The sequence below is a fragment of the Sphaerisporangium album genome (assembly GCF_003323745.1).
Lineage (GTDB): Bacteria > Actinomycetota > Actinomycetes > Streptosporangiales > Streptosporangiaceae > Sphaerisporangium > Sphaerisporangium album.
Genome location: NZ_QOIL01000002.1, coordinates 155,753 through 213,423 on the forward strand (window position 1 = coordinate 155,753; position 57,671 = coordinate 213,423).

Sequence of the window (57,671 nt, forward strand, 5' to 3'; positions counted from 1 at the left end):
CCGCGTGCTCTACAACTCCAAGATCGGCATCGGTCCGGAGCGGCTGCACGACGGCGCCGACCCCGCCGACTCCGGGCCCCGGCAGTTACGCCAGGTGGTGCGCCTGCTCGACCGGATGAGCGTGGTCGTCATCCGCATCCGCAACAGCGGCAGCTACGACATCGACGCCGAGGACTTCCACAAGCCGCTCTCGTTCACCTTCGGCGGGCGGGTCGTGTGGAACGCCAGGATCTCCGAGGCCACCACCACCGTGCTGCGCGAGGAGCTGAGGAACGCGCTGCGCTTCTTCGCCGACGACGGCCGGGTCGCCCGCGACAACCTCCTCACCGTGCGCGGACGGCTCGCCGAGCGGATGGGCCGCCTGCTGCGCGCCCCCTCCGGGCAGGACGCCGCCGAGCCGCGCTGGTACGGCGTATGGATGGACGGGATGTCCCTGCGGCGCGGGGAGGTGGCCAAGCTGGTCGTCGTCCTGCGCGAGCCGCCGTCCAACGCCGGCGACGACATCACCAAGGACCTCGCCCACGGAGGCAGGCTCAAGGACAACGGCCTGATCAAGGACGAGGGCGAGAGGCGCCGGATCACGCTTCCGAGGGTCAGCGGCGCGCTGGCCCTCCTGCTGACCGTCCTGCTGGTGCTGAGCCAGGTCTCCGCCACGTCCGACGATCCGACCGTGACCTGCGTGCCCGGCCACCTGCGCATCGAGGGGTCCAGCGCGTTCATGCCGACGCTGGAGGCTATTCGGGACGAGTACGTCCAAAGGTGCGGGGAGGCGCGGATCGACACGCAGGCGAACGGCTCGCTCGACGGTGTCCGCGACGTGGAGGCGTCCTCCTCCGGTGGATCACCGGAGGTCGTCGCGGTGTCCGACGGCAGGAGCCTGGGCGCCTCGCAACGGCTGCACGCACAGAAGGTCGCGATCGTCGTGTTCAAGGTGGTGGTGAACAGCGGCGTCGGCCTGACCACGATAGGCGTCGAGAATCTCCGCAAGATCTACAAGGGCACCTGGACGAACTGGAGTCAGGTCCCCGGCGCGAAGGCCGGGAACCTGCCGATCAGGATCGTCGGGCGCGGCTACGCCTCCGGCACCCGGGAGGTCTTCGAGAAGCACGTGCTCGGCTTCGGCGAGCCCTCGCTCACGTCGGACGACTGCCTGGAGAAGACGCGCCCCTCGGACACGCCGGTGATCCGCTGCGAGCAGGCGAACAACCAGAAGGTCATCGAGGCGGTGGCCAAGGACGCCGGGGCCATCGGGTACGCCGATCTCGACTCGATCAGGAAGGCGCGCCAGGACACCGCCATCGACAACGCGATCACGGCGCTGACCCTGGACGGCCAGGAGTTCGACTACTCGACCTCGCGGCCCGGCTACCCGTACTGGACGGTGGAGTACCTCTACACCGTGGGCGACCCCAAGCAGGGCTCCCTGACGGATGCCTTCTTCACGTTCGTGCGGAATCACTCGATCGCGGGCGCCCGGCTCAACCAGGCGGGTTTCGAGGCCTGCCCGACGTCGCCGCAGCCGTCTCCGCCCAAGTGCGACCTGCGCTGACACGGCCGTCGAGCGGCGCGCGTTGAACGGCCCCGGCGCGCGTCGTCCATCTCGACGCGCACCGGGGCCGGGTCCTGTGGCCGTACGGCGGCCGTGCGGAGGTCAGGCCGAGAAGAGCTCCGCGGCGGCCTGGGCGTTGGCGCGGGCGGCGCCGTAGGTCGCGATGTAGGTCGCCGCCGGCGGGCGCCAGATCGGCAGGCCCATCTCCACGACCGTCGCGTCCGGGCGTCCGGCCAGCAGCGCCGAGACCATGTCCTGGCTCGCCCGGTGCCGGTGGGCGTCCTTCACCACGATGACCAGCGAGCGCCCGATGGCCCGTTCCAGCAGGCCCGTCGCGTCGGCGCCGTCCGGCTTGACCCGGGTGATCTCGGCGTCCGGCAGCCACGGGGCGAAGCCCCACGGCACGTCGCCGACCGCGATCGTGGGCGGGGTGTCGACCTCGACCACGAACGGGTTGACCAGAGGGGCGGCCGTCCCGGACACGCTCACCGCGCGGCGGGCGGCGGTGAGGCCGATCACGTTGCCGTCCAGCGGGACCTCGCGCGGCAGCGAGAACCACCCGCGCAGCCGGGCGACGCGCTCGGCGGCCTCCTCCAGGCGGGCCAGCGGCAGCCGTCCCTCGCGTACGGCCGTGACGATCTCGGCCTTGACCTCCTGGATCTGCTCGCGCGTCGGCAGCGGGCCGAGGCACAGAAGATCCGACCCGGCGGCCAGCGAGAGCACCGCGCCCCCGCCGAGCCCCACGCTCTTGGTGATCGCGTGCATGTCCAGGGCGTCGGAGATCACCACGCCGTCGAAGCCGAGCTCACCCCTGAGGAGCTCGGTCAGGGCGGGGGCCGAGAGCGTGGCGGGCTCCGTACCGGTCAGGAAGGGCACGCGCACGTGGGCGGTCATGATGGACTTCGTGCCCGCCTCGATCGCGGCCCTGAACGGCACCAGCTCGCGCTCCCACAGGATCTCGCGGGAGACGTCGACCTCGGGGATCTCCAGGTGGGAGTCCTGCCGGGTCGCGCCGTGCCCCGGGAAGTGCTTCACGCAGGCCGCCACGCCCGCGTCCTGGAGCCCCGCCACGGCGGCCACGGTGTGCCGCGACACCAGGGCGGGGTCGGATCCGAACGAGCGGGTGCCGATGACCGGGTTGTCGTCCGCGGTGTTGACGTCCGCGTCGGGTGCCATGTCCAGATTGACACCGCACCGGGCGAGGTCGTCGCCGATCGCGCGGTACACCCGGCGGGTCAGCTCGACGTCGTCCACGGCCCCGAGCGCCGCGTTGCCCGGGTACGGGCTGCCGACGTGATAGGCGAGCCGGGTGACGTCGCCTCCTTCCTCGTCAAGGGAGATGACCGGATCGCCCGCGCCGCGAAGCCGGCTGGTCAGGGCGAGAAGCTGTTCGGGCCCCTCGACGTTGAATCCGAAGAGCGTGACCCCGCCGAGACCGCCGGCGAGCTCACGAAGTATCCAGTCGGGAGCGGTGGTGCCGGGGAAGGCCGCGAGCAGCGTTCCGGCCGCGAGGCGGTGCAGACCCCGATCGCCGTCCACAGAGAACTCGCCCTGGGAGGACGCGCTCGCGGAGAACTCAGACATGGCGGTATTCGACTCCTTAGCTCAAAGGGGGAAGGCGGGGAACGTCAGCCCTTCACGGCGCCGGCGACCAGACCGGAAACCATGCGCCGCTGCACCAGCAGGAAGAAGACGATGACCGGGATGGTCATCAGCGTCGAGGCGGCCATGATGCCGCCCCAGTCCGTCGAGCGCTGGCTGGTGAAGAACTGCAACGCGACGGGCATCGTGTAGGTGCCCTGGTCGTTGATCAGCGTCAGCGCGAAGACGAGCTCGTTCCACGCGGTGATGAACGAGAAGATGCTCGTCGCCACCAGGCCGGGGGCGACCAGCGGGAAGAGTACCCGCCAGAAGGTGATGAAACGGCCGGCGCCGTCGATGGCGGCCGCCTCCTCCAGTTCCTTGGGCACCGCGGCGACGAACGTCCGCAGCATCCAGATCGCGAACGGGAGCGTGAAGCCCACGTTCACGATGATCAGTCCCAGGAGCTGGTCGTACAGTCCCAGCCGCTTGACCATGAGGAACAGCGGGATCAGCAGGGCCTCGGCCGGGACCATCTGCACGATCAGCAGGAGGATCAGGAAGCTCGTCCGGAACCGGAAGCGGAACCGCGACACGGCCGTGGCGGCCAGCAGCGCGAAGACCGCGCCGATCAGCACGGTGCCGAGGGCGACGACGGCGCTGTTGAACAGGTACTGCCAGATGGAGTGCCCGGCCACGCCCTTGGTCAGCACGCGCGAGACGTGGTCCATGGTGGGCGCGAGCGGGAACGGGATGAAACGGGTCGTGAAGATCTCGTCGTTGGGCTTGAACGCGGTCGCGACCATCCAGTACACGGGGAACACCGCGAACAGGAAGACGACGACGGCGGCGGCGTTCAGCCCCGACGCCTTGAGCCACTTGACGCTGCGGGGATTCATCGCACGTCCGCCTCCGTTCGCACGATCTGCCGGACGTACACGGCGGTGATGACCAGCATGATCACGGTCAGGATGACCGCGATGGCGGCGCCGAAGCCCATCTTCGGAGGCGCGCTGAACGCCTCGGTGTAGGCCCACAGCGACAGGTTGAACGCCTCCCTGTTGGTGGTGCCGCCCGCCAGCACGTAGAGCTGGGTGAACACCTTGAAGTCCCAGATGATCGAGAGCACCAGCAGGACGGAGAACACCGGCTTCAGCAGCGGGAAGGTGATCTTCCTGAAGGTGGCGGCCGGCGTCGACCCGTCCACCCGCGCGGCCTCGTACAGCTCCGACGGGATGCTCTTGAGACCGGCCAGCACCGACACCGCGATGAACGGGAACGACGCCCAGACGACCGCGATGACCAGCACGACGTAGATCGTCGAGGGGGCGTTCAGCCAGGGCTGGCCCGACCAGTCCGACCGTCCGAAGACCAGGGTGGAGAGGCCGTCCGGCAGGAGGTTGAGCGCCCAGTTCACCACGCCCGCGTCGGAGTCGAACAGCCACTTCCAGATGATCGCCGTGGCGGTGGGCGGGGTGGCCCAGGCGGCCATGATGCCGACGACGAGGAAGGTCGACATCTTCCGGCCGAGCTTGTTCAGCAGCAGCCCGACTAGCGTGCCGAGGATCAGCGTCAGCGCGACGGTGACCACGGCGAACACGACGGTGTTGCGCAGGGAGGTCCAGAACAGGTCCGAGGAGAAGACGTCGGAGTAGTTCTGCATCCCGAGGAACTCGGCGGGCTGCGGGTTCGGCCGGATCTGTCGCAGTCCCACCTTGTGGAAGGACATGTCGACCATCTGGTACAGCGGGTAGAGCAGGAGGATCGCGATGACCAGGAGGCCCGGGACGAGCAGCACGTAGGGGACGGCCCAGTTGGGGAGCCCGCTCGGGCGGCGCGGCGGCCGGTGGGAACGGCGCCGCGCCGGGGCGGAGGAGTTGCCTCCGCCCCGGGCGACCGTTGACGTCTGCGCCATCATTACTGCTGGTTCAGGATGGTCTCGAGCTCGGTGTTCGCGTCGGCGAGGGCCGTGTCGACGTTCTTCTTGCCCTCGATGACGGCGCGGGCCGCGTTCTGGAGCACGGCCTTGGTGTCGTTGGCCTCGGCCCAGTTCGGGGAGGCCGGGAAGCCCTTGGCCACCTTGAAGGTCTCGGCGAACGGCGCCTGGACCGGGTCGCTGGCGTACTCGGCCAGGGCGTCCGGGTACAGCGGGAGCAGGCCGCCGTCCTTGGCGTACCGCGTGCCGAACTCCTTGCCGGCGGCGAGCTTCAGGTACTCGGCCGCGAGCTCGGGGTTCTTGGCGTCCTTCCAGATGGCGATGTCGTTGCCGCCCTGGAAGGCCGGGGCCGGGCCGCTGCCCTCCTTGTTGGGCAGGGAGAAGAAGGCCATCTTGTCCTCTCCCACCTTGCCCTTGCTCTGCTCCTTGATGGTGGCGATGTCCCAGCCGCCGGTCACGTACATGCCGACCTTTCCGGCGGCGAAGCGCTGGGAGATGTCCACCGAGTTCTGGCTGAGGCGGCCCTTACCGGACACGCCGTCCTTGGCCACCAGGTCGGTGTAGAACTGGAAGCCCTCCTTGAAGCCGGGCTCGGTCAGCTTGCCGACCCACTTGCCGCCCTCGAAGGCCGCGAAGTCGCCGCCCGCCGACCAGACGAAGGGCGACAGGGACATGTTCGCGTCGGACCCGCCGTTGAAGGCGAAGCCGTCGACGTCCTTGCCCTTCTTCTCGACGATCTTCTTGCCTGCGGCCACCAGCTCGTCCCAGGTCTTGGGCGCCTGGATGCCGAGCTCGTCGAACCAGTCCTTGCGGTACAGAACGGCGCGGGTGCCGCCCCCCCACGGCGCGGCGTAGATCTTGCCGTCGATGGTCTCGTAGCCCCACAGGTTCTGCGGGATCTGCTGGAAGTCGGGGGCGGACTTCGTGATCTCCGTGATGTCCGCCAGCGCGTCCTGGGCGACCCACGCGGCCACCTGGTCGTTACCGAACTCGGTGACGTCCGGGCCCTCGCCGCCGGCCAGCGCGGCGGTCCACTTCTTCTGCGCGTCCGGCCACGGGATCCACTGGACGTTGACCTCCGCGCCGGTCTGCTCCTTGAACTTGGCGTCCAGGTCGGTCATGTACTTGGTCTGGACGTCGTTGGGGGCGCCCAGCCGCCAGACGGTGAGGGTCTGGCCGGCGAACTTGGGGCCGGAGGCGGCCGCCGACGCCGCGGGGGCGTCGGTCTTGGCGGGCTCACTGTCACCACCACACGCGGCGACACCAATGGCGAGAACGGCGGTCGTGGCCGTCGTGGCAGCGATCTTTCCGAATTTCACGTTTGGGTTCTCCCTTCTCGGCTTCGCGTCGGGCTCGCGCTCATCTGAAGGTGCACGTCAGGTGCCGTGTACCTGGCGAAGGGCGCCATCCTCGTGCTCTGCGCTCGACATCCCGAGGCCTGATCGCTTGCCTGCGGGGTGACTGCCGCTAAACTAACAAGAAACTTTCTTAAAAGAAACGCCCGTTAGCGGATCGTGACGAGAGGGGCCCGACCCCATGCCCAGGCGACACCCCGGGACACCCCGGCTACTGCGTCAGCTCAACGACCGCGCCGCGCTGGAACTCCTCCTGTCCAAAGGCCCGCTGACCCGGGCCGAACTGGGGGAGTACACAGGACTTTCCAAGGTCACCTCCGGCCAGCTCCTCGCGCGGCTGGAGGACCGGGGGCTCGTGGCCGTCTCGGGAGAACGCCCCGGCGGCCGCGGGCCCAACGCGGCGCTCTACGCGGTGGTCCCCTCCAGTGCTTACGTCGTGGGGCTCGAAGTGTTACCGGAAAGCGTCACCGCGGGAGTCGCGGACATCACCGGCGAGATCATCGCCGAGGTGACCGTCGACCCCGAAGAGAGCGGCGAGCCCGTCAAGACGGTGCACAACGCGGTGCGGCGCGTGTGCGACTCGGCCAACGTCAGCCTGACCCGGCTGCGCGCCCTGGTCATCGGCACGCGCGGCGTCGTCGACCCGCGCACGGGCGACGTCCGCTTCTCCTTCGACCTGCCGTCCTGGCACGCCGGAGTTCTCGACGACCTGCGGGCCACGTTCGGGTCGTCGGTCATGATCGAGAACGATGTGAACCTCGCCGCGCTGGCCGAGCACGCGTACGGCGTGGCGCGCGGGGTCGAGGACTTCGTCCTGGTCTGGGCGGGGGTGGGGCAAGGGCTCGGCGTCATGCTCGGGTCCCGCCTGCACCGCGGGTTCACCGGGGGCGCCGGCGAGATCGGCTGGCTCCCGGTGCCCGGCGAGCCGCTGCCGATCGACGTCAACGAGCCGCAGTCCGGCTCCTTCCAGCGCCTCGTCGGCACCAGCGCCGTAACCGGCCTCGCCACCACCCACGGCCTCTCCACCGTCCAGGGGCTCTCGGGCGTCCAGGGCCTCTCGGGCGTCCCGGAGATATCCGCCACCCACGATCCCTCCGCCGACGGCCGCCTCTCCGGTGTCGCCGATCTTGCGGGTGTCCCGAACGTCTCAGGCGACGGGAGGCTGTCGGGTGTCGGTGATCTCCCTGGCGTCCAGGACCACAATGGCGACCGCGGCCTCTTGGCTGTGAGGGACCTCTCCGGTGCCCGAGGCCTTCCCCGCTCACATCCGCCCCGCCGCGTCGCGCCGACCTCCGCCGACCTCGTGGGCGCGGCCGTCGCCGCCGGTCAGGAGGACTTCCTGGACGAGCTCGCGCGGCGGCTGGCGATCGGCGTCGCGGCCGTGACCGTGGTGCTCGACCCCGGGCTGGTCGTCCTCAGCGGCGACGTCGGCCGCGCGGGCGGGCGCGCCCTCGCCGGCAGGATCGAGAAGGCGGTCGCGGAAATCTGCCCCAGCCGCCCCCGCGTGACGGTCACCGAGGTGGAAGGCAACCCGGTCCTGAGAGGCGCCGTGACCGCCGCCCTCGAACAGGCCCGGGAGGAGGTCTTCTCCAGCACCGTCGACATCTGACAGCGAGGATCTGTGGACGGTCGCTCGGCCGCTCTCGGGAAAGTCGTCGTCTGCGATCATGCCGCGTCCTGGGATGGTCCCGGCACGGTGTGAGTGCGGGAGAGGGGAGGGCCGGGGTCGGGGCGCGGTCATACCGTGCCTTTGCCTGTCTTGCTCACTCCCGACCGGATCATGGGTTGGGGCTTGTGCGAGACTTGCTGCTCATGCATGACATCGTGCTGATTTCTGACCCTCGCGTGACCTCGATCCCCGTGGAGGAGAACGGGGAGGCGCTGGTCGACGTCCGGAGCGTCCTCGCCGTCGACGGCATGATGGCCGACGCGGACGGCGCCTTCGCGCATCTGCGGGAGGGGGTGCTGGCCCGGCTCGTGGACGCGCAGCGGGCGCTGCCGTCCGGGTACCGGCTGCTCGTGGTCGAGGGTTACCGTCCCGTGGTGCAGCAGAAGCGGATCTTCGAGGAGTACAAGGACGAACTGCGGGTGACGTTCCCGGAAATGTCACCCGCAGAATTGCACGTGGCGGCCAGCCGGTACGTCTCCCCGGTCGAGGTCGCGCCGCACACCGCCGGCGCCGCGGTGGACCTGACCCTCGCCACCGACGAGGGAACCGCGCTCGACATGGGCACCGCGGTGAACGACACTCCCGAGCAGAGCGACGGCGCCTGCTACACGGCCGCGCCCAACATCTCGGCCGAGGCCCGCGACCACCGCAAGATCCTCGGCCAGGCCCTCGAAAGCGCCGGTCTGGTGAACTACCCCACCGAGTGGTGGCACTGGTCCTACGGCGACCGCTACTGGGCCCTCGCCACCAACGCTCCCGCCGCCGTCTACGGCCCCCGCACCTACCCCTGACCAGCCCCTCGCCGCCCATTCGATCCCCACGATCACGGTCCCGCGACGGCTGTCAGCCTGAAGAAAGCCGAATGAGCCGGCGGAGGCGGCCGCACGTGAAGATGGTGACCTCGTCTACTTCCATCTCGTCGGCGGCCGGCTCCACCCTTCGGCGTGATCGCGGTTCCTCCGGGGGTCAGGCGCGGAGGCGGAGGCCTCGGGGGGTGGGGTGAAAGCCGGCGGCCTCCAGGGCGGCGGCCAGCGGGGAGTCGACGATCGCCGTGCCGTCGGCCTTCTCGACGGTCAGCTTGCCCAGGGCGCCGTCGCGGACGGCCAGCGCCAGCGCGTCGACCGCCGGGCTCAGCCGGTCGTCGTCGGCGAAGGACAGCAGGGTCTTGCCTCCGCGCTCGACGTACAGCACCAGGCGGCCGTCCACGAGCACCACCAGGGCGCCCGCCTTGCGTCCGGGCTTGTGGGTGACCTCTCCCGGGTGGGCCGGCCACTGCAGGGCCGCGCCGTACGGGTTGGCCGGGTCGGTCGCCGCCAGCACCACCGCTCGCTGCTCCACGGCCGCCGTGCCCGGTGACCGCGCACGATCCCCGTGCCCGCGATCTCCCTGGTAGTACTGCGAGTACGCCGGGAAACCACCCCGCCCCGGCGACGTCGGCGAGTCGAACCCCGGTTCGGAGGACGGGGTGACCATCGCGTCGTCGGACCGGCCCGGGGAAGGCGCCTCGAGGAACGGGGAGGCCGCGGGCGGTGGCGCCTGGGAGGTGGAGGAGGGGAGCGTGGCGGCGAGGGCGCGCATGCGGTCGACGGCGCCCGGCAGGGCGAACTGCGCGCCCCCGAGGCCCTCGACGAAGTAGCCGCGGCGGCACCTGCCCGTCTCCTCGAACGCCCGCAGGACCGGGTACACCGTGGCGAACCCCTCGGTGAGCCGCTCGGCCGCGACGGCGCCCTTGGTGATCACGCCATGTCGTTCGAGCAGGACCTCGGCCTGCGCGTGGGCGCGCTGGGTGGCGTCGGACGAGGGCTCGGGCAGCAGCCACCACCGCCCGCTGACCGTGGGCGGCCCCGACCGCGTCGGCAGCACGGCACGCCGCCTGCGCGTGGAGGTCGGCCGGTGGGCGGGACGCCCGGACCCGAGCGCCGCCCGCAGCGGCGCCAGCGTGTCCCCGGAGACGCGGCCCGCCCAGACCAGGTCCCACAGCGCGCCGGCGAGCGCGGTGTCGTCCAGAGAACCCACCCGCCCCGAAAGATCGCGGAAGAACAACGCGCCCCCGCCGCCCAGGACCTCCAGCACCTTTTCGTGCAGCGGCGTCATCGTGATCTCGGCGGGCGGCGGCAGCAGCAACGGCGCGGTGTCGGCGAAGAACAGGGCCACCCAGCCGTCCCCGCCGGGCAGCGACCCCTGGCCGGACCAGATGACCTCGCCCGAGGCGGTCAGCTCGTCCAGCATGGCGGGCTCGTACCCCGGCACCCGGCTCGGCAGGATCAGCGTCTCCAGCGCGGACGCCGGGACGGCCGCGCCCTGCAACTGTTCGATGGCGTGGACGAGCGCGTCCATGCCGCGTGTCGCCCGCCCGCCGGTGATGCCGTGCCACGCCGGGCAGAACGCGCCGAGCGCCTCGGGCGGGACCGGCTCGACCTCCTTGCGGAGCCTGGCCAGCGACCTGCGGCGCAACAGCCGGAGCACGCCCGCGTCGCACCACTCTTCGCCCCAGCCACCCGGCCGGAACTCGCCCGCCACCACCCTGCCCGGCGAGGCCAGCCGCCGCAGCCCGTCCGCCACGACCGCGACGCCGAGGCCGAACCGCGCCGCGGCGGTGGCCGCCGGGAACGGGCCGCGCGTGCGGGCGTGCCGGGCCAGCAGGTCGGCCAGCGGGTCGGGCACGGGCTCCAGGAAGACGTGCGGCACGCCCACCGGCAGCGGCACGCCGAGCGCGTCGCGCAGCCGGGCGGCGTCCTCGATCGCGGCCCACTGCTCGACCCCGGCGATCCGGACGCGGATCGCGCGCCGGGCGGCCTCCAGATCGCCCAGCCAGGCGGGATCGCCCTCGCGGACCGTGACGTCCTCGGCCAGGAGGGGCCCGTGCGTCCTCAGCAGGTCGGCGAGGTCCTCGGCGTCGCGCAGTGGCCGGTCGAGCCGCGCGAGCTCGCGTTCTGTGTCGGCCACGACGTCGGGGTCGAGCAGCTCGCGCAGGTCGGCCTCGCCCAGCAACTCGGCGAGCAGCCGCGTGTCGAGGGCCAGGGCCTGAGCCCGGCGCTCGGCCAGCGGCGCGTCCCCTTCGTACATGAAGGCGCCGATGTAGGTGAAGAGCAGCGACGCCGCGAACGGCGACGCCTGCTGGGTCTCGACCTCGACCACCCGCACCCGCCGCGCGGCGATGTCGCGCATGATCTGCACCAGCCCCGGCACGTCGAAGACGTCCTGCAGGCACTCGCGCATCGTCTCCAGGACGATCGGGAACGAGCCGTACTTGCTCGCGACGGCCAGCAGGCTCGCCGCGCGCTGGCGCTGCTGCCACAGTGGCGACCGCCTGGCCGGGTTACGCCGGGGCAGCAGCAGCGCGCGGCCCGCGCACTCGCGGAACCGCGACGCGAACAGCGCCGACCCGCCGAGCTCTTCGACGACGATCTGCTCCAGCTCGTCGGGGTCGAAGACGGCGACGTCGGTCGGAGCCCCCTCGAGTGTGTCCGGGATGCGCAGGACGATGCCGTCGTCGGAGTGCATGGCCTGGATCTCCATGCCGTAGCGCTCGCGCAGGCGCCGGCCGATCGCGAGCGCCCACGGCGCGTGGACGCGCGCGCCGTACGGGGTGTGGATGACGACCCGCCAGTCGCCGAGCTCGTCGTGGAAGCGTTCGACCACCAGCGTGCGGTCGTCGGGGACGTAGCCGGTGGCCTCGCGCTGCTCGGCGAGGTAGGCGAGGAGGTTGCCGGACGCGAAGGCGTCCAGCCCGGCCTCGGCGAGGCGGCCGGTCTCGCCCTGCGAGAGCTCACGCAGGAACGCGCCGAGCGCCCGGCCCAGCTCGGCCGGCCTACCGGGCGTGTCGCCGTGCCAGAAGGGCAGTTTGCCTGGTTGGCCGGGAGCGGGGGAGACGAGCACACGGTCGGCGGTGATGTCCTCGATGCGCCAGGAGGTCGCGCCGAGCAGGAAGACGTCCCCCACCCTGGACTCGTAGACCATCTCTTCGTCCAGCTCGCCGACCCGCCGCCCGCCGCGCCCGGTGTCGCCGCCGGCCAGGAAGACGCCGAACATGCCGCGGTCGGGGATCGTGCCGGCGTTGGTCACCGCCAGGCGCTGGGCGCCGGGACGGCCGGTGACGCGGCCGGTCACGCGATCCCACACGATGCGCGGGCGCAGCTCGGCGAACTCCTCACTCGGATAGCGCCCCGCCAGCATGTCGAGCGTGGCCTCCAGCGCGCTCCTGGGCAGCGTGGCATAGGGAGCCGACCGCCTGATCAGGGTCTCCAGCTCGTCGACCGTCCACTCGTCGAGCGCGCACATCGCCACGATCTGCTGGGCCAGCACGTCCAGAGGGTTGCGCGGGTAGCGCATCTCTTCGATCTGGCCGGCCTTCATGCGCTCGGACACCACCGCCGTCTGCACCAGATCGCCCCGGTACTTGGGGAAGATCACGCCCCTGGAGACCGCGCCGACCTGGTGACCTGCCCGGCCGATGCGCTGAAGGCCGCTCGCTACGCTGGGCGGCGCCTCGACACAGGCCACCAGGTCGACCGAGCCCATGTCGATGCCGAGCTCCAGGCTGGAGGTCGCGACCACGGCGGGCAGGCGCCCGGACTTCAGGGCCTCCTCGATCTGCGACCGTTCCTCCTTGGAGACCGAGCCGTGGTGGGCACGGACGATCTCGGGAATCGCGCCCTTGGCGGACCCCGCCTGCGCCATGACCTGCGCGGGCGCGGAGGAGGCCGGCGGCCCGCTCTGGCCGTCCCCCTCGCCCATGGCGCGTTCCAGCGCCAGCTCGTTGAGCCGCGCGCACAGCCGCTCGGCCAGGCGGCGCGAGTTGGCGAACACGATCGTCGAGCGGTGGGAGCCGATCAGGCCGAGCAGGTGGTCTTCGACGTGGGGCCAGATCGACCGGCGGGACGGCGGCTCAGGCTGCCAGGGGACCTCGCCGTCGTCGAACCCGGCCGGTCGGCGCGGGGCCGGGTCGAGCTCGGTCATGTCCTCGACGGGGACGACGACGTCCACCTCGATGACCTTCTCCGAGGGCGGCTGCACGACCGTCGTCGGCCGGGAGCCGCCGAGGAACGCCGCCACCTCGCTCACGGGTCGCACGGTGGCCGACAGCCCTACCCGCTGCGCGGGGGAGGGCAGCAGCGCGTCGAGCCGTTCGAGGGTGAGCGCGAGGTGGGCGCCGCGCTTGGAGGCCGCCACCGCGTGCACCTCGTCGACGATGACCGTCTCGACCCCGCGCAGCGCCTCGCGGGCCTGGCTGGTGAGCATCAGGTAGAGCGACTCGGGTGTGGTGATCAGGATGTCGGCCGGGTGGGCGGCGAAGCGGCGCCGATCTTCGGCCGAGGTGTCGCCGGAGCGCACGGCGACCGAGATCTCGGGCACGGGCAGGCCCATGCGGCGGGCGGTCTGCTTGAGCCCGGCCAGCGGGGCGCGCAGGTTGCGCTCGATGTCGACCGCCAGCGCCTTGAGAGGGGAGACGTAGACGACCCGGCAGTGCCGCGCGGGCCGCGGCTTCCGCTTCCCACGACCCTGGGGCTCCGCGGACGCCTCGGCCTCGCCCGGCGCGGGCGCTTCGGCGGCGCGCTCGGCGGCCAGGCGGTCGAGGGACCAGAGGAAGGCGGCGAGCGTCTTGCCCGAACCGGTCGGCGCGACCACCAGCGTGTTCTCTCCGCGCGCGATCGACTGCCACGCCCCTTCCTGCGCGGACGTGGGCGCGGCGAAGGCGTCGGTGAACCATTGCCTGGTCACCGGGCTGAAGTGGTCGAGCGCGGATCCGGTCATGCCTTCATCATGCAACCCGCCACCGACAAAAAACGCCGCCGCCCGTCCCTGACGGATCGGGCGGGTCAAGGTGTCTGAGTCGTCAAATACAGCGAGCCTTGACATCGGCCGCCTACGGGACGTCACCTTGAGTATGCGAATCGACTACGCGGCCATCGAAGCGACTCGCGCGCGGATCCGCGAACAGCACGTCCACGCGACGCGGCCGGAAAGCAGCGCGCGTGGCCTTCATCACTTCGCGCTCATCTGCTCCGACGTCGAGCGGACCATCGGCTTCTACCAGGACCTGCTGGAGTTCCCGCTGACGGAGATCTTCGAGAACCGCGACTACAAGGGGTCGAACCACTTCTTCTTCGACATCGGCAACGGCAACCTGCTGGCCTTCTTCGACCTTCCCGGGCTGGACCTGGAACCGTACAAAGAGGTGCTCGGAGGACTGCACCACATGGCGATCTCCGTCGAGCGCGGCAAGTGGGAGCGGCTGCGCGGCAAACTCGACGACGCGGGCGTCCCGTACCAGGTGGAGAGCGACGCCTCCATCTACTTCCGCGACCCCGACGGAGCCCGCCTGGAACTCCTGGCCGACCCCCTCGGCGAGATGTACGGCGCCCGCGTCCTCTGAGGATGTGCTGTGCTTATGGCCCTCCCTTCGGTCGCGCGGCGTGAGGGTGACCCGTTTCTCCTGATAGCGCGGCGGTGGTCGGGCCACCCGGGGCGGGGACCATACTGGGAGCATGCGCTTGACGGACTTCTGGAGCCGGATGAACCGCCACTTCGGTGAGAAGTACGCCGAGTCCTGGGCGCGTGACTATGTGATCGCCGAGCTGGGCGGGCGTACGGTGACCCAGGCGCTCGACGAGGGAGTGGCCGCCAAGGACGTCTGGCACGCCGTGTGCGGCGTCACCGACGTGGACTCGCGCCTTCGCTGATCCCCGCGCGCTGATCTCGGCCCGCGCACCCCGGCTCACGGCCGGGCACGAGCTGTTCGCCGCGTCAAGCTGAGATCGAACAATCGTTCGGCTATATTGAACTTGCCGACGTCCGTGGGCCCGCTCCGCGAAAATGTCGGTGGCACCCCGTAGCTTGCCAGCGACGGAAAAGACATTCGACACACCCTCCAGGGGGCACTCCATGGCAGCCAACGACCGCGAGAAGGCCCTTGAGACTGCTCTCGCTCAAATCGAGCGGCAGTTCGGCAAGGGCTCTGTCATGCGCCTCGGCGATGACGCACGAGCCCCCATCGAGGTGATCCCCACGGGGGCCATCGCACTCGACGTCGCGCTCGGCATCGGCGGCTTTCCCCGCGGCCGCATCGTCGAGATCTACGGCCCCGAATCCAGTGGTAAGACCACCGTCGCGCTCCACGCCGTGGCCAACGCGCAGCGGGCGGGCGGCATCGCCGCCTTCATCGACGCCGAGCACGCCCTCGACCCCGAGTACGCGAGGAAGCTCGGCGTCGACACCGACGCGCTGCTGGTCTCCCAGCCGGACACCGGCGAGCAGGCGCTGGAGATCGCCGACATGCTGATCCGCTCCGGTGCCATCGACCTGGTGGTCATCGACTCGGTCGCGGCCCTCGTGCCCAAGGCCGAGATCGAGGGCGAGATGGGCGACAGCCACGTCGGTCTCCAGGCCCGTCTCATGTCCCAGGCCCTGCGCAAGGTGGCCGGCGCGCTCAACAACACAGGCACCACCGCCATCTTCATCAACCAGCTCCGCGAGAAGATCGGCGTGATGTTCGGCTCGCCCGAGACCACGACGGGCGGCAAGGCGCTCAAGTTCTACGCGTCGGTGCGTCTGGACGTCCGCCGCATCGAGACCCTGAAGGACGGCACCGAGCCGGTCGGCAACCGCACCCGGGTCAAGGTCGTGAAGAACAAGATGGCCCCGCCCTTCCGCCAGGCCGACTTCGACATCCTCTACGGCATCGGCATCTCCCGCGAGGGCGGCCTGATCGACATGGGCGTCGAGCAGGGCTTCGTCCGCAAGGCCGGCGCCTGGTACACCTACGAGGGCGACCAGCTCGGGCAGGGTAAGGAGAACGCCCGCAACTTCCTGAAGAACAACCCCGACATCGCCAACGAGATCGAGAAGAAGATCAAGGAGAAGCTCGGCGTCGGGCCGCGCCTCGACACTCCCGCCGAGGCTCCCGCGGCGCCGTCGGCGGCCGGGCCCGCCCCCGTGGCCGCCGGTCGCGCCGCGGCCGCGTCCGCTCCGGCGCCCGCAGGCCGGGGCGCCAAGGCTCCCAAGCCGGGTGACGTCTGATCGAGCTGATCTCCCATGCCTGCCGGTGATGATTCCCCTGGCCGCGTGAGGTCAGGGGACTGGGGAGCCTGGATCGAGGACTCCCCGGACCCTGCCTCACGTACCGGCTCCCGCCCGCGCGGCGCCCAGAACCGAAACCGCCGCTCCCGTTCGTCCGACGAAGACCCTCAGCCACAAGATCCTCGAGGCCGGCCACAGGAAGATCAAGCACGGCCGCAGGAAGGCCGAGCCCGGTCCCGGGGAGCTCAAGCCCGGCCGGGTACGGAGTTTCTGACCCCGGCCGCCCGGGACGACTCGAAAACCCACGAATTCTTCCGCCGCAAGCCGGACGAGCCAGGGCGGGAGCAGGGGAAGTTCCCCTGGGAGCCCGGCGCGACCCGCTGGCAACCCCGCAGCCTTCGCCAAGACCAGGCGCAGGCTCCCCACCAACCCGAGCATCCCCAACCCGAGGAATCCCGCTCCGAAGACCCACCGGCCAACCTCAGGGACACCCGCCGGCCACAGCACGACGACCTTCGGCATGAGCCGGGGGAACCTCCGCAGGCGGACGAACCCGGCGAGCGGCGCGGCGGCCAGTGGCGTGGGGAATCGGGCGAGCGGCGCGGCGAATCCGGCGAGCGCGGTGCCTCTCAGCGGCAGCCGGAACAGCCCCACCACGACCTGAGCACCCCCGACCCCGAACCGCCGAGCCGCACCCAGAACCAGGCGCCCCCTCCCCGGTCCCGGCAACCCGCGTTCGACGAACCAGCAGTGCCACTCCGGGAGCTGGAGGGTTCGTACGGCGAGCCGGAGGAAGCTTGGCCGGAGGCTGAGAGCCCCTGGGCCGAGTCCGAGGAATCCTGGCCGGAGGCAGGGAAGTCTTGGGTGGGGGCCGAGGGGTCTCGGAAGGAGCCGGGGGAGCGTTGGGCTGAGTCTGCGGAAACCAGGACAGGGTCGGGAGCGCGTTGGGCTGAGTCTGCGGAATCCTGGACAGGGTCGGGGGAGCTTTGGGCGAGGTCTGAGGAGGCCCCGGCAGAGCCGGGGGCGCGTTGGGCGGAGTCTGAGGAGTCTCGGGCGGAGTCTGAGGAGTCCGCTCGGGTGGCCTCGCCTCGGACGGCCAAGAGTGGTCGGCGAGGGCGCACGGGGCGTCGGGCGGCTCGGGGGTTCGACGGGCCGGCCGAGGGCTCCTTGGCGGCTCAGGGGCCCCCAGGCGATCCCGAGGCGGTGGCGCGGGCCGTCTGCCTGCGGTTGCTGACGATGGCACCACGGACGCGGGCGCAGCTCGCCGAGGCCCTGCGCCGCAGGGACATTCCTGACGAGGCGGCCGAGTCCGTACTTTCCCGATTCTCCGATGTCGGTCTCATCGACGACGAGGCGTTCGCCGAGGCATGGGTCACCTCCCGTCACGCCGGACGTGGCCTGGCACGCCGTGCACTCGCCGCCGAGCTGCGCAAACGCGGCGTCGAAGAGGACACCGTGCGGGAAGCGATCGACCAGATCGACTCCGACCAGGAGCTGGAGACCGCCCGCAGGCTCGTCGACCGCAAGCTGCCCGGCACCCGAGGCCTGGAACCCGCCGCCCGCATCCGCCGCCTGGCCGGAATGCTCGCCCGCAAGGGCTACTCCGGCGGCGTGGCCTACCGAGTGGTCCGCGAAGCCCTCGAATCCGAGGGCCAACCCACGGACGACTTCCCGGACTCGTTCGAGGAGTGAGCTGACCAGGGCGATCGGGCGGGCGGGGGTTGGCGCGCCGGGCCCGCCAACCCACGGACGACTTCCCGGTCGAGGAGTGAGCTGACCAGGGGCGATCAGGCGGGCGGGGTTGGTGCGCCGAGTCGGCCGGGGGGACGAGTCGGCGGAGGTGGGGGCTAGCGGGCGAATTCGGTGGCGCGGGATTCTCTTACCACGGTGATGCGGATCTGGCCGGGGTAGGTCAGTTCCTCTTCCACCTGTTTGGCCACGTCACGGGCGATGACCTGGGCCTGGATGTCGTCGATCGCCTCGGGGCGGACCATCACCCGGATCTCGCGGCCGGCCTGCATGGCGAAGACCTTCTCGACGCCGTCGTAGGACTGGGCGATCTCCTCCAGCCGCTCCAGCCGCTTGACGTACGCCTCCAGGGACTCGCGCCGGGCTCCCGGGCGGCTGCCGCTGATGGCGTCGGCGGCCTGGGTGAGCACCGCCTCGACCGTGCGGACCTCCACCTCGTTGTGGTGCGCCTCGATGGCGTGGACGACGTCCTCGTGCTCGCCGTACCGCCGGGCGATCTCGGCGCCGATCAGGGCGTGGCTGCCCTCGACCTCGTGGGTGAGCGCCTTGCCGATGTCGTGCAGGACCGTGCACCGCTTGAGCATCATCGGGTCCAGGCGCAGCTCGGAGGCCATGATGCCGGCGATGTGCGCCGACTCGACGAGGTGCTTGAGGACGTTCTGCCCGTAGGAGGTGCGGTAGCGGAGCTGGCCGAGCAGCATGATCAGCTCGGGGTGCATGTCGGTGATGCCCAGCTCCACCAAAGCGTCCTCGCCGGCACGCACGCAGAGGTCCTTGACCTCCTCCTTGCTGCGCTCGTACGCCTCCTCGATGCGCTGCGGGTGGATGCGGCCGTCCAGGACGAGCTTTTCGAGGGTGAGCCGGGCGGTCTCCCGCCGGACCGGGTCGAAGCAGGACAGGAGCACCGCTTCGGGGGTGTCGTCGATGATCAGGTTGACGCCGGTGGTCGACTCGAACGCGCGGATGTTGCGGCCCTCACGGCCGATGATGCGGCCCTTCATCTCGTCGCCCGGCAGGTGGAGCACGCTCACCACCGACTCGGCGGTCTGCTCGGTGGCGACGCGCTGCACGGCCAGCGTGACGATCTTGATGGCGCGCTTCTCGCCTTCCTTGCGGGCCTCGCTCTCGATCTCCCGGACGATCAGCGCGGCCTCGCGCTTGGCCTGGTTCTCGATGGTCATGACCAGCTCGGCCTTGGCCTGGTCGGCGGTCAGGCCGGCGACGCGCTCCAGCACCTCGCGGCGCTGGTTCTCGACCTGGTCGAGCTCGACGCGCCGCCCGGCGAGCTCGGTCTCGGCCTCGGTGAGCTTTCTGGCGGTCTCGGCCTGCCGGCGGCTCTCCTCGTCGAGCCGCTCCTCGCGCTCGGCGAGGCGGTGCTCCCGGCGCTCCAGGTCGGATCTGAGCTCCTTGAGCTCGCCCTTGAGCGAGCGGGCCTCGTCCTCGACCTCCTTGCGCATGCGCAGCGCGTTCTCGGCGGCCGCCTCGGCCTTGCGGACCATCTCACCGGCGTCGGTCTCGGCCTTGACACGGATCTCAAGGCCTTCGCGTCGCGCCTGTTCCAGCTCGGCGTGGACGCCCGCGAGCTGCTCGGCGGTCGGACCGTGCCTGCCGGCGCGGTCGCCGCCGGTGCGGCGTATCAGCACGACGAGGGCGACAATCGCGATGAGCGCCAGCAGGACAACGGCTACCGCCAGCGTGATCACGATCGTCGAATTCATGCGCGCCAACCCTCCTCGCGTCGCGAGCTTGAGCACGCGAGGGCCACACGCACGGCACGGACTCGCCCGAGCGGGCGATTCTTGTCAGACAAATATTGTCCAACGCCCGGACACGAAGGCATCCGGCCGCTGGGTGTGATCGGTCTAGATCGTCCGTCGAACACCGTTATGGCAATCCGCACTGCGCGGAGTAGCTCCTCACTGTGGTCGAGATTAAGCGTCAGAGAGGTAACGAGCAAGCAAAGTCCGCCCGTCAAGCCAGTTTTGCACCCTAGGTCCGGCCGGGCGGGGTCCCCCGTCGTCGACATCGCGCCTGATGAATCCCACTATGTCGCCCAGGGGGCGAAAAGTCCGCTTAACGGCGCTCGGGGGCTCCTTCGGCCCCTCCTCTTGGTACACGCCGGGTTCGGATATTTTTCGCCGCCCCGAGCACGTTCACGGGACGCGGGGGTATGGGGGCGCCATGGCAGAGATCGGTTATACGCTCATGTGCGAGCAGACTCCCGCCCGGCAGCTGGTCGAGGACGCCGTCAGCGCCGAACGCGCGGGGTTCGACTACGAAGTCATGTCCGACCACTACTTCCCGTGGCTCGAGGAGATGGGCCACTCGCCGTACGCCTGGTCGGTGCTGGGCGCGGTCGCCTGCGCCACCGAGCGCATCCCGCTGATGACCTACGTCACCTGCCCGATCATGCGCTACCACCCGGCCGTGGTGGCCCAGAAGGCCGCCACGATGGGCGCGCTGTCGGAGGGGCGGTTCACGCTGGGGCTCGGGGCGGGTGAGAACCTCAACGAGCACGTCATCGGCCGGGGCTGGCCGCCGGTGAACATCCGCCACGAGATGTTCGGCGAGGCCGTCGAGATCATCCAGGCGTTGTTCGGCGGGGACTACATCAGCTACCGGGGCGACCACTACACCGTCGACTCGGCGAAGCTGTACGACCTGCCGGACGAGCCGGTGCCCGTCGGCATCGCGGCGTCCGGGCCGCAGTCGGCGGACCTCGCCGCGGAGTACGGCGACGCGCTCATCGCGGTCCACCCCGACGCCGACCTGGTGAATCGCTTCCACGCCACCGGAGGCGAGGGCAAGCCCGTCTACGGCCAGCTCGCGGTCTGCTACGACACCGACGCCGAGGCGGCCAAGGAGCGGGCCCACCGGCTGTGGAGGTGGTTCGCCGCGGACTGGAAGGTCCTGTCCGAGCTGCCGGGACCGGTGAACTTCGCGTCGTACGCGAAGTTCGTCCGCCCGGACGACGTCGCCTCCCAGGTGCCCTGCGGCGACGACCCCGACAAGGTCGTCGAGGCCGTCAAGAAGTTCATCGACGCGGGGTTCACGCACGTCGCGCTGGTCCAGATCGGCGCCGAGCACCAGCAGGAGTTCCTGACGTGGGCGGAGAAGGAACTCCTCCCGGCACTCCGCGACCTGTGACCACTCCGCGACGTGTGACCACTCCGCGACGTGTGACCACTCCGCGACGTGCGACCGCGTGGCGACCGGTGACCGCGCCGTGAGCCGAGGGCGCGCGTCCTACCGGAAGATCTGCTGGTAGAACGCCAGCTCGGCGGCGAGGGCGGCGCTCCTGGTTTCGGCGCGGCCGAAACCGTGCCCCTCACCCTCGAAGGACAGGTAGGTGCACGGGACACCGCGTTCGTCGAGCACCGCCACGAACGCCTCCGCCTGCGCCGGAGGCACCACGAGGTCGTCCTGGCCCTGCATCAGCAGCATCGGGCAGTCGATCTGGCCCGCCCTGGACAGCGGCTCCCGCGTGGCGTACAGCGCGGGGTTCTCCGGGCCGACCAGCCATTCGACGTACCGGGACTCGAAGTCGTGGGTCGTGGCGGCCAGCGGAGCGAGCGCGCTGACGCCCGCGATCGAGACGCCGCCGCAGAACAGCCCGGTGGCGCAGCAGGCCGCCATGGCCGTCCAGCCGCCGGCGCCCGCGCCGCGGATCGCGATGCGCTCGGGGTCGGCGAGCCCGGCCGAGAGCAGCCACTCGGCGGCGGCGATCACGTCCTCGACGTCGACGGCGCCCCACCGGCCCTTCAAACGTTCGCGGTAGGCGCGCCCGTAGCCGGTGGACCCGCCGTAGTTCACGTCGATCACGCCGATGCCGCGGCTGGTGAGGAACGCCTTGTGGAGGTCGAGCGCGGTGACGCCGTGCGCCGCGGGGCCGCCGTGCGCGAACACGACGTACGGCGGCGCGACCTCGTCGAGGGGCACGGCGGGGTTGGCCGGGGAGTACACGTAGGCGTGCACGCGGCGCCCGAACCGGCTGTGGATCTCGACGGGCCGGGGAACCGGCAGGTAGGCCGCGTCGGGCGGCTCGCCGATGTCGCTGCGCAGGCTCTCGACGGCTGTGCCCGTGCCCGTACCCGTGCCTGTACCGACGTCGACCCGCACGACCGACCGGGAGATTGTCGCGGAGTAGGCGATGCCGCACACCGTGGAGCCGTCGGCGTCCAGGCACGGCTCCCAGCCGTCATAGGGCTGCGGCGGTTCCGTCATCTCGCCCGTGCGGGGGTCGAGGACGCCGAGCCGCAGGTCGCCGCGCCCGTGGACGACCGCGAGCCGCCCGTCGGCGAGGACCGCGTACGGCGCGGCGCCGAGCCGCTGGGGCGCCCAGGCGAACTCCTCCTCGGCGGGGAACAGCGCGCGCGACGACGAGCCGTCCACGCGGGCCTCCTCCAGGTTCCACCACCCGGACCGGTCGGTCAGCAGGTAGAGGTGGCCGGGCCCGTTCCACCGGGGCGCCAGCACCGACTCCTCGGGGCCTCCCGTGACGCACCAGGAGGCGCCGTCGGTCAGCCTGGTGACGCGCAGCTCGGTGCCGACCCAGGGCATGCGGGGGTGGTCCCAGCAGATGTACGCGAGGTGCTCGCCATCGGCGGACGGCATGGGGGAGGCGTAGAAGTCGCTGCCCGTGACGCGCTGCCGGGGCTCGCCGCCGGCCAGGGGGATCGACACGATCGACCGGGCCACCTTGCCGTCGCCGCCGTGGCGTTCCTGGACGCACCACACCTCGCCCGCGTGGACCGTCAGGTCGGCGTAGCGCAGCCCGCACGCCACACCAGGCTCGGGGGTGATCGGGCGGGGTGTCGCGCCCCCGGCGGGCAGCAGGTACAGCCGCTGGTCGGCGTGCTCGGCGAACACCACGTCGCCCTCGGGCGTCACGGCGTACGAGCGGCCTCCGTACTCGTGGACGCGGGTGCGGGCGTCCCAGGGCGCGGGCAGAAGCTCGCGGCACGTGCCGCGCGCGTCGCGGTGGACGATGGTGCGCCTGCCGCCTTCGGTGGGCCGTTCCTCCTCCCACCAGATCTCTTCGCCGACGACCGCCGGGTGACCGGGCCGCACGCCGGACCGGACGACTTCGGCGGTGGAGATCGGCGAGGGCCAGGCACCGAACCGGGGAACGGGGCGCCCGGACATGCGCTCGGGGGGCATAGCCGAATCCTGCCGGAAAACGAGACGCGGTGTGGTCGCTACGGAGCCGATCGTGGTCCCGGGTAGGTTCGCAAAGCGGGTGGGACCGGGTATTTCGCGGCAAGCGAGCCGAGGTGGCGGATCACCGCGCGCCGCCAGGCGCCGTCGTCGAACATCGCCCGCAGCGCGTCGTCCACGCCCGCGCGAAGGTCGTCCCGGGCGACCGCGATGCCGTATCCCTCCCGCGAGAAGGTGCGCCCGACCAGCCGGACGGCCTCGGGGGAGCGGGCGGCGAGCCCGGCGAGTACGGCCGCGTCACCGGTGACCGCGTGCACTCGCCCGGAGGCGAGCCGCCTGGCGCAGTCCTCCGCCGTCGAGACGGTCAGGAAGGCCCGCTGCCAGGCCGCGCCGAACCGGGCCACCAGGGGGGCGGGGGAGGCCGTGCAGACCCGCTTCTGGGTGAGGTCGCGCAGGCGGCGGACGGTCATGTCGCCCGCGCCCGCGAGGATGTCCTGGCCGGAGACCAGGTAGGGCCCCGCGACGGACGGCGGGCCGGGGGCGTCCACCGGCAGGGGTTCTCCCATGGCGAGGTCGGCGGGCGGCGAGCCCGGGGCGGTCACGTAGCGGACCTGGTCGTCCCGGTAGCCGAGCCGCCGCGCGACGTAGCCCGCCACCTCGATCTCGAACCCCGCGTACCCGCCGGACGGCGACACGTCGGCCAGCCCGGGACGGCCGGGGCGTACGCCGATCACCAGCGAGCCGTGGCCGCCCCCGCAGCCCGCGAGGACGGTCGGCGTCGCGAACAGCCCCGCCAGCAGCACCCACCTCAGCGCCGGCACCGACGGTAGCCTGGCGCCGGGCCGGCGGCGCGCGGGTGGTGGCGTGGCGGGCCGTGTCCTGCTCATTCGCAGTATTAGAGCCGCCCCGCCGCGCCCCCGCCCGCGATAGGGCGGAAGTTTTACGCGACGGCCCCTCCCACGAGGTACGCGGCGCCGCTCGCACGGTCGCGCGGCGCCGCCTCCGCACGGTCTTACGCGGCGCCGCCTCGCAGGGGACCTACGTGGCGCCGCCTCCGACGCCCACGGCGGTCGGCGCGCCGACCACGGTCGCGGTCGTCTTGGAACTGCGCCTGCTCCGACGTTCGAGCCGGTTGGCGACGTAGCTCAGGGCCAGGTTGATCGCGATGTAGACGAGCGAGATGACGATCGCGCTCGGGATGAGGTTGCCGAAGTTGGACGGGATCTGCTTGAGCCCGTAGTTCAGCAGTTCCTCGTAGGCGATGACCCACCCCAGGGCGGTGTCCTTGAGCAGGACCACCATCTGGCTCACGATCGCGGGCATCATCGCCGTGGTCGCCTGCGGCAGCAGGATGAGCCGCATGACGCCGCCCTTGCGCAGCCCGAGCGAGTACCCGGCCTCCGACTGCCCGCGCGGCACCGACAGGATGCCCGCGCGGAACACCTCGGCGAGCACCGAGCCGTTGTACAGCGTCAGGCCGATCACCACGGCGGCGAAGGCGGGCACGCTGACGGTGTAGCCGCTGATCGTCGCGGGCCCCGCCTGGGCGAAGAAGATCAGCAGGAGCAGGGGGATCGCGCGGAAGAACTCGACGACCGCGCCCGCCGGCACGCGGATCCAGGCGTGGTCGGAGAGCCTGCCCAGGCCGAAGACGACGCCGAACACCAGCGCGAGCACGGCCGAGACGACCGCGGCCTCCAGGGTGGCGACGATGCCGGGGATGATCTGGCCCGTCCAGACCTGGGCCTCCAGGAACGGTTGCCACAGCTTGCCCTCGAACTGGCCCTTGTCGGCCAGTCCCTTGATCACGACGTACGCGATCGCGAGCAGGACGACGGCCGACACCAGGGTGAGGATGTTGTTGCGCAGCCGTGCCCGGGGACCCGGCGCGTCGAACAGGACGCTGGTGGTGCTCACGCGTCCCCCTTCCGTAGGGCGCGCTCGCCGCGCGGGACGGTCATCGGCTCACCGCCATGCGCTTGGCGAGCCAGCCGAAGAAGAAGCCGGTGGGCAGCGTCAGCACCATGTACCCGGCCGCGAATCCCATGAAGATCGGCAGCGTGCCGCCGTAGTCGTCGAACATCTGCTTCATGACCGAGGACGCCTCGATGTAGCCGGCCACGATCACGATGGTCGTGTTCTTGGTCAGCGCGATCAGGATGCTGCCCAGCGGGGCGATGACCGAGCGGAACGCCTGGGGGAGCACCACGAGCCGCAGCGACTGAGTGAACGTCAGCCCGATGGCGCGCGCGGCCTCGGCCTGCCCGTTCGGCACGGTGTTGATGCCGGACCGCAGCGCCTCGCACACGAACGACGCGGTGTACGCGGACAGGCCGAGCACTGCCCACCAGTAGTAGTTCGTCGGAGAGTCGCCGGACAGCGTGTACTGCAGGGTGTCGCTCAGCCCCAGCGCGCACAGCAGCAGCACGAGCGTGAGAGGGGTGTTGCGCAGGATGTTGACGTAGAACGTGCCGGCGGCCCGCAGGACGGGCGTGGGGGACACGCGCATCGCGACCAGAACCGTCCCGAGGATCAGCGCCAGCAGGGCGCTCATCAGGGTCAGGCGGATCGTCGACCAGAAGCCGGTGAGGATCGTGGTGAACTCTTGCGCGAGCGGACTGAAGTCGAGAAGTGATTCCATCGTGCTCCACCGGAGACGGGGAGCGCCGGTGAGGAAGCCTCACCGGCGCGGGGAACGGGGGTCAGCTGCAACCCTCGGCGGGTGGCGCGCCGGTGGCCGTGAACTGCAGACCGGTGCCGCTGAAGTGCTTTTCGAACAGCTTCTGGATGGTCCCGTCCTGGTACATCTTCGTGATGGCCTTGTTGACCGCCTCGCAGGTCTCCTTGTCGCCCTTCTTCAGGCCGACGCCGTACTTCTCGTCGGTGAACGGGGCGCCGGTGACCTTCAGCGACGAGCCCTCGCGCTTGGCGAACCCGGCGAGGATCATGTCGTCGGTGGTCACGGCGTCGATGGCGTTGCCCTTGAGCTTGGTGACGCACTCCTCGTAGGCGCCGGCCGGGACGAGCTGGACCTCGACCTTCTTGTTCTCCTTGTTGGTGCCCTCGGCGATGTTCTTCCAGGAGTTGGAGCCGGTGACCTGGCAGATGCGCTTGCCCTTGAGGGAGTCCAGCGAGGTGATGGAGGTGTCGTCCGAGCGCACCAGCGTGTCCTGGTGGGCGATGTAGAAGGGGCCGCCGAAGGTGACCTTGGGCTTGCGGGCCTCGGTGATGGAGTAGGTGGCGACGATCATGTCGACCTGCCCCTGCTGGAGGAACGTTTCGCGGTTGGCCGAGCGCGCCTCCTTCCAGGTGATGCCGGACTCCGGCACGCCCAGCTCGCCCGCGAGGTACTTCGCCACGTCGACGTCGAAGCCCTCGACCGTGCCGTCGGGCTTCTTCAGGCCGAGACCGGGCTGGTCGTACTTGACGCCGATGGTGAGCTTCTTGTCGTTCTTGGCCTTCTCGATGGCCGACGTGGGACCGCTGTTGCCACAGGCGGCGAGGCTGCCGGCCAGTGCCGCGGCAGATAGGAGAAGGGCCCCGATCTGTCGTGAACGCATGTGCGTGTACCTCAGCTTTCTTGGTGGTCCTGCCTGACGTGCGGTCGGTGCTCGCCACGGTGCGACGGAGGCGCCGGGATCGCGGCGATGGTATGTACGCCGGCGCGGTGCCGCCAGGGCGACGTGCCGGACTGTGCGCGAAGTCGGTCGGCCGGGGGGCGCACGCGCTCAGTGGGTGAGGATCTTGGACAGAAAGTCCCTGGCCCTGTCCGTGCCGGCGTTGGTGAAGAACTCGTCGGGGGTGTTCTCCTCGACGATCTGGCCTTCGGACATGAACACGACGCGGTTGGCGGCGCGGCGGGCGAAGCCCATCTCGTGGGTCACGACCACCATGGTCATGCCGTCCCGGGCCAGGCCGATCATGACGTCGAGCACCTCCTGCACCATCTCCGGGTCCAGCGCCGACGTCGGCTCGTCGAAGAGGATCATCTTCGGGTCCATCGCGAGGGCGCGCGCGATGGCCGTGCGCTGCTGCTGGCCTCCGGAGAGCTGGGCCGGGTACTTCCGCGCCTGGCTGGCGATTCCGACGCGTTCGAGCAGCTCCATGCCGCGCTTCTCGGCCTGCTCGCGCCCGACGCCCCTGACCTTGATCGGGCCCAGCGTGACGTTCTCCAGGATCGTCTTGTGGGCGAACAGGTTGAAGCTCTGGAACACCATGCCGACGTCGGACCGCAGGCGGGCCAGCGCCTTGCCCTCCGCGGGCAGCGGCTTCCCGTCGAAGGTGATCGTGCCCGAGTCGATGGTCTCCAGCCGGTTCATGGCCCGGCACAGCGTCGACTTGCCGCCTCCCGACGGGCCGATCACGACGACGACCTCACCCCGGTTGACCGTCAGGTTGATGTCCCTGAGCACGTGCAGGGCACCGAAGCTCTTGTTGACGTTCTCGACTCTGACGAGAGGAGTCGCGTCCCCGTTCTCCGTCATGCTGGACAACGTAAGTGGTCAAGGCCGCCGGTCACTAACCGGGCGGTACCGATCGCATCACGGCCTGGTCACGAGGGGAAGAGAATCAGGGACAGACCGGGGAGAGTGCGGCGGACCTCCCGATGCGCCTACCCTTGTCTGTTGAGATGAGTGTCACCGAGGAGCGCGCCCGCACCTACGAGGTCCGCACGTACGGGTGCCAGATGAACGTCCACGACTCCGAGCGCCTCTCCGGGCTGCTGGAGGACGCGGGTTACGTTCGGGCGGACGACGGGGAGACGGCCGACGTGGTCGTCTTCAACACCTGCGCGGTCCGCGAGAACGCCGACAACCGGTTGTACGGCAACCTGGGGCACCTGCGCCCGGCCAAGGTGCGCAACCCCGGCATGCAGATCGCCGTGGGCGGCTGCCTGGCGCAGAAGGACCAGGGCGAGATCGTCCGCAGGGCCCCGTGGGTCGACGTGGTCTTCGGCACGCACAACATCGGCTCGCTGCCGGTGCTGCTGGAGCGCGCGCGCATCGCGAACGAGGCGCAGGTCGAGATCAAGGAGTCGCTGGAGGTCTTCCCCAGCACGCTGCCGACCAAGCGCGAGTCGCCGTACGCCGCGTGGGTGTCGATCTCGGTCGGCTGCAACAACACCTGCACGTTCTGCATCGTCCCGGCCCTGCGCGGCAAGGAGAAGGACCGCCGGCCGGGCGACATCCTCGGCGAGGTCCGCTCGCTGGTCGACCTCGGCGTCCTGGAGGTCACCCTCCTCGGGCAGAACGTCAACACCTACGGCGTGGAGTTCGGCGACCGGCTGGCGTTCGGCAAGCTCCTGCGCGCCTGCGGCGACGTCGAAGGCCTGGAGCGCGTGCGGTTCACCTCGCCGCACCCGGCCGCCTTCACCGACGACGTCATCGCCGCCATGGCCGAGACGCCGAACGTCATGCACCAGCTGCACATGCCGCTCCAGTCGGGGTCCGACCGGGTGCTGAAGGCGATGCGCCGCTCCTACCGCGCCGAGCGCTACCTCGGCATCATCGATCGGGTGCGGGCCGCGATGCCCGACGCCGCGATCTCCACGGACATCATCGTCGGCTTCCCCGGCGAGACGGAGGAGGACTTCCAGGGCACGCTGGAGGTCGTCCGCCGCTCCCGCTTCGCCAACGCCTTCACCTTCCAGTACTCCATCCGCCCCGGCACGCCCGCGGCCACGATGGACGGCCAGGTGCCCAAGGAGGTCGTCCAGGAGCGCTACGAGCGGCTGGTGGCCCTTCAGGAGGACATCTCCTGGTCGGAGAACAAGGCGCAGGTCGGCCGCACGCTGGAGGTCCTGGTCGCGGAGGGCGAGGGACGCAAGGACGACGCCACGCGCCGCATGTCCGGGCGGGCCCCCGACAACCGGCTGGTCCACTTCGTCCCCGCCGAGGGCGCGGTGCCCCGGCCGGGGGACATGGTCACCGTCCAGGTGACGTACGCCGCGCCGCACCACCTCGTGGCCGACGGGCCCGCCCTGGCGCTGCGCCGCACCCGCGCGGGCGACGCGTGGGAGGCGCGCGAGAGCGCCGCCTGCGGTACCGGGGGCGGTTCCGGCAAGCCGGGCGCGGTGTCGCTGGGCATGCCCGCGCTGCGGCGATCCTGACGCCGCTCTGGAAACCGGCGCGCGGCCGGGTGCGATGCCGATCCCGGGGCGGGTGGTGAAGCCGGTCCGGGAGCCGGCTCCGCGTCCGCTTCCGGAACCGGTCAGGAGCCGTGGCCGCCGATCAGGCGGTCGCAGTAGTACCGGCGGAAGTCGGTGAACCTCGCGCACGGGTCTCCCATCGGATAGGGAGGCCGGTCCTGGACGCCCGGAGGCGTCCGCGTGGTCGTGTCCCGCTCTCCCCGGGGCGGGTCGTGACGTGGCCCGTGCCACGGCGGGGAGGGCGTCCGGCGGGGCGGCGCGGGCGTCTCCCGACGCGGCGGGCGCTCGTGCGGGGGGTTCGGTTTGTGCGGAGTCGCAGGGGCGCGCTTGTACGGCGGGCCCGGCGCGTGCGGGGTCCCGCGTAACGCGCCGTCCGTGAGCGTTGCGGCCCGGCGCGCGCCCTGATCATGCCCCTGCGCCCGGTCGGCGTGCGCCCGCCGGGCCCCCTCGGGGAGGCGTACGACCGGGACGAGCGCCGTCCACCGCCCCCCGGGAAGCTGCCGCCCGGACATTTCCGCAGGAAGATCGGGGGTCCGGTGTTCGAATGGCGGGTCGTCCCCGGAGGCGGACTCGGCGCCCGAGCGCGCGATCGGAGCGGTCGCCGCGCTCGACGGCCGGGACGCCGGATCGCCCGGCGCGGGCGGCGTTCCGGGGTCCGTTGGAGCGGTTCCGTGGGTGATCGCCAGGCCCGCGAGGGCGAAGAACGCCGTCACGCCGCCGACGGCGGCGACTGTTCGAAATGAGATCGGTCCAAGTGTTGACAAGTCGTGATTCTTCCGTGATTGGGGTGCGGTAAATCGGCCTGTGGGGCTAGTGTGAACGACCACTCGCGGAAGCCGGAGCGCTTTCTCCCCGATAGGCCGCAGGAGTCACCACATGGATCGGCACGACCGTCCGTCGCCGGGCCGCTACGACGAGTCCAGCCCTCTACTACCCACCGAATACCTCTCCACCGACGATTCCCCCCGGCCCCGCCAGGGCCGGCGCACCATAGTGATCAGCGCGGCCGTGGCCGTGGTCGCCGCCGCCCTCGCCGCGGGCGGGGTCGTCGCGTTGACCGGAGCCGGCTCGTCCGCCGAGCCCGTGTCCCAGAAGTCCTCGCTGCAGACATATGGGCAGGATGGGAACGCCGATGCCGGTGACGCGACCGCCGCGGCCCCGGACGACGCGTCCGAGCAGGACACCTCCGCGGGCTCCGCGTCCGGTGGATCGTCGGGCTCTGAGGGTTCGGGCGGCGGAGCCCTCGACATCTCCGGCTCCGGCGGAGGGTCGGGGGGAGGCTCGCGCGACGAGCAGCAGACCCCGGTGGCCAAGACGGCCGCACCCTCGGGCGGCGAGAGCGCGAAGAACAAGAAGAACTCCGGCGCCGAGGCTCCCCAGGGCAGCGGGGGCACGCGCCCCGGCCCGGACGGACCCGTCGGATATGTCGCCCCCTACCAGGAGCGGCCCGGCGCCTACGCCGGCCCCGGCGACGACTTCTTCCGCGACCTCGACCGCGGCGCCCCGTCGAGCCCGCCCGCCTCGCCGACGGCCAAGCCCTCCGCGAAGCCGTCCGTCAGGCCCACGACCCGCCCGCGCCTGCGGCCGACGCCCAAGCCGACCCCGAAGCCGACCGTCTCGCCCACCAAGAGCCCGACGAAGAGTCCGACCAAGTCGGCGCCCAGCCCGTCCTCGACGGCCAAGGGCCCCGCGAACGTCGTGGCCGCCGAGGACGAGGTCGCGCGCCTGACCAACGCGGCCCGTCAGGAGCAGGGCTGCGGCCCCCTGCGCATCGACGAGAAGCTGCGCCGGGCTGCCCGTGGCCACTCCGACGACATGGCGGCCAAGGGCTACTTCGACCACAACTCGCAGGACGGGCGTACGCCCTGGGACCGCATCAAGGCGGCCGGCTACACCTCGTCGATGTTCGCCGAGAACATCGCCAAGGGCCAGCAGACCCCCGAGGCCGTCGTCAAGGCCTGGCTGAACAGCCCCGGCCACCGCGCCAACATCATGAACTGCAAGCTGAAGGCCATCGGCGTCGGCGTGCACTTCGGCAGCGGCGGCCCATGGTGGACCCAGGACTTCGGCGGTACCTGATCGGCCCCCCGCCCGCCCGGGCGAAAGAGGTGAAACCCCGGCTCCCGCACGACGGGACCGGGGTTTCCCCGTTCACGGCCGTGGAAGTTCATGCCCCGGAACTCCCGCTCATGCCTCCAGGGCGGCCCCATCGGAGGCTCCAAGGGTTATGCGGTCTCCTCGTCCGGGCCTCGGCCGCCGCCGGTCCAGGGATGCGGCGGGGCGGGCTAGCCTGATCGCGTGCTAGTCGCCGCCGCCGTGTGCCCGCACCCGCCCCTGATCGTCCCCGAGGTGGCGGGCGAGGCCGCGCGAGAGCTGGACGGGCTGCGCGAGGCGTGCGTCTGCGCCGTCCGCTCGCTCGCCGCCGCCCGGCCGGACGTGCTGATCACGGTGGGCGGCGCCGAGACCACCCGCTCCTACGGGCCGGACGCGGCGGGAACCCTCGCCCCCTGGGGCGCGGACGTCCGCGTGGGGGAGGGGCCGCCGGTGCTGCCGCTGTCCCTCACCCTCGGGCGGTGGCTGCTCGACAGGGCGGACGCCGGGCTCCCCGCGGCGCACGAGGCGGTCGCGTCCGACGCCCCGCCCGAGACGTGCGCCCGGCTCGGCGCGACGCTGGCGGCCCGCGGCGAGCGCGTCGCGCTGCTGGTCATGGGGGACGGCTCGGCCAGGCTGACCGTGCAGTCGCCCGGCTACCTCCACCCGGACGCGGCCTCCTACGACGAGGCGCTCGCCCGGGCGCTCGCCGACGTGGACGCCCGTGCCCTGGCCGCGCTCGACCCCGGCGAGGCCGACGAGCTGTGGGTGGCGGGCCGCGCCGCGTTCCAGGTGCTCGCCGGGGCCGCGGGCCGCGATGCCGGTGCGACGGGCGGCGATGCGGGCACGATGCGCGGCGATGCGGGCGCGGCGGGCGGGCGGCGTCTGGCCGGGGAGCTGCTGTACGACGAGGCGCCCTATGGCGTCGGCTATTTCGTCGCCCGCTGGCTTCCGGAGTGATCCCCGAAGATCGGGACTCCGGGACGCCCGGTCATGGTTACGGTGAGAAGGACGGGCAGGGCGCCCGTCCAGGAACACACGCGGATGGAAATGAACGGATGGTAGACGTCGCCTTCGCCGCCGTGCCGACGCGCGTCGGCACCGTGATGGCAGCGGTCACGCGGACGGGCGTGGTGTCGGCCGCGTTCCGCGACGGCGCGCGGGCGCGGGGGCGGGTGCTGGAGCAGCTCGACGCCACCCAGGTCGACGACCCGGACCTCACCGCCCTCGTCCGGGAGGAACTGGCCGCCTACTTCGCCGGGGAGCTGAAGAAGTTCACCGTGCCGGTCGACTGGCGGCTGATGTCCCCGCTGCAACGCCGGGTGCTCGGCACCCTGTACACGCGGATCGCGTACGGGGAGGTCATCACCTACGGCGATCTGGGCGCGCTGAGCCGCGCCGGGGTGGACGCGCGGGCCATCGGGACGGTCATGGGCAGCAACCCCATCCCGATCATCGTCCCGTGCCACCGCGTGGTCGCGGGCAACGGCATCGGCGGGTTCAGCGGCACGGGCATCGAGACCAAGCGCTGGCTGCTCACCCTGGAGGGCCACCTCCCGCCGACCCTCGACTGGGAGCTGTAGTGGAGCGCCCGCCGGTCGTCGCCGTCGTCGGGCCGACCGCCGCCGGCAAGTCGGACCTCGCCGTCGACCTGGCGCTGCGCCTCGGTGGCGAGGCGATCAACGCCGACTCGATGCAGCTCTACCGGGGCATGGACATCGGCACGGCCAAGCTGACGCCCGCCGAGCGCCGCGGCGTCCCCCACCACCTGCTGGACGTCTGGGACATGGGTGAGACGGCGAGCGTCGCCGAGTACCAGCGCATGGTCCGCCCGCTGATCGACCGCCTGCGCGCCGCGGGCACGGCTCCGATCCTGGTCGGCGGCTCGGGGCTGTACGTCCGGGCCGCCCTGGACGACCTCGACTTCCCCGGTACCGATCCGGCGATCAGGGCCCGGCTGGAGGCCGAACTGGCCGAGGCCGGCCCCGAGATCCTCCACCAAAGGCTGAAGGAGCTCGACCCGGTGGCCGCCGAGGCGGTGCTCTCCAGCAACGGCCGCCGCGTCGTGCGCGCCCTGGAGGTCATCGAGCTCTCCGGGCGGCCGTTCTCGGCGACGATGCCGTCCTACGACGCCGTCTACGACAGCGTGCAGATCGGCCTGCTCGTGCCGAGGCCCGTCCTGGACGAGCGCATCGCGCTGCGCGTCGACCGCATGTGGGAGGCGGGGTTCGTCGAGGAGGTGCGGGCCCTCGCGGCGCGCGGGCTCGCGGAGGGGCGCACCGCGAGCAGGGCGCTCGGGTACGCGCAGGTCCTGCGGCACCTCGACGGGGAGTGGACGCAGGAACAGGCGAGGGAGGAGACGATCCGGGCCACGCGCCGGTTCGCGCGCCGCCAGGAGTCGTGGTTCCGCCGCGACCCCCGGGTCAGGTGGCTCCCGTTCGACGCCCCTGACCTGCTCGAACAGGCGGCCGCGCTGATCACGGCGTAAACTTCGGAGACATGCGCTTCGTAAAGGGCCACGGCACCGAGAACGACTTCGTCATCCTTCCCGACCCCGACGCGAGCCTGGAGCTCCCCGCGTCGCTGGTGACCTGGCTGTGCGACCGCCGGGCCGGCATCGGGGCGGACGGCGTCCTGCGCGTGGTGCCCGCCAAGCTGAGCGCCGAGGCCGGCGAGATCCTCGACCGCGAGTCGGCGCACGGGCCGCGCTCCGGCGACGCCGAGTGGTTCATGGACTACCGCAACGCCGACGGCAGCGTGGCCGAGATGTGCGGCAACGGCCTGCGCGTCTTCGCCCGCTACCTGGTGGACTCCGGGCTGGCCGAGCCGGGCGAGTTCGACGTCGTGACCCGCGCGGGCGTGCGCCACGTCGGCCTCGGCCCCACCGGCGACGTCACCGTGGAGATGGGCGCGCCCGTGGTCGAGGGCGAGAGCTGGGCGACCATCGGCGTCACCGAGTACACCGGCCTGGTCGTGAACATGGGCAACCCCCACCTGGCCTGCGTGACCGGCGACCCGGTCGGGCGCATGGACCTGACCGCGCAGCCCGGCTTCGACCCCGCGGTCTTCCCGGCCGGCGTCAACGTCGAGCTGCTCAACTCGGTGGGCGAGCGGCGCGTGGTGATGCGCGTCCACGAGCGCGGCTCGGGCGAGACGCGCTCGTGCGGCACGGGGGCGGTCGCGGCGGCGGTGGCCGCGGCGCGGCTCGCGGGCGAGCGGCAGGGGCAGTGGGTCGTCGAGGTGCCCGGCGGGCTGCTCACCGTCACGCTCGGCGAGGACTCCAGCCTGCTGACCGGTCCGGCGGTCCTGGTCGCCTCCGGCGAGGTCACCGCCAACCACGCGTAGCGGCCTCTTCCGTCATTCCGGTCGATCCAGTCCCTACCGGCCACCGGGGGCCGTCCATCCCCACCGCGCCCGCCCGCATGTTTGGGGCATGCTCGGTGAACTGGCAGACTGGCGTGCCATGGACGTGGACATCTGGGCCTGGGTCGCTGACACCCAACGGCAACTGCACGAAGCAGGCAACACCGGGCTCGCCATCGCCCTGGGCGATCTTCCCGCTCAGGCCTTCGAGGGCCGGTACCCCCAGCTCGACGTGATGGCACCGGCGGTGGCCCAGCAGGCCGAGACGCTGGAACTGCCCTGGCTGGAGCTGTTCGCCCGGCACTGGCACCTGGCCGGCCGCATCGGCGACCGCGCGCAGGGCGCCGTCGCGCTCGGCGACGCCGAGGCGCTGGTCGAGTTCGCCGGGCGTGAGGACGTCAGGGAGTGCCCCTCCGTGCCCGCCGCCGCCGAGGCCCTGGCCGTCACGCAGGCCAACACCGACGGCCCCGGGTACGCCGCCGAGCGCCTCGCCGCCCTCGGCGCCGTCCTGGAGGGCGTGCGTCCCGGCACGCCCGCGTTCTGCGGCCTGGTCACCCAGTACGTCGCGGCGCTGCTCGACGCGGGCGAGGCCGAGCAGGCGGTCACCTACCACGAGTCCGCCGTCGCCGGGCACCGGGGAGCCGGGGGCCAGGTGAGCTGGGAGCTCGCCGCCATGGGCGTGCGCGCCCTGCTCGCCGCGGGCCGCTCGCAGGAGGCGCTCACCGAGCTCGACTCCGCGAAGGAGTTCCCCGCCGAGGACCCGGTCGCCAAGGACCACCGCGAGGGCGTCCTGCGCGCGCTCGTGCTCGCGCTCGTGGGCCGTCCGTCCGAGGCGCTGGACGCCCTCCCCGACCTGGACGTCGTCGGCGACCATCCGCGCGACTGGGTCGAGTGGGCGCGCGCCGTCCGCCTGCTCGACGAGGTGATCAGCAACACCTGGCAGCTCGGCCGCGTCATGCGCCAGTGGATGACCTACTTCGAGACCATGGGCGTCCACCGCGGCCGCGTCGAGCTGGCGCTGATCGCCGGTGACCTCGCCGTCAGGCGGCAGGCCGCCTGGCAGGCCCGCGCCCTCGCCGACCTCGCCGAGTCCTGGATCGGCGCGCTGCGCTCCGCCGAGGGGCTCGCCGAGCGCGTGGCCGAGCTGCGCGCCGCCGCCGACGCGGTCAAGCCGCTGCCCCCGCCCGGCCCGCAGGACGAGCTGGTCGCCTACTTCGACGCCGCCGATGGCCACAACGCCGACCCTGAGCGCTGGGTGGGCTGGCTGTGGCCGCTGTCGGGCACCGACCTGCCCGCGACGCGCCGCCACACCACCACGCTCGGCTTCCTCGGGTACGCCCCGATCGGCGCCGACATCCTGTGGAAGACCATCGTCGAGGACGGCGACCCGGCCACCGCCGAGGAGGAGGACGTCGCCTACCTCACCGGCGTGCTGGTCGAGGCGGGCCAGGACGAGCGGCTGGAGCGCGTCGCCGCCCTGCTGCCCCCCGCCGGCTCCCACCTCGCGCTGGCCCGGCTGCACCGCGCCCGCGAGCGGTGGGCCGAGGCGGCCGAGGAGGCCGAGAAGTCCCTCCAGGCGGGCGCCGAGGGCACGATCGCGCTGGAGTCGCGCCGCATTCTCGCGGGCGCGGCGCAGCAGCTCGGCGACAACGCCAAGGGCGCGGCCGTGCTGCGCGAACTGGTCGAGTCGGACGCCGGCGAGGAAGAAGACGTCTGGCGCATGATCGTCATGGCGACCGCCGCCGAGGACTGGCCGCTGGTCCGCGTGGGCGCCGCCAAGCTCGGCATGCCGATCGCCTCCGCCGAGGGCCCCATCGAGGAGGAATGGCACCTCGTCCGCGTGGTCCTGCCGGTCTCGGACGGCAGCCGCCGCGAGGTGCTGGCCGTGCGCACCGGCCCGGCCACCGCCCGCCTGCTCATCCCGCAGCCCCGCGGCATGGACTACAACGCGGGCGACGTCGTCGTCATCGACCCCCGGCCGCTGGAGCCGGTCCCCGAGGACGCCGAGGCGCAGGAGGGGTACGTCATCCCGTTCGCGGCCGTGTCGATGCTGCGGCCGGGCGGCTACACGAGCTGGTTCTTCGACGGCGCCGCGCCGACCGAGGAGGACTGGACCGAGTTCAACGAGGTCATGGCCGAGCGCGGCTGGCCGATGTGGGTCTACAGCGACGAGAACTACACGGTCGCCCATCCCTCCAGTGGCGAGCGGCTCGCGGGCGTGTACGGCTGGATCGCCGTCCCGCCGCAGGTCGGCGCGTCCGAGCTCGACGCCGTCCTGGACGACGCGACCGAGCGCTGGAGCCACCCGCTGGCCTGGCTCGACCTGGCGCGCAGTGTGGGCGTCGAGGTGGAGCGGCACGAGCGCATCGTCAAGGAGTACGGCCTGTAACGGCTTCGCGCGACGGCTTCGCCTGGGCGGGGTCATGACGTGAGACGGCGCCCGGCCTGGAACGGCCGGGCGCCGTCGCGTATGTCACGCATGTCCGAAAGCTGCGGATGCGCCGGTGGACGCGGGGTTTCCGGGAACCGCACTCTCACTTGGGTGTTTCTTGGATTCGCCGTAATCGGGGTTTTCGCGGGTAGTTGCTATACCTAGGTATTACATTTTCTTTACCTGGGGGTGGCAGTGGGCCTGCGTAGATCTCGCGCGATCCTGGCCGGCGTCGCCGCGGCCGTCCTGCTGGCGGGGTGCGGCCCGGTCGACGCGGGCGGCCTGGGCGACGGCGGCGGAGTGGCCGACGGGGGGTCGGGGGGCAATGACGGCGGTTCCGCGGGCGTCAGCCCGCTGGACAACCCCAAGGGCACCGAGCCCGGCCTGGGCGCGATCACGTCGTCCAAGGACCGTGCGGACGCCGTCACGCTGATCGAGAAGGTGACGACCAAGGGACGCGGGCCCAAGACCGGCTACGACCGCGACGAGTTCGGCTACGCCTGGGCCGACACCGCCGAGGGCGTCCCGTTCGCGCGCAACGGCTGCGACACGCGCAACGACCTGCTGGCCCGCGACGGCAAGGACCTGAAGTACCGCTCCGGTTCCAACTGCGTCCTGGTGTCGATGACCCTCGACGACCCCTACACCGGCAAGGTGATCGACTGGTCGAAGAGCGACGCGTCCGAGGTGCAGATCGACCACGTCATGCCGCTCTCCTACGACTGGCAGATGGGCGCGTCCCGGTGGAGCAAGGCCAAGCGGGTCCAGATCGCCAACGACCCGCTCAACCTCATACCGGTGGACGGCTCGGCCAACTCCTCCAAGGGCGACTCCGGCCCGGCGACCTGGCTCCCGCCGTCCAAGAGGATCCGCTGTTCCTACGCCGTGCGCTTCGCCCAGGTGGCACTGAAGTACGAACTCCCGGTCACCGCCGCCGACAAGGAGGCCATGCTCACCCAGTGCCGCTGAAGGGGATCAGTCGTCGTGCTTGGTGCGGAACTTGATGATCTTTCCGGTTCGGGTGGAGACGTAGACGCGGTACTCGGTGCCGTTCCTCTTCAGCTCGACCTTCCAGACGCGGTGGCCGTGCTCCCATTCGCGCTCGACCTTGGTGACCCGCGCGCCGGGGACCCGCTTCTTGGCGATCCTGACGGCCTGGCGGTAGGTGATCGCGGTGGTGGCCGTGGCCGCCGCCGGGGCGGTGACGGCGGCCGTCGCGCCGGACGGGACGGCGGCGCGCGTCGCGCCCTCGGCGGCGGCGGTCCCCGCCCCGAGGACGGCGAGCGCTCCGGCGCCCCCGATGAGCAGCTTGACGGTCCTGCCTCGTGTGGTGCTCGTCGTGTTCGTCATGGCCCAAGGCTCGCCGGGGGCGGGCTAAACGCGCGCTGCGGCGAAGTTAACGGCGCACTAAGAGCATCGGAGTCCACGACAGCGAGGCGCGAGGCCGGCCTCTGAGACGGAGGCGCGGCCTCTGAGACGGAGGCGCGGCCTCTGAGACGGGGAGGCAGGGCCTCTGAGACCCCTACGAGGGGGAGGATCGGCGTCCCAGGACGAGGACGACCACGGCGCCGCCGTCCGGGCCGTCGCCCACCGTCATCGACCCGCCCGACGCCTCCGCCGTGCGCCGGGCGATGTCGAGCCCGAGCCCGGTCGACCCCGCGCCGCTGCGCCCCCGTCCGAGGGCCGCCGCCCCGAAGCCCGGCCCGGTGTCGGCGACCTCCAGCCGCGCGCCCTCCGGCCCGGGGGTGAGTCGCACCGAGAAGCCCGCGCCGTCGGGAGTGTGGGCGAAGACGTTGCCGAGCAGCGCGTCCACACAGGCGGACAGCTCGGCGGCCCCGGCCGCCACGGTGAGCGGCCCCGGCGGGAGCTCCAGCGTCACGGGCCGTTCCTGGTCCTCGGCCAGGACCGACCAGAACGCCACGCGGTCGCCCACGACGGCCACCGCGTCGCAGGCCGCCTGCTCGTGCGATCGGCGCCGCACGTCGAGGATCACCGAGCTCACGGCGCGTTCCAGCGCGTCCACGCGGGCGCCGAGCCGCGCGGCCTCCTCGGGGTCGGCCAGCGACTCGGCCTCCAGCCGCAGCCCGGTCAGGGGCGTGCGGAGCCGGTGCGAGATGTCGGCCGCCGTCTCGCGTTCCTCGGCCAGCAGGTCGCTGATGCGCCCGGCCAGGTGGTCGAGCGCCAGCCCGACGTCGCGCACCTCGGGCGGGCCGCCCGGCGTGGTCCGCGCGGCCAGGTCGCCGGCGGCGAGCCGGTGGGAGACACGGGCGAGGCCGGTCATGGGCCGGGTCAGCGCGAGGGCCAGGCGGTCGGCGACCAGGATGCCGAGGCCGATCAGCGCGAGCCCGAGCACGAGCATGCCCAGCCAGACCTCCGGGACGCCCCGGCGCAGGTCGGCCTCGGCGAGGTAGGCGCGCACGACGGCCGTCCCGCCGGGCAGGCCCTGGACGGAGACCAGCACCTCCAGCCCCGAGGGGGTCTGCGCCACCAGGCTGCGCCCCCGCGCCGCGAGCTCCACGGCGGGCGACCTCGGGGCGGGGGAGCCGACGAGGGACCCGTCCGGGAGGAAGACGGTGACGGCGTGGCCGCTGGAGGCCGAAGTGCGCTCGGCGGCCAGCGCGAGCGCGGCCCGATCGGCCGTCCCCACCGACGCCGCCACGGACTGCGCCTCGGCGGTCGCCTGGTTCACCGCGCCGCTCTGCGCCAGCGCGCGCACCAGCAACCCCGTCGGGACGAGCAGCGCGACGAGCACCAGCGAGGTGGTGGCGGCCACGAGCAGGGCCAGCCAGCGCCTCATGACGGGTCGACCAGCTTGACCCCGACCCCGCGGACGGTGTGCAGGTATCGGGGGTCCTGGGCGGTCTCGCCCAGCTTGCGGCGAAGCCAGGACAGGTGGACGTCCACCGTCTTGTCCGCGCCGCCGTACGGCACCTGCCACACCTCGGTGAGCAGCTCACGCTTGGTGACGACCTGGCCGGGGCGGGCGGCGAGGTAGTGCAGCAGGTCGAACTCGCGGGGCGTGAGGTCCAGCACGGCGCCGTCCAGGACCGCCTCCCGGCCGCGCGGGTCGAGCCGCAGCCCGCCCACGGTGATCGAGGGGTCGGCCGGCCCTCCGGCGGCGCGGCGCAGCACCGCCCGTACGCGGGCGTCGAGCTGGGCGGCGCTGTAGGGCTTGACCACGTAGTCGTCGGCCCCGGCGTCGAGCAGGCGGACCATCTCGGCGTCGCCGTCCCGCGCGGTCGCCACGATCACGGGCACGCGGCTGACGGCGCGCAGCATCCGCAGCATCTCGGTGCCGTCCAGGTCGGGCAGGCCGAGGTCCAGCACGACGAGGTCCGGCCGCTCGGCCAAGGCCTGGCGCAGGCCCTCCATGGCGGTCGGGGCGGAGGAGACGGCGTGTCCTCGCTCACGCAGTCCCCGGATGAGCGCGATGCGGATCGCCGCGTCATCCTCGACGATCAGGACGTTGGCCATGGGCCGTTACGCTAACCGGTCGGGGCGTGCGGCATAAGGTCAGTTATCGTCCCTTTAACCCGGGCTTAGGGCATGGCCAGGGAGGATGCAGGCCATGAAACGGCGTCCGCTTCTCGTCGTGGCCGGATGGCTGGTCGTCGCGCTCGTCGCCACCGGCGCCGGCGTGGTCGTCACCGCGTTCCTCGGGGAGGCGGTGACGGGCTCCTCGGGGCGCGTGCTGTCCGCGGCCGACGTGCGCCGCGAGCTCGGCGCCGCGTCCGCCGGTCCCTCCGCGAGCGGAGCGGGCGACGTCCCGGCGGACGGCGCACCGTCGCCGGTGGGCACGTCCCGGCCGCCTGACGGCACGCCGTCTCCCGAGGACACTCCCGCGGACACACCCTCCGCCGATGACACGCCGCCGGCGGATCCGCCCTCGCCGGGGCCGTCCCGTCCGGGGCACACCGGCTCGGACAAGGTGATCTCGGCGCGGGGAGGCGTCGTGGTGGCGCGGTGCGCGGGCGGCCTGGTGACGCTGCTCACCTGGACCCCCGCCCCCGGGTACGAGGTGAAGGACGCCGAGCGGGGGCCGCGCGACAAGGCGCGCGTCAGGTTCGAGGCGGACGGCGCGCGGACCGAGATCGAGGTCCGCTGCTCGGGCGACCGCCCCGTCCCGGCCGTCAAGCAGGACTGAGCCCACAGGTCGCCTGGGCCGCCTTTGTGACGTGCCGCCACCGCCGGTCCCGGCCCGGGAGGCCCGGCGGCCCGGTCAGCGGGGCGGGCTCAGCTCGGCGCCGAACTCGCCGGCGATCCGGCGGAGGCCCTCGGCCAGCCGGTCGCGGTCGAGCGCCTCCATGCGCTCGACCGGCCCCGAGACGGACATGCCGGCGATCACCCGCCCGCCGTCCCTGACCGGCACCGCGAGGCAGTGCACGCCCAGCTCCTCCTCGCCCAGGTCGACGGCGTACCCGCGCTCGCGCACCGCGTCCAGCTCGGCCAGCATCGCCTCGACCGTGGTGACCGTGTGCTCCGTGCGGCGCGGCAGCCCCGTGCGGGCGAGGACGGCCGCCGCGTCCGGGCGGTCGGCCAGCAGCACCTTCCCGACCGCCGTGCTGTGCGGCAGCACCCGGCGGCCGACCTCCGCGAACATGCGCAGGCGCCGGGGGGAGGCGGCCTGCGCGACGTAGACGACGAAGTCGCCCTCCATGATCGCGAGGTTCGCGGTCTCGCCGGACAGAGCCACCATCTTCTCCAGGTACGGCTGCGCCCACACGGCGACCATGCGCTCCGCCGCCCCTCCGAGGCGCACCAGGGCGCTGCCCAGGGCGTAGCGGCGGTCGGACTCCTGGCGGACGTACCCGCGGCTCAGCAGCGCCTGGAGCAGCCGGTGGATCGTCCCGTACGGCAGGCCGGTGCGCGCCGCGATCTCCGACAGCCCCGCCTCCCCGCCCCGGTCGGCCAGCGCCTCCAGCACGTCCAGAGCCCTGTCGACGCTTTGAACGGTGCTCATGGCGCTGCCTCCGGTGGCGCGGGGTATCGGCTCACGGCGCTCCCAAGGCGGCGGGGGACAGGCCGCGGAGGGAGGCGTCGAGGACCTCGGCGGTGTGGGCCACGCGGAGCTCCTCGCCCCGTCTGCGGGCGGCCGAGGCGATCTGCATCGTACAGCCGGGGTTGGCCGAGACGAGCAGGTCGGCGCCGACGCCGAGCACCTGCTCCGCCTTCCGGTCGCCCAGCTCGCGCGCCGCCTCGGGCTGGAACAGGTTGTAGGTCCCCGCGGACCCGCAGCACATCGCCGCGTCCGGGATCTCCCTGACCCGCAGCTCCGGCACCCCCGCGAGCAGCGCGCGGGGCTGGGCGCGCACCCCCTGGGCGTGCGCGAGGTGGCAGGCGTCGTGGTAGGCGACCGTCATCGGCAGGGGATGCCGCTCGGCCGCGGGCCCCAGCTCGGCCAGGAACTCGGCGAGGTCCACGAACCGCAGCGCTCGCGCCCGCTCCGCCCACGCGGGGTCGCCGGCGAGCAGGTCGGCGTACTCCTTGGTGCTCGACCCGCACCCGGCCGCGTTGACGATCACGGTCTCCACGCCCGCGCGCTCGAACGTCGCGATCGTCCGCCGGGCGAACCGGGCGGCCTCCTCAGGTCGCCCGGAGTGCACCGACAGCGCCCCGCAGCAGCCCTGGCGTGGAGGGACGACCACGTCGCAGCCTTCCAGCGCCAGCACGCGCGCGGTCGCCGCGTTGACCCGGGGGAAGAACTCGGCCTGCACGCAGCCGGTGAGCATGCCGACGACCGCGCGCCGCTCGCCCCGCGCGGCGACGAGCGGGGGGATCAGCGTCCGGCGGGGGACCGGGGGCGCGAGGGCCGCCATGGCGGCCAGGCGCGGGTCCAGGCGTTCGAGCAGCGGGGCCAGGCGGGGTCTGAGCCGTTCGGTCAGCTTCAGCGGCAGCCGCAGCGCGCGCAGCCGCCGGGGGTGGGGGAACAGGCCGAAGACCAGGGCGCGGAAGGCGCGCTCGTCCCAGCCGCGGCGGTGGGTCCGTTCGACCTCGGCCCGGGTCTGCTCGATCAGCGTGTCGTACCGGACGCCGGACGGGCAGGCGGTCACGCAGGCCATGCAGCCCAGGCACGCGTCGAAGTGCCCGGCCATCTCGGGCGTCAGCGGCGTGCCCTCGACGTGCTGTTTCATCAGGTGGATGCGCCCGCGCGGGGAGTCCATCTCCTCGCCCCACAGCGCGTACGTCGGGCAGGTGGGCAGGCAGAACCCGCAGTGCACGCAGTCCTTGATCAGCTCGGGGTCCACGGACGTTCGCTCCTCACGTGCCCGAGCCCGCCGGCGGGGCGCCGGCGAGCCGTCCGGGAGACATGCGCCCCTCGGGGTCGAAACGCTCCTTCACGCGCCGCATCAGCGTGGCGGCTCCCACGGGACCGAAGCGGTCGAGCCGGGCGGCCGCCTCCGGGGGTGCGGTCCACACCACCAGTCTGCCGCCGTCCCCGGCCACCTCGGAACGCAGGGACGTGACGAAGATCTCCGCCGCGCCGGGCGGCGTGTCCACGGGCACGGCGAGGTGCAGGACGCACGAGGCGGCCGACCCGCGGACGTGGACGGGGGGACCGCCCGCGTCGTCGCTCGCCCACGCGACGGCCGCGAGCGCCCGTCCGGCGAAGGCGGGCGGGACGCGCAGTTCCAGCAGGAACCCTCCGCCCTGCGGGACGCGCTCCTCCAGGGAGCGGTCGCCAGGAGAGGACTCTGTGAGGCGCGGGCCGGGGCCGTCCTCCGTGGGATGGCCGCCGGGCGTCTCCTGCAGGAGTTCCGCCGGGTCCGGCGCGGGCCGCTCGCCCGGAAGCCGTGCCCACCAGGCCGGAGGGCCGGACGAGATCGCCGACCCGTCTCCGAGCAGCTCGGCGGCGGCCTTGGCCCGTTCGGCGGCGGCGACGCCCTCGAAGAGCGCGGCCACGGTCAGCGGGCCGTGCGTGCCGGGCCGGTCGAGCTCCAGCGCGCTCGGTTCGAGCTGCGAGCCCGCCAGCGTGGCGACGGCCGTGAGGACGCGCGGGTCCGGGGACGTGGCCGTGACCCACGCGCGGGACGCGGGCAGCGGGTGGAGCCGGAACGTGGCCTCGGTGATCACTCCGAGCGTGCCCAGGGAGCCGGTGAACAGCTTGCCGAGGTCGTACCCGGCGACGTTCTTCACCACCTTGCCGCCCGACCGGGCGATCGTGCCGTCGGCGAGCACGACGGTGATCCCGATCAGCAGGTCGCGCGGGGTGCCGTGGCGCAGGCGGCGCGGCCCGGCGGCGGCCGTGGCCAGCACGCCGCCGACGGTGGCCTCTTCCGCCATGACGTCGAGGGCGAGCTGCTGCCCGGCCTCGCCGAGCGCGGAGGCGAGGGCGGCGGCCGTGACGCCCGCCTGGACGCGGACGACCAGGTCACCGGCCTCGTGTTCCAGGACGCGGTTCATCCGGCGGGTGTCGAGGAGCAGGTCGCAGCGCGTGGGGGCGTACCCCCAGGACAGCTTGGTGCCGCCGCCCGCGGGGACCACGGCGAGCCCGTGCTCGGCCGCCGCCCGCATGACCAGGGCGACCTCGCCGGTGGACTCGGGCAGGGCGACCCAGCGGGGCGTCACCCCGGCGACCGCGTCCCCGGGACCGGCCGCGCGGGCGTCCACGCCGGTGGCGGCGAGGGCCTCACCGGGGGTCATGATCCACACCCTTGGGGCAGGGAGTCGGCACCCGGTCGCGGTCCGGAGGCGTCCGGGCGGCCTCGGACGAGGGGGCATGCGGCCGGGGGGAGAAGGCAGGGCATCAGAACAGGTCCGCCTCTCCGGACGCCACCAGGGGATGGACGCCCTTGCGCACCCCGGGGACCTCGCCGCACAGCCGGGGCGTGGGGAAGATCTTGCCGGGGTTGGACAGGTTGCGGGGGTCGAAGGCGCAGCGCACGAGCTGCATGGTGTCCAGGTCCTCCGCCGTGAACATTTTCGGCATATATCGCGATTTATCCACGCCCACCCCGTGCTCCCCGGTGATCGACCCGCCGTGCTCCAGGCACAGGTCGAGGATCTCGCCGGACACCAGCTCGGCCCGCTCGCCCGCCCCCTCCTCCGCGTCGTCGAACAGCACGAGCGGGTGCAGGTTGCCGTCCCCGGCGTGGAAGACGTTGGCCACGCGGATGCCGTACCGGGCCGACAGCCGCTCGATGCCCGCCAGCACGGCCGGCAGCGCCGTCCTCGGCACCACGCCGTCCTGCACGAGGTAGGCGGGGCTGATGCGCCCGACGGCCGCGAACGCCGACCTGCGGCCCTTCCAGATCGCCGCCCGCCGCGCCGGGTCGTCGGCGACGCGCACCGCGAACGCCCCGCTTTCCCGGCAGATGGCGTCGACCCGGGCGAACTCGTGCGCGACCTCGGCGTGCGGCCCGTCCAGCTCGACGATCAGCACGGCCCCCGCCCCGGGCGGGTAGTCGCAGCGCACCGCGGCCTCGGCGGCCTCGATGGCCAGCGCGTCCATCATCTCGATCGCCGCGGGGACGATGCCCGCGCCGATGATCGCCGACACCGCCACGCCGCCGGTCTCGACGTCCGGGAAGGCGGCGAGCAGCGTCGTCACCGTCTCGGGCTCGCGCGACAGCCGCACCGTGATCTTCGTCGCGATGCCGAGCGTGCCCTCCGAGCCGATGAAGGCGCCGAGCAGGTCGTACCCGGGGTCCATGGCGTCCAGCAGGACGATCTCGCCCTCCGGGGTCACCAGCTCGACGGCCAGGACGTGGTTGACCGTGAACCCGTACTTCAGGCAGTGCGCGCCGCCGGAGTTCTCGGCGACGTTGCCCCCGATCGAGCAGATCTGCTGACTGGAGGGGTCGGGCGCGTAGTAGTAGCCGTACGGGCGGGCCGCCTCGGTGATCGCCAGGTTGGTCACCCCCGGCTCCACGACGGCGCGCCGGTTCTCGACGTCGATCTCCAGGATGCGGCGCATGCGCGAGGTGACGATCAGCACGCCGTCGCTGCGCGGCAGGGCCCCGCCCGACAGGCCGGTGCCGGAGCCCCGCGCGACGAACGGCGTGCCGGTCTCGTGGCACGCCCGGACCACGGCCGCGACCTGCTCGGCCGTCTCCGGCAGCACGACGACGGCCGGGGTCGCCCGGTGGTAGGTCAGCCCGTCGCACTCGTACGTGCGCAGCCGCACCGGGTCGGTGATCACCCCGTGCGGGCCGAGCATCGCCAGGAAACGGCCGGACAGGCCGGACAGATCGGCCGGGGCGGGGGTCATGGCATGCGGGCGTAGGCCGGAAGGGTGAGGAACTCGGCGAAGTCGTCGTCCAGCGCGACCTCCTTGAACAGCTCGGCGGCCTGCCCGTACAGGGTCGCGTCGAAGCCGGGCTCCTCGCGGATCCTGCCGAGCTCCTCGGCGATGACCCGCTCGACCATCTCGCGGGTCACGACCTCGCCGGAGTCGGCGAGCTCGATGCCGTTGTGGATCCACTGCCAGATCTGCGACCGGGAGATCTCGGCCGTGGCGGCGTCCTCCATGAGGTTGTGGATGCCCACCGCGCCGCTGCCGCCCATCCACGCCGCCAGGTAGCGCAGCGCGACGTCCACGTTGTTGCGCAGGCCCGTCTCGGTGATGTCGCCGGGCGTCTTGGACACCGAGAGCAGGTCGCCCGCCGACACCGAGACGTCCTCGCGGAGCCGGCCGAGCTGGTTGGGCTCCTCGCCGAGGACGGAGTCGAACACCTCCCGGCAGATCGGCACCAGGTCGGGGTGGGCCACCCACGAGCCGTCGAAGCCGTCGCCCGACTCGCGTGTCTTGTCCGCCCGCACCTTCTCCAGCGCGACCTTGTTGACCTCGGGGTCGCGGCGCGAAGGGATGAAGGCCGCCATGCCGCCGATCGCGTGCGCCCCGCGCCGGTGGCAGGTGCGCACCAGCAGTTCGGTGTAGGCGCGCATGAAGGGGGCGGTCATCGTCACCGCGTTGCGCTCGGGCAGCAGGAACTCCCGGCCCCGGGTGCGGAACTTCTTGATCACGCTGAACAGGTAGTCCCAGCGGCCCGCGTTGAGGCCCGCCGAGTGGTCGCGCAGCTCGTAGAGGATCTCGTCCATCTCGAACGCGGCCGGGTAGGTCTCGATGAGCACGGTCGCCCTGATCGTGCCGTGCGGCACCCCGAGCAGCTCCTGGGCGCGGACGAACACGTCGTTCCAGAGGCGGGCCTCCAGGTGGGACTCCATCTTGGGCAGGTAGAAGTACGGCCCCCGGCCCTTGTCGATCTGCCGCCGGGCGCAGTGGAAGAAGTAGAGGCCGAAGTCGAAGATCGAGGCCGAGAACGGCTCGCCGTCCACGAGCACGTGCTTCTCGGTGAGGTGCCAGCCCCGGGGGCGCACCACGACGGTGGCGAGCTCGTCGTCGGGCCGCAGCGCGTACCGCTTGCCGCCGGACTCGAAGTCGATCGTGCGGTCGAGCGCGTCGCGCAGGTTGAGCTGGCCGTTCACGACGTTCTCCCACAGCGGGGAGTTGGCGTCCTCGAAGTCGGCGAGCCAGACCTTGGCGCCCGAGTTGAGCGCGTTGATGGTCATCTTGCGGTCGACGGGGCCGGTGATCTCGACGCGGCGGTCGACGAGGCCGGGTGCGGGGGGCGCGACGCGCCAGGTGTCGTCCTCGCGGACGGCCTCGGTCTCCGGGAGGAAGTCCAGGGTGCCGCCGGCGGACAGCTCCGCCTGGCGGGCCTGCCGGGCGTCCAGCAGCTCGCGCCGCCTGCCGTCGAACTCGCGTTGCAGGGTGGCCACGAACGTGAGGGCCTCGGGGGTGAGGATCTCGTCGAAGCGGTCCAGCCGAGGGCCGGTGATCTCAACGCCGTCCATGGCCGTCCTCTCACACATTTCCGTGATGCGGAAAAATACTTCTGAATTATGGAATCGACGCTACTCGAACGCCGTCTCAGGGGTCAACGCGGGGTGCCCCTGAGGGATCACTAAGGGCTCTCTCGGGGCCTTCCCCGATGGGAGGCGGCCACGCGGGCGGCCACTCTTGAACCATGACGAAGACGTTGTCCTCCGGGCCCGCCGGGTCCCCCCGCCCCTCCGTGAACGCCCCCGCGCGCGGGTCGCGCCGGCGGGCGCCGTACGTGCTCGCCGCCGGGGCCGTGCTCGGCGCGGGACTGCTGCTCACCGGCTGCGGCCTGGGGAACATCGCCGGCCCGACCAAGCAGGCCGAGCAGGCGTACGACGTGACCGGCGACGTCGGCGTGCTGCGCGTGGACAGCGACTCGGGTGCCATCGTGGTGACCGAGTCGCGGCGCTCCGGCGTGCACGTGACCGAGACCCTGCACTGGAAGAGCACCAAGCCGGCCACCTCGCATCCGGTCAGCGGCGGCACCCTCCGGCTGGAGCACAAGTGCGAGGGCGACTGGGGGTGCGACGTCGACTACAAGATCGAGATTCCGCGCGGTCTCGACGTCCGGCTGGAGACGGGCTCGGGCGACATCACCCTGCGCTCCCTGACCGGTGAGCTCCAGGCCAGGACGGGCTCGGGCGTCATCGACGCCCGCGACCTCGGCGGCGGCCGCGCCGTGGCCGAGACCGGTTCGGGCGACGTCGAGCTGCGCTTCGCCACCGCGCCGCGGAACGTCGAGGTGGACACCGGCTCCGGCGACGGCGTCGTCCACGTGCCGCAGGAGAGCTACCACGTGACCCTCGACACCGGGTCGGGCTCCCACACGCTGGAGCTCCCCAACGACGCCGCGTCCCCGCGCCGGATCATCGTGCGCACGGGCTCGGGCGACGCCAAGGTGCTCAAGGCCTGAACAACGCCTGCGGACGGCCTTGGGGCGAGCCACGTTCGGGGTTGCCCCAGAAAGCCCTGGTTTGTGGTAGATCGCTGCCGATAACCAGGTGAATCCCCGTGGTCATCGTGGCACGATCGGAGGGGAAGACAACACCGGGGTCCCCGTGTTGAACTGTGCGTAACGGTGAGCCCCACGAGCGCCGAGGAGCGCGACCATAACCACAGAGAAGACGTATATGTACAACGAGTCCTACGAAGACCTCGCCGCCGGCGACTACGAGCTCGAAGAGAGGCAGGCGCTCCGGCGGGTCGCCGGACTGTCGACCGAGCTCGAGGACGTCACCGAAGTCGAATACCGCCAGCTCCGCCTGGAGCGGGTGGTCCTGGTCGGGGTGTGGACCGGCGGTACCGTCGTCGACGCGGAGAACTCCCTGCAGGAGCTGAAGCTCCTCGCCGAGACGGCCGGGTCCCAGGTTCTGGAGGGCCTCATCCAGAGGCGCCAGCGCCCCGACTCCGCCACCTACATCGGATCCGGCAAGGCCGTGGAGCTGCGCGACATCGTGGCCTCCACCGGCGCCGACACCGTGATCTGCGACGGCGAGCTGACCCCCGGCCAGCTGCGCCAGCTCGAAGAGGTGGTCAAGGTCAAGGTCATCGACCGCACGGCCCTGATCCTCGACATCTTCGCCCAGCACGCCAAGAGCCGCGAGGGCAAGGCGCAGGTCGAGCTGGCACAGCTCAGCTACCTGCTCCCGCGCCTGCGCGGCTGGGGTGGCAACCTGTCGCGCCAGGTCGGCGGACGCGCCGCGGGCGGCGTGGGCATCGGCGGCCGCGGCCCCGGTGAGACGAAGATCGAGCTGGACCGGCGCCGCATCCGCGAGCGCATGGCCAAGCTGCGCCGGCAGATCGGCGGCATGTCGACGGCCCGCGAGACCATGCGGTCGCGCAGGACGCGGCGCGAGGTGCCCTCGGTGGCCATCGCCGGGTACACCAACGCGGGCAAGTCGTCCCTGCTCAACCGGCTCACGGGCGCGGGGGTCCTGGTCGAGGACGCGCTGTTCGCCACCCTCGACCCGACCGTGCGCCAGGCCCGCACGCCCGACGGCAGGCTGTTCACGCTCGCCGACACCGTCGGGTTCGTCCGGCACCTGCCGCACCAGCTCGTCGAGGCGTTCAGGTCCACGCTGGAGGAGGTCGGCGACGCCGATCTGATCCTGCACGTCGTGGACGGCTCGCACCCCGATCCGGAGTCGCAGCTCGCCGCCGTCCGCGAGGTCCTGGCCGACCTCGACGGCGTCCGGGACATCCCCGAGATCGTGGTGGTCAACAAGGCCGACGCCGCCGACCCGGTGGTGCTCGCCAGGCTGGCCACCCGCGAGCGGCACAGCGTCGTCGTGTCCGCCCGCACCGGGGCCGGCATCGACGAGCTGCTCGACGTGATCGAGCGGGAGCTGCCGCGCCTCGACCACGAGGTCCACATGCTCGTGCCGTACGACCGCGGGGACCTGGTCTCCCGGGCGCACAAGGAGGGCGAGGTGCTGTCGATCGACCACACCGCCGACGGCACGATCCTGCGGGCCCGCGTCCCGGCCGGGCTGTTCCACGAGCTCGACCGCACGGCCAAGCCCGTCGAGACCGTCTAGACCGGTCTCGGGGCGTCCCATCGCACGGTCCGCCGGAGGGCGACGACGGCCACGTCGTCCTCCCGGGCCCCGAAGTGGTCGATCAGCCGGTCGCAGAACATCTCCAGATCCCGGTCGAAGGACTCGGCGATCCCGCGAACGACCTCGAGACTCTGGTCCAGCGGGACGTCCCGGTCCTCGATGAGACCGTCGGTGAACATCAGCAGCGCGCCGTTCTCGGGGAGCTCCAGCCGGTCCACCCGGTACACCTCGGGGGCGGCGCCGAGCAACAGGTTGCCCCAGGTGTGGTAGTCCGCCTTGCCGTCCGCCACGATGATCGGCGGGATGTGCCCGGCGTTGGCCAGCTCGACGGCGCCGTTCTCCGTGTCGATCAGCAGCAGGCACACCGTCGCCGTCATGGTGGGGTGGTAGCGGCGCAGCACCTCGTTCAGCCGTCCCATGATGCGGCCGAGGTCGTGCTCCTCGACCACGAACGCGCGCAAAGCATGGCGCAGCTCGGCCATCACCGTCGCCGCGTGCAGTGAGTGCCCCTGCACGTCGCCGATGCCCACCAGCACGCGTTCGCCGAGTCGCATGACCTCGTAGAAGTCGCCGCCGACCTCCACGTTGTCGATCGCCGGCCGGTACCGCGTGCCCACCTCCAGGCCCGGCGTGGGCGGCAGATGGGACTGGAGGAAGCTGCGCTGGAGGGTCAGCGCGATCGTGTGCTCCTCGGCGTAGGCGCGCAGGGCGTCCACGGCGAGGGCGAGCGCCTGGCCGAGCTGCTTGAGGATGTTCAGCTCGTCGGAGTCCAGCGGCTCGGCGTCCTCCGCCGCGAGGAACACCGGCGGGCGGCCGATCCTCGTGCGCGAGGCGACCGCCGAGACGGCCACCCGGATGTCGGCGTCCGGGATGATCTCCAGCCACTCCTCAGGCCGCAGCCGGAACTCCGCCGTCCCCTGGGCCTCGCCGAGCGCGTGAGCGGTCAGCTTGTTCAGGCTTTCCTGCGGGGCGCTCCGGCCCTTCGCCGGTCCGTCCGGGGCGATCGCCGCGTACCGCCGCATGCCGCCGTCCAGGCCGATCGCCAGGGCCCCGCAGCGCCGGTCGAGGATCCGCGAGGCGCCGTCCACCGCCACGCGCATGAGCTTGTCGAACGTCGTGCTCGCGCTGATGGCCAGGGTGACGTCGGTCAGCTCGCGAAGCCGCGCGGCCAGGCGCTCGGCCCGCTGGCGTGCCCTGTAGTACCGCAGGGCCGCCTGGACGGTCGCGATGAACTCCTCGGGCTCGATCGGCTCGGCCATGTAGGCGTCGGCGCCCTGGTAGAGGCCGTGCGCGCGGTCCGACACCGCGATGGCGTGCGCCGAGATCTGGATGACCGGGATCGCCGTGGTGACCGGGTCGGACTTGATGCGCTCGCACACCTCGTACCCGTCGATGTCGGGCAGGCGCACGTCGAGGATCACCAGGTCGGGGGAGATTCCCCGCACCAGGCTCAGCGCCTCCTCGCCACAGGTCGCCTCGACCACCTCGTGCCCTGCCCTGCGCAGCCAGCTGCCGAGGATGTAGCGCTTGGTGGGGGTGTCGTCCACCACCAGGATGGTCGCGGGTTTCTCAGTCATCGTCCCTCTTTGTAGCACCCGCCCCGGCGGCCGACGTACGGGCCGGTCGCGGCGGCCCCGTGTGCCTCGGATCGCAGGGCGCTAACCCGCCTGCCGCGAGTCCATCCGCGAGAGCGCCGGCAGCCGTACCGTGACCGTCGTGCCCTCGCCCGGCACGCTGGCGAGCTGCAGCGTGCCGCCCAGCACCTCCGTCAGCCTGCGCGCGTACGGCAGGCCGAGGCCGGTGCCCCGGGCGCGGGTCTGGATCGCCCCGGGGATCTGGAAGAACTCCTCGAACACGTGCTGCTGGTGCTCCTCGGGGATCCCGACGCCGGTGTCGGCGACCACGAACACCACCTCGGCGTCCTCGGTGTGCGCCGTGAGCCTCACCTCCCCCTGCTCGGTGAACTTCAGCGCGTTAGACAGCAGGTTGCGCAGCACCCGCGAGAGCAGGACTTCGTCGGTCAGCAGCGTCTCCGGCGCCCGGGCCACGTCGACGGTGAGGCGCACGCGGTCGGTGCCCGTCGTCGGGCGTAGCGTCATGCGCAGGCGGTCCGCCAGCGCGGGGACGTCCACGACGGACGGCTGCGAGGTCAGCCGGCCGGACTCGGCCTTGGCCATGTCGAGCAGCTCGGCCACCAGGGCGAGCAGCGTCTGCGCGGAGTTGCCGATCAGCTCGACCTGAAGATGCTGCTCCTCGCTCAGTTCCTCGCCGCCCGGGCCCAGCAGCAGCCGCGTCAGGCCGATGATCGAGTTCAGGGGAGTGCGCAGCTCGTGGCTGATCGTCGCCCAGAAGCGGTTTCTGGCCTCGCTCGCCTCCCGGAGCTGCGCGGACTTCTCGTCCAGCTCGGCGTACAGCGCCACCACGCCGCGGTTGGTCTCCTCCAGCTCCTCGGAGAGCTGGTTGTAGAGGGCGAGGACGCCCTGATTGGTCTCCTCCAGCTCGGCGTTCAGGCGCAGCAGTTGCTCGCGCTGCCGGCGGGAGTCCTCCAGGGCCTCGGCCAGCTCGCGGTTCTGCTGGCGCAGTTCCTCCAGTACCCCGGCCGGTGCCAGCTCTACCAGCTTGGCTCTGATGCCACCGATCGTCGCCTCCGTCAGATCTCGGGAACCCGGCACCTTCTTCACCATGGTTATGCGGCGTTGTGCGTCGTCATGATCAACTCTGTCCATCAGCCGGGACGCGAGGTCCACGCCCGCGGGCGCGACCGCGTGAGGACCGGCGGTGTAGGTGATCCGCAGCACGAGCCCGGTCGCGTCGTCCACCAGGAAGCCGATCTCGGCGCGCCGCGCGCCTCCGACGATCTCCCTGCCGACCTCGCTGAGCGCGGTGCCCACCCGGATGCGGTCCAGTTCGTCAAGGCCGACCGCCTCCGCCACCTCGCGTCCCATCTGACGCACGGTGAAGACGTCGTGGTCGTCCTCGATCACGACGGTGAGCAGCTCGCGGATCACTGCTCGGTCCGCACGACGAGGACGCAGGCGTCGTCACGCCGGATCGCCGAGTCGCGGAACAGCGTCCCGGCGATGACGTGGGAGGTGTGCCGCAGCAGGCCGGGATAGGAGCTGAGATCCCAGCGCTCGGTGAGTCCGTCGGAGTGCATGACGACCACGGCGTGAGGGGGAAGCTCGTACCGCAAATCCTTGAAGCGCCGGGCGTTGTGTCCGGCGATGCCTGGTACGGACATCAGGCCCTGCCGGACTTCCGGGGTTACGATCCATCCCGAGACATTACCCACGCCCGCGTACTTGACACAGCGGGCCTCCCGGTCGATGTGGGCGACCGCCACGGCCCCACCCCGCGTCGCCCCCAGCGCCCGGTGCACGCGTTCCACGATGGCGGCGGGCTCCTGGCCCGGGTTCTCGCGGAACACGCGGACGGCCTCACGGGATGCCTCGGCGGCGGCGACGCCATGACCGAGCCCGTCGCACACGATCGCCATGACCGACCGGCCGGTCTCCTTGAAGGCGAAGGAGTCGCCGCTGATCACCTCCTCGCCCACCGGCCTGGACAGGCCGCACGCCCCCGGCTCGGGCACGGAGACCCCGCGCGCCGTGAAGCTCATGCTGAGCACGGTGCCGCGGCCGGGCACGGAGTGTATGTCGTAGGAGTTCGCGAGCCGGGTGATCGCGCCCAGGCCGATGCCCAGTGTGCCGGCGGTGGAGTAGCCGTCGCGGATGGGCCCGATCGTGTCGGCCATGCCCGGGCCGCTGTCGATGGCCATGACCTCGATCGTCCTCTGCGCGGAGGGATGCGCGCGGATCAGCATCGTGCCGACCCGGGCGTGCTTGACGAGGTTCGAGGCGGCCTCGCTCACCGCCACCGCGACCTGTCCGACGTGCTCGTCGTCGAAGCCTCTGTCGCGGGCGAGCGCGGCGGCGATCCTGCGCGCGGAGCCGATCGCGCTCGCGTCTTCCAGCCTCAGCCAGGAGTCCTGACGTTCGGGACTCAGCGGGTCCATTTCGTCACCGTCACGACCGTGCCCCGGCCGGGCTCGGAATCGAGCTCGAACTCGTCGACCAGGCGGCGGCTACCGCTCAGTCCCAGACCCAGGCCGCCCCCGCTGCTCCACCCGTCTGTGAGGGCGAGCTGCAGGTCGGGGATTCCCGGGCCGTTGTCGGCGAAGGTCAGGCGAAGCCCTCGGCGATGGCCGTTGTCGAGCACCTCGATGCGCGCGTGCCCGCCTCCGGCGTGGACCAGCGTGTTCCTCGCCAGCTCGCTGGCGGCCGTGACGACCTTCGTCTGGTCGACGAGAGAGAAGCCCAGCTCGATCGCCGTCGCGCGGACCTTCTGGCGGACGATCACGACCTCGTCGTTGGACGCGATCGTCAGCTCCTCGGCGGGGGCGACGACGCGAGGGGGTTGGCTCACTGTCCCACCGGCGACATGTCGTCCGTCACCGCGGGCTCCGGGCCGGGCCGGCTCAGGAGGGCGATGCCCTTCTCCAGGTCGAGCGCCGTCCGTAGTCCACCCAGGGACAGTCCCAGCTCGACGAGGGTGATCGCCACCGCGGGGCGCATGCCGACGACGATCGTCTCGGCGTCGAGCATGCGGGCCATGCCGGCGATCGTGGACAGCATGCGCCCGACGAAGGAGTCGACGATCTCGACGGCCGTGATGTCGATGATGACGCCGAGGGCGCCCGTCGCGACGACGCGGTCCGCGAGATCCTCCTGAAGGGTCAGGACCGCGTGGTCGTCCAGATCGCCCTGAATGGAGACGAGGAGGATGTCACTGATCTTCAGGATGGGAACGCGGTCCATCACGCCTCCTCCGCCCGGATGGCCAGGCGCGTCCGCCTCTTGTTCACGACCTCCACCCCGCTCTTCCTGAGGGCGTAGGCGAGGGCGTCGGCGAGCGTGGCCTTCGTCACGATGTCGCCGAACTCGATGCCCAGTGTGACGATGGTGTGGGCGATCTGCGGGCGGATGCCGGAGATGACGCAGTGGGCGCCCATCAGGCGCGCGGCCATGACGGTCTTGAGGAGGTGCTGGGCGACCTGGGTGTCGACGGCGGGCACGCCGGTGATGTCGATCACCGCGTACTCGGAGCCGGTGTCGACCAGCGTCTGGAGCAGTTTCTCCATGACGACCTGGGTGCGGGCCGAGTCGAGCGTGCCCACCAGGGGGACGGAGACGATGCCCTCCCACAGCTTGACCACCGGCGTCGACAGCTCCAGGAGCTGCTCGGTCTGGTCGCTGATGATCTTGTCGCGGGCGGCGGAGTAGGCCTCGAAGGTGTAGAGGCCGAGGCCGTCGATGGTGCGGGAGAGCCAGATGAAGCCGCGCAGGGCCTGTTCGTCCCCCTCCTGCTCTGCGCCGATCAGCTCGTAGACGGCCTCCTTCAGGCCGTACACCGAGACGGCGGTCTCGCTCGGGGTGAAGCCCTGGCGCGCGCGGTTGCGGGAGAGCTCGGCGAGCAGGCCGCGCAGCTCGGAGGCGGCCTCGGGCCGGCTGAGCGACTGCAGGAGGACGCGGTAGATCTCGTGCAGCTCCCTGCGGGTCTCGCTCTCGTTCACGCGGCCGAGGAGCGGCTCGTTGGAGATCTGCACCCAGCGATCGAGGATGCCGTCTTCGTTGTCACGCAGCAGGCGCTCGATGTGATGCCTGCTGGTATTCTCCTGGACGGTCAAGACAGCTCCCGGGCCAACCCATGCGACGAGCAAGACGGTGTTCTCTGGAGAGGCTACACTGAGTACACCCAAGATCATTTCATCTACCGGACACACGGCACATTTGGTCTAGATCCGGACGATCAGGGCAAAGTGTGGCGAAACGCCCATCTTCCAGGGAAAACCTCGCATCGGTGCAGGAAAACCGCTGTGGCCCGCGAGGCTTGAATATTGCTACGATATGGAAACCCTGACGAGACATTCTGGCGTTGGTTTCGCATGATGACGCGTGTGACTGCTGGTGCAGCAGAGGCTAGGTCGACACCAGGCGTGACCGTTGAGCAGATATCGACCGCGGGGCTGTCAAGGTCGCCGACCTGACGCAGGCGATGACGAACCGGCGTTCTTCTCAATAAGCCTGTACAGCGAGCCGACCTGTGAAATAACGTAACTGAACTGAAATCGCCCGGCCATGATCCGGACGGTACCGTCATCGCACACCTCGTGCGGATGAGATCAGGAGACCCCCCAATGACGTCCGGAAACGGAACGGACCCGGCGGGCGTGGCGCCCAGCACGCGCTGGGCCCGGTTCGCGTTCCCGGACGCTCCCACGGCCGCCCCGGAGTCGTCTCCGGTGGCCAAAAACCGGGTGGTGATGCCATGACGGTGCGGCTCCTCACCAACATCGGCAGGCTCTGGACCGGCAACGACGTCTGCAGCAACGCCGCGATCCTCGTGCACAACGACCGGATCGCCTGGGTCGGCCGGGCGGCCGACCTGCCGCAGAGCGTCCCCGGTGTCGTCGACGACATCGTCGACGTCGACCATGTCGAGAACCTCGGCGGCTCGCTCGTGACGCCGGGCCTCATCGACGCGCACACGCATCCGGTGTACGCGGGCAACCGCTACGCCGAGCTGGCCATGCGCTCCGGCGGTTCCACGGTGAGCGCCATCACCGCGGCGGGCGGCGGCATCGGCTCCACCGTCACGGTCACCCGCGGCACCGACCCGTGGACGTTGTGCAACGGCGTCCGCGAGCGCCTGCGCGACTGGCTGCTGGGCGGCACCACGACCGTCGAGGCCAAGACCGGCTACCACCTCACCCGCGACGGCGAGCTGGCCGACGTGCGGCTGCTCCGCGAGCTCGAGAAAGAGCCGATGATGCCGCGGGTGCACGTCACGTTCCTCGCCGCCCACGTCGTCCCGCCGGAGTACTTCGGCCGCCAGCGCGACTACGTCGAGGCCGTCGGCTCCTGGTGCGCCGACGCCGCGGCGGCCGGCGCCGACAGCGTCGACGTCTACTGCGACGAAGGTCACTTCACCACGGACGAGGCCCGCTGGGTGCTCGCCTCGGGCCGCAACGTCGGCCTGCTGCCGCGCATCCACGCCGGCGCCCACAAGCGGCGCGGCGCCGTCCAGCTCGCCGCCGAGCTCGGCTGCGCCTCGGCCGACCTGCTCTACAACACCTCCGACGAGGACATCGCCCTGCTCGGGCGGTACGGCGTCCCCGCGGTGGTCTGCCCCGGTACGGCCCTCCAGCAGGGCAACCTGCCGCCGGTCCGCCGCATGCTCGCCC

General features: G+C 71.9%; 47 protein-coding genes (1 of these 47 cut by a window edge). 20 read left to right on the forward strand and 27 right to left on the reverse strand.

Going from position 1 to position 57,671, the window contains the following annotated elements; translation table 11 throughout:
* Positions 1-1,549: substrate-binding domain-containing protein (locus DQ384_RS03355; RefSeq protein WP_220182760.1), on the forward strand; the 1,549-nt coding region annotated here is incomplete at its 5' end.
* 102 nt (positions 1,550-1,651) lie between these two features.
* Here the strand turns inward: DQ384_RS03355 and DQ384_RS03360 are convergent.
* From DQ384_RS03360 to DQ384_RS03375, 4 genes are read right to left on the reverse strand one after another with little or no spacing between them, the layout of a single operon-like run.
* On the reverse strand, positions 1,652-3,133 hold the full coding sequence (locus tag DQ384_RS03360) for a glycoside hydrolase family 3 protein (protein WP_114027187.1): 1,482 nt from the start codon (positions 3,131-3,133) through the stop codon (positions 1,652-1,654).
* 44 nt (positions 3,134-3,177) lie between these two features.
* Positions 3,178-4,029, reverse strand: a complete 852-nt coding sequence (locus tag DQ384_RS03365; RefSeq protein WP_114027188.1) for a carbohydrate ABC transporter permease — start codon at positions 4,027-4,029, stop codon at positions 3,178-3,180.
* On the reverse strand, positions 4,026-5,045 hold the full coding sequence (locus DQ384_RS03370) for a carbohydrate ABC transporter permease (RefSeq protein ID WP_114027484.1): 1,020 nt from the start codon (positions 5,043-5,045) through the stop codon (positions 4,026-4,028). The genes DQ384_RS03365 and DQ384_RS03370 overlap by 4 nt, the downstream gene beginning before the upstream one ends.
* 2 nt (positions 5,046-5,047) lie before the next feature.
* Entirely contained in the window at positions 5,048-6,385 is a 1,338-nt protein-coding gene (locus tag DQ384_RS03375) for a sugar ABC transporter substrate-binding protein (protein ID WP_114027189.1), read from the reverse strand.
* A gap of 217 nt (positions 6,386-6,602) precedes the next feature.
* Here DQ384_RS03375 and DQ384_RS03380 point away from each other — a divergent pair, with 217 nt between their 5' ends.
* Both DQ384_RS03380 and DQ384_RS03390 read left to right on the forward strand, forming a co-directional pair.
* Positions 6,603-8,030 (forward strand): ROK family transcriptional regulator, encoded by a 1,428-nt coding sequence (locus DQ384_RS03380; RefSeq protein ID WP_245966225.1) that lies wholly within the window; start codon positions 6,603-6,605, stop codon positions 8,028-8,030.
* Positions 8,031-8,245: 215 nt separating this feature from the next.
* On the forward strand, positions 8,246-8,881 hold the full coding sequence (locus DQ384_RS03390; protein ID WP_245966226.1) for a M15 family metallopeptidase: 636 nt from the start codon (positions 8,246-8,248) through the stop codon (positions 8,879-8,881).
* Positions 8,882-9,056: 175 nt separating this feature from the next.
* Here DQ384_RS03390 and DQ384_RS03395 read toward each other — a convergent pair whose 3' ends face one another.
* Positions 9,057-13,844 (reverse strand): ATP-dependent helicase, encoded by a 4,788-nt coding sequence (locus tag DQ384_RS03395; RefSeq protein ID WP_114027190.1) that lies wholly within the window; start codon positions 13,842-13,844, stop codon positions 9,057-9,059.
* Between the two features lie 133 nt (positions 13,845-13,977).
* Here DQ384_RS03395 and DQ384_RS03400 point away from each other — a divergent pair, with 133 nt between their 5' ends.
* The 4 genes from DQ384_RS03400 to recX all read left to right on the forward strand — a co-directional run bounded on the left by DQ384_RS03400 (position 13,978) and on the right by recX (position 17,801).
* Positions 13,978-14,466: a VOC family protein gene (locus DQ384_RS03400; protein WP_114027191.1), complete on the forward strand. Its 489-nt coding sequence runs from the start codon at positions 13,978-13,980 to the stop codon at positions 14,464-14,466.
* A gap of 112 nt (positions 14,467-14,578) precedes the next feature.
* Positions 14,579-14,773, forward strand: a complete 195-nt coding sequence (locus tag DQ384_RS03405) for a DUF3046 domain-containing protein (RefSeq protein WP_114027192.1) — start codon at positions 14,579-14,581, stop codon at positions 14,771-14,773.
* Between the two features lie 202 nt (positions 14,774-14,975).
* Positions 14,976-16,109, forward strand: coding sequence for a recombinase RecA (gene recA, locus DQ384_RS03410; protein WP_114027193.1), 1,134 nt, complete (start codon positions 14,976-14,978; stop codon positions 16,107-16,109).
* A 15-nt stretch (positions 16,110-16,124) separates the two neighbouring features.
* Positions 16,125-17,801: a recombination regulator RecX gene (gene recX, locus DQ384_RS43520; protein ID WP_114027194.1), complete on the forward strand. Its 1,677-nt coding sequence runs from the start codon at positions 16,125-16,127 to the stop codon at positions 17,799-17,801.
* Positions 17,802-17,956: 155 nt separating this feature from the next.
* On the opposite strand, the gene rny is transcribed toward recX, so the two are convergent.
* Positions 17,957-19,576, reverse strand: a complete 1,620-nt coding sequence (gene rny, locus DQ384_RS03420; protein ID WP_114027195.1) for a ribonuclease Y — start codon at positions 19,574-19,576, stop codon at positions 17,957-17,959.
* Positions 19,577-20,039: 463 nt separating this feature from the next.
* On the opposite strand from rny, the gene DQ384_RS03425 reads away from it, so the two are divergent.
* The gene (locus DQ384_RS03425; RefSeq protein WP_114027196.1) at positions 20,040-21,005 is read left to right on the forward strand and encodes an LLM class F420-dependent oxidoreductase; all 966 of its coding nucleotides are present in this window, start codon (positions 20,040-20,042) and stop codon (positions 21,003-21,005) included.
* 99 nt (positions 21,006-21,104) lie between these two features.
* Here DQ384_RS03425 and DQ384_RS03430 read toward each other — a convergent pair whose 3' ends face one another.
* The 6 genes from DQ384_RS03430 to DQ384_RS03455 form a co-directional block, all read right to left on the reverse strand.
* Positions 21,105-23,018 carry a dipeptidyl-peptidase 5 gene (locus tag DQ384_RS03430; protein WP_114027197.1) on the reverse strand — a complete coding sequence of 638 codons (1,914 nt, stop codon included), beginning with the start codon at positions 23,016-23,018 and terminating at the stop codon, positions 21,105-21,107.
* Positions 23,019-23,056: 38 nt separating this feature from the next.
* Complete coding sequence (locus DQ384_RS03435; RefSeq protein ID WP_181870996.1) at positions 23,057-23,836, reverse strand: type 2 periplasmic-binding domain-containing protein; 780 nt, start codon at positions 23,834-23,836, stop codon at positions 23,057-23,059.
* Between the two features lie 217 nt (positions 23,837-24,053).
* Positions 24,054-24,932 (reverse strand): amino acid ABC transporter permease, encoded by an 879-nt coding sequence (locus DQ384_RS03440; RefSeq protein WP_114027199.1) that lies wholly within the window; start codon positions 24,930-24,932, stop codon positions 24,054-24,056.
* Positions 24,933-24,972: 40 nt separating this feature from the next.
* Positions 24,973-25,656 (reverse strand): amino acid ABC transporter permease, encoded by a 684-nt coding sequence (locus DQ384_RS03445; RefSeq protein WP_114027200.1) that lies wholly within the window; start codon positions 25,654-25,656, stop codon positions 24,973-24,975.
* A gap of 61 nt (positions 25,657-25,717) precedes the next feature.
* The gene (locus tag DQ384_RS03450) at positions 25,718-26,575 is read right to left on the reverse strand and encodes a glutamate ABC transporter substrate-binding protein (protein WP_114027201.1); all 858 of its coding nucleotides are present in this window, start codon (positions 26,573-26,575) and stop codon (positions 25,718-25,720) included.
* A 168-nt stretch (positions 26,576-26,743) separates the two neighbouring features.
* On the reverse strand, positions 26,744-27,499 hold the full coding sequence (locus DQ384_RS03455) for an amino acid ABC transporter ATP-binding protein (protein ID WP_114027202.1): 756 nt from the start codon (positions 27,497-27,499) through the stop codon (positions 26,744-26,746).
* A gap of 146 nt (positions 27,500-27,645) precedes the next feature.
* Between DQ384_RS03455 and miaB the strand changes: the two genes are divergently transcribed.
* The gene (miaB, locus tag DQ384_RS03460) at positions 27,646-29,124 is read left to right on the forward strand and encodes a tRNA (N6-isopentenyl adenosine(37)-C2)-methylthiotransferase MiaB (protein ID WP_114027203.1); all 1,479 of its coding nucleotides are present in this window, start codon (positions 27,646-27,648) and stop codon (positions 29,122-29,124) included.
* A 101-nt stretch (positions 29,125-29,225) separates the two neighbouring features.
* Here miaB and DQ384_RS40230 read toward each other — a convergent pair whose 3' ends face one another.
* Complete coding sequence (locus DQ384_RS40230; RefSeq protein ID WP_147268612.1) at positions 29,226-29,876, reverse strand: hypothetical protein; 651 nt, start codon at positions 29,874-29,876, stop codon at positions 29,226-29,228.
* Positions 29,877-30,039: 163 nt separating this feature from the next.
* Here DQ384_RS40230 and DQ384_RS42055 point away from each other — a divergent pair, with 163 nt between their 5' ends.
* From DQ384_RS42055 to DQ384_RS03495, 7 genes are all read left to right on the forward strand, one after another.
* The gene (locus tag DQ384_RS42055; RefSeq protein WP_220182761.1) at positions 30,040-31,242 is read left to right on the forward strand and encodes a CAP domain-containing protein; all 1,203 of its coding nucleotides are present in this window, start codon (positions 30,040-30,042) and stop codon (positions 31,240-31,242) included.
* A 219-nt stretch (positions 31,243-31,461) separates the two neighbouring features.
* Positions 31,462-32,214: a class III extradiol dioxygenase subunit B-like domain-containing protein gene (locus DQ384_RS03470; protein ID WP_114027204.1), complete on the forward strand. Its 753-nt coding sequence runs from the start codon at positions 31,462-31,464 to the stop codon at positions 32,212-32,214.
* A gap of 98 nt (positions 32,215-32,312) precedes the next feature.
* Positions 32,313-32,837: a methylated-DNA--[protein]-cysteine S-methyltransferase gene (locus DQ384_RS03475; protein WP_114027205.1), complete on the forward strand. Its 525-nt coding sequence runs from the start codon at positions 32,313-32,315 to the stop codon at positions 32,835-32,837.
* Positions 32,837-33,742 (forward strand): tRNA (adenosine(37)-N6)-dimethylallyltransferase MiaA, encoded by a 906-nt coding sequence (gene miaA, locus DQ384_RS03480; RefSeq protein ID WP_114027206.1) that lies wholly within the window; start codon positions 32,837-32,839, stop codon positions 33,740-33,742. Before DQ384_RS03475 ends, miaA begins: the two co-directional genes overlap by 1 nt.
* 11 nt (positions 33,743-33,753) lie before the next feature.
* Positions 33,754-34,599 (forward strand): diaminopimelate epimerase, encoded by an 846-nt coding sequence (gene dapF / locus DQ384_RS03485; protein ID WP_114027207.1) that lies wholly within the window; start codon positions 33,754-33,756, stop codon positions 34,597-34,599.
* An 88-nt stretch (positions 34,600-34,687) separates the two neighbouring features.
* Entirely contained in the window at positions 34,688-37,006 is a 2,319-nt protein-coding gene (locus tag DQ384_RS03490; RefSeq protein ID WP_245966228.1) for a tetratricopeptide repeat protein, read from the forward strand.
* Positions 37,007-37,243: 237 nt separating this feature from the next.
* Entirely contained in the window at positions 37,244-38,017 is a 774-nt protein-coding gene (locus DQ384_RS03495; protein ID WP_114027209.1) for an HNH endonuclease family protein, read from the forward strand.
* A 6-nt stretch (positions 38,018-38,023) separates the two neighbouring features.
* Here DQ384_RS03495 and DQ384_RS03500 read toward each other — a convergent pair whose 3' ends face one another.
* From DQ384_RS03500 to DQ384_RS03510, 3 genes are all read right to left on the reverse strand, one after another.
* Positions 38,024-38,398 carry a PepSY domain-containing protein gene (locus tag DQ384_RS03500; RefSeq protein ID WP_114027210.1) on the reverse strand — a complete coding sequence of 125 codons (375 nt, stop codon included), beginning with the start codon at positions 38,396-38,398 and terminating at the stop codon, positions 38,024-38,026.
* A gap of 172 nt (positions 38,399-38,570) precedes the next feature.
* Complete coding sequence (locus tag DQ384_RS03505; protein WP_114027211.1) at positions 38,571-39,845, reverse strand: sensor histidine kinase; 1,275 nt, start codon at positions 39,843-39,845, stop codon at positions 38,571-38,573.
* A complete protein-coding gene (locus DQ384_RS03510) occupies positions 39,842-40,522 on the reverse strand; it encodes a response regulator transcription factor (protein ID WP_114027212.1) in 681 nt (226 codons plus the stop codon). Before DQ384_RS03510 ends, DQ384_RS03505 begins: the two co-directional genes overlap by 4 nt.
* A gap of 94 nt (positions 40,523-40,616) precedes the next feature.
* On the opposite strand from DQ384_RS03510, the gene DQ384_RS03515 reads away from it, so the two are divergent.
* The gene (locus DQ384_RS03515; protein ID WP_114027213.1) at positions 40,617-41,192 is read left to right on the forward strand and encodes a hypothetical protein; all 576 of its coding nucleotides are present in this window, start codon (positions 40,617-40,619) and stop codon (positions 41,190-41,192) included.
* 75 nt (positions 41,193-41,267) lie between these two features.
* Here the strand turns inward: DQ384_RS03515 and DQ384_RS03520 are convergent, their stop codons facing one another.
* The 5 genes from DQ384_RS03520 to aceB form a co-directional block, all read right to left on the reverse strand.
* On the reverse strand, positions 41,268-42,008 hold the full coding sequence (locus DQ384_RS03520) for an IclR family transcriptional regulator (protein WP_114027214.1): 741 nt from the start codon (positions 42,006-42,008) through the stop codon (positions 41,268-41,270).
* 31 nt (positions 42,009-42,039) lie between these two features.
* On the reverse strand, positions 42,040-43,293 hold the full coding sequence (locus DQ384_RS03525; protein WP_114027215.1) for a (Fe-S)-binding protein: 1,254 nt from the start codon (positions 43,291-43,293) through the stop codon (positions 42,040-42,042).
* Between the two features lie 13 nt (positions 43,294-43,306).
* Positions 43,307-44,689, reverse strand: coding sequence for an FAD-binding oxidoreductase (locus tag DQ384_RS03530; protein ID WP_114027487.1), 1,383 nt, complete (start codon positions 44,687-44,689; stop codon positions 43,307-43,309).
* Positions 44,690-44,792: 103 nt separating this feature from the next.
* The gene (locus tag DQ384_RS03535; protein ID WP_114027216.1) at positions 44,793-46,256 is read right to left on the reverse strand and encodes an FAD-linked oxidase C-terminal domain-containing protein; all 1,464 of its coding nucleotides are present in this window, start codon (positions 46,254-46,256) and stop codon (positions 44,793-44,795) included.
* Positions 46,253-47,842, reverse strand: a complete 1,590-nt coding sequence (aceB, locus tag DQ384_RS03540; RefSeq protein WP_181870997.1) for a malate synthase A — start codon at positions 47,840-47,842, stop codon at positions 46,253-46,255. Before aceB ends, DQ384_RS03535 begins: the two co-directional genes overlap by 4 nt.
* A gap of 173 nt (positions 47,843-48,015) precedes the next feature.
* Between aceB and DQ384_RS03545 the strand changes: the two genes are divergently transcribed.
* Positions 48,016-48,783 carry a DUF4097 family beta strand repeat-containing protein gene (locus tag DQ384_RS03545; protein WP_114027218.1) on the forward strand — a complete coding sequence of 256 codons (768 nt, stop codon included), beginning with the start codon at positions 48,016-48,018 and terminating at the stop codon, positions 48,781-48,783.
* 217 nt (positions 48,784-49,000) lie between these two features.
* Positions 49,001-50,407: a GTPase HflX gene (gene hflX / locus DQ384_RS03550; RefSeq protein WP_114027219.1), complete on the forward strand. Its 1,407-nt coding sequence runs from the start codon at positions 49,001-49,003 to the stop codon at positions 50,405-50,407.
* Here the strand turns inward: hflX and DQ384_RS03555 are convergent.
* The 6 genes from DQ384_RS03555 to DQ384_RS03580 all read right to left on the reverse strand — a co-directional run bounded on the left by DQ384_RS03555 (position 50,404) and on the right by DQ384_RS03580 (position 56,114).
* Entirely contained in the window at positions 50,404-52,005 is a 1,602-nt protein-coding gene (locus DQ384_RS03555; protein ID WP_114027220.1) for a fused response regulator/phosphatase, read from the reverse strand. The two genes, hflX and DQ384_RS03555, sit on opposite strands and share 4 nt — an antisense overlap.
* A gap of 81 nt (positions 52,006-52,086) precedes the next feature.
* Complete coding sequence (locus DQ384_RS03560) at positions 52,087-53,436, reverse strand: sensor histidine kinase (protein ID WP_114027221.1); 1,350 nt, start codon at positions 53,434-53,436, stop codon at positions 52,087-52,089.
* The gene (locus DQ384_RS03565) at positions 53,433-54,443 is read right to left on the reverse strand and encodes an ATP-binding protein (protein WP_114027222.1); all 1,011 of its coding nucleotides are present in this window, start codon (positions 54,441-54,443) and stop codon (positions 53,433-53,435) included. The genes DQ384_RS03560 and DQ384_RS03565 overlap by 4 nt, the downstream gene beginning before the upstream one ends.
* Positions 54,431-54,853 carry an anti-sigma regulatory factor gene (locus tag DQ384_RS03570; RefSeq protein WP_181870998.1) on the reverse strand — a complete coding sequence of 141 codons (423 nt, stop codon included), beginning with the start codon at positions 54,851-54,853 and terminating at the stop codon, positions 54,431-54,433. The genes DQ384_RS03565 and DQ384_RS03570 overlap by 13 nt, the downstream gene beginning before the upstream one ends.
* Entirely contained in the window at positions 54,850-55,245 is a 396-nt protein-coding gene (locus DQ384_RS03575) for an STAS domain-containing protein (protein WP_220182762.1), read from the reverse strand. The genes DQ384_RS03570 and DQ384_RS03575 overlap by 4 nt, the downstream gene beginning before the upstream one ends.
* Entirely contained in the window at positions 55,245-56,114 is an 870-nt protein-coding gene (locus tag DQ384_RS03580; RefSeq protein WP_245966229.1) for an STAS domain-containing protein, read from the reverse strand. The genes DQ384_RS03575 and DQ384_RS03580 overlap by 1 nt, the downstream gene beginning before the upstream one ends.
* Before the next feature lie 641 nt (positions 56,115-56,755).
* On the opposite strand from DQ384_RS03580, the gene DQ384_RS03585 reads away from it, so the two are divergent.
* A protein-coding gene (locus DQ384_RS03585; protein ID WP_114027225.1) for an amidohydrolase family protein crosses the window boundary here: on the forward strand, positions 56,756-57,671 show its 5' portion. The gene runs 293 nt beyond the window's last position; the window shows 916 of its 1,209 coding nt (coding positions 1-916); the start codon lies at positions 56,756-56,758; its stop codon lies off the right edge, out of view.

Coding starts and splice junctions, on each gene's coding strand:
- DQ384_RS03405 (WP_114027192.1), top strand. CDS start 14,579: ATGCGCTTGACGGACTTCTGGAGCCGGATGAACCGCCACTTCGGTGAG.
- DQ384_RS42055 (WP_220182761.1), top strand. CDS start 30,040: ATGGATCGGCACGACCGTCCGTCGCCGGGCCGCTACGACGAGTCCAGC.
- DQ384_RS03535 (WP_114027216.1), bottom strand. CDS start 46,256: ATGACCCCCGCCCCGGCCGATCTGTCCGGCCTGTCCGGCCGTTTCCTG.
- DQ384_RS03500 (WP_114027210.1), bottom strand. CDS start 38,398: ATGACGAACACGACGAGCACCACACGAGGCAGGACCGTCAAGCTGCTC.
- DQ384_RS03520 (WP_114027214.1), bottom strand. CDS start 42,008: ATGAGCACCGTTCAAAGCGTCGACAGGGCTCTGGACGTGCTGGAGGCG.
- DQ384_RS03455 (WP_114027202.1), bottom strand. CDS start 27,499: ATGACGGAGAACGGGGACGCGACTCCTCTCGTCAGAGTCGAGAACGTC.
- DQ384_RS03450 (WP_114027201.1), bottom strand. CDS start 26,575: ATGCGTTCACGACAGATCGGGGCCCTTCTCCTATCTGCCGCGGCACTG.
- dapF (WP_114027207.1), top strand. CDS start 33,754: ATGCGCTTCGTAAAGGGCCACGGCACCGAGAACGACTTCGTCATCCTT.
- recX (WP_114027194.1), top strand. CDS start 16,125: ATGCCTGCCGGTGATGATTCCCCTGGCCGCGTGAGGTCAGGGGACTGG.
- DQ384_RS03490 (WP_245966228.1), top strand. CDS start 34,688: ATGCTCGGTGAACTGGCAGACTGGCGTGCCATGGACGTGGACATCTGG.
- DQ384_RS03545 (WP_114027218.1), top strand. CDS start 48,016: ATGACGAAGACGTTGTCCTCCGGGCCCGCCGGGTCCCCCCGCCCCTCC.
- DQ384_RS03505 (WP_114027211.1), bottom strand. CDS start 39,845: ATGAGGCGCTGGCTGGCCCTGCTCGTGGCCGCCACCACCTCGCTGGTG.
- hflX (WP_114027219.1), top strand. CDS start 49,001: ATGTACAACGAGTCCTACGAAGACCTCGCCGCCGGCGACTACGAGCTC.
- DQ384_RS03395 (WP_114027190.1), bottom strand. CDS start 13,844: ATGACCGGATCCGCGCTCGACCACTTCAGCCCGGTGACCAGGCAATGG.
- DQ384_RS03475 (WP_114027205.1), top strand. CDS start 32,313: ATGGTAGACGTCGCCTTCGCCGCCGTGCCGACGCGCGTCGGCACCGTG.
- DQ384_RS03565 (WP_114027222.1), bottom strand. CDS start 54,443: ATGGACCCGCTGAGTCCCGAACGTCAGGACTCCTGGCTGAGGCTGGAA.
- DQ384_RS03400 (WP_114027191.1), top strand. CDS start 13,978: ATGCGAATCGACTACGCGGCCATCGAAGCGACTCGCGCGCGGATCCGC.
- DQ384_RS03360 (WP_114027187.1), bottom strand. CDS start 3,133: ATGTCTGAGTTCTCCGCGAGCGCGTCCTCCCAGGGCGAGTTCTCTGTG.
- aceB (WP_181870997.1), bottom strand. CDS start 47,842: ATGGACGGCGTTGAGATCACCGGCCCTCGGCTGGACCGCTTCGACGAG.
- DQ384_RS03515 (WP_114027213.1), top strand. CDS start 40,617: ATGAAACGGCGTCCGCTTCTCGTCGTGGCCGGATGGCTGGTCGTCGCG.
- DQ384_RS03365 (WP_114027188.1), bottom strand. CDS start 4,029: ATGAATCCCCGCAGCGTCAAGTGGCTCAAGGCGTCGGGGCTGAACGCC.
- DQ384_RS03510 (WP_114027212.1), bottom strand. CDS start 40,522: ATGGCCAACGTCCTGATCGTCGAGGATGACGCGGCGATCCGCATCGCG.
- DQ384_RS03445 (WP_114027200.1), bottom strand. CDS start 25,656: ATGGAATCACTTCTCGACTTCAGTCCGCTCGCGCAAGAGTTCACCACG.
- DQ384_RS03380 (WP_245966225.1), top strand. CDS start 6,603: ATGCCCAGGCGACACCCCGGGACACCCCGGCTACTGCGTCAGCTCAAC.
- DQ384_RS03530 (WP_114027487.1), bottom strand. CDS start 44,689: ATGACCCCCGGTGAGGCCCTCGCCGCCACCGGCGTGGACGCCCGCGCG.
- rny (WP_114027195.1), bottom strand. CDS start 19,576: ATGAATTCGACGATCGTGATCACGCTGGCGGTAGCCGTTGTCCTGCTG.
- DQ384_RS03575 (WP_220182762.1), bottom strand. CDS start 55,245: ATGGACCGCGTTCCCATCCTGAAGATCAGTGACATCCTCCTCGTCTCC.
- DQ384_RS03555 (WP_114027220.1), bottom strand. CDS start 52,005: ATGACTGAGAAACCCGCGACCATCCTGGTGGTGGACGACACCCCCACC.
- miaB (WP_114027203.1), top strand. CDS start 27,646: ATGAGTGTCACCGAGGAGCGCGCCCGCACCTACGAGGTCCGCACGTAC.
- DQ384_RS03430 (WP_114027197.1), bottom strand. CDS start 23,018: ATGCCCCCCGAGCGCATGTCCGGGCGCCCCGTTCCCCGGTTCGGTGCC.
- DQ384_RS03370 (WP_114027484.1), bottom strand. CDS start 5,045: ATGGCGCAGACGTCAACGGTCGCCCGGGGCGGAGGCAACTCCTCCGCC.
- DQ384_RS03425 (WP_114027196.1), top strand. CDS start 20,040: ATGGCAGAGATCGGTTATACGCTCATGTGCGAGCAGACTCCCGCCCGG.
- recA (WP_114027193.1), top strand. CDS start 14,976: ATGGCAGCCAACGACCGCGAGAAGGCCCTTGAGACTGCTCTCGCTCAA.